Source organism: Thermoactinomyces mirandus, assembly GCF_013868055.1.
In the GTDB taxonomy this organism is placed as follows: Bacteria; Bacillota; Bacilli; order Thermoactinomycetales; family Thermoactinomycetaceae; genus Thermoactinomyces; species Thermoactinomyces mirandus.
Window position 1 is genome coordinate 57,672 of sequence record NZ_JACEOL010000025.1, and the last position, 57,671, is coordinate 115,342.

Annotated in this window: 48 protein-coding genes, 2 pseudogenes, 1 CRISPR repeat array and 1 riboswitch (1 of these 52 only partly in view); of the genes and pseudogenes, 28 read left to right on the forward strand and 22 right to left on the reverse strand. The window is 46.3% G+C overall.

Annotated elements, in window-relative coordinates:
* The 3 genes from metH to H2C83_RS07640 form a co-directional block, all read left to right on the forward strand.
* Positions 1-2,988, forward strand: partial view of a methionine synthase gene (gene metH, locus H2C83_RS07630; RefSeq protein ID WP_181739517.1) — the 3' portion only. 423 nt of this gene lie to the left of the window's left edge; only the last 2,988 of its 3,411 coding nucleotides appear in the window; its start codon lies off the left edge, out of view; it ends in the stop codon at positions 2,986-2,988.
* A gap of 12 nt (positions 2,989-3,000) precedes the next feature.
* Positions 3,001-4,866: a bifunctional homocysteine S-methyltransferase/methylenetetrahydrofolate reductase gene (locus H2C83_RS07635; protein WP_181739380.1), complete on the forward strand. Its 1,866-nt coding sequence runs from the start codon at positions 3,001-3,003 to the stop codon at positions 4,864-4,866.
* A 417-nt stretch (positions 4,867-5,283) separates the two neighbouring features.
* Positions 5,284-5,442, forward strand: a riboswitch (cyclic di-AMP (ydaO/yuaA leader).
* A 148-nt stretch (positions 5,443-5,590) separates the two neighbouring features.
* On the forward strand, positions 5,591-8,248 hold the full coding sequence (locus H2C83_RS07640; RefSeq protein ID WP_312853877.1) for a phosphoenolpyruvate synthase: 2,658 nt from the start codon (positions 5,591-5,593) through the stop codon (positions 8,246-8,248).
* A 288-nt stretch (positions 8,249-8,536) separates the two neighbouring features.
* On the opposite strand, the gene H2C83_RS07645 is transcribed toward H2C83_RS07640, so the two are convergent.
* The gene (locus H2C83_RS07645; RefSeq protein WP_181739382.1) at positions 8,537-8,707 is read right to left on the reverse strand and encodes a hypothetical protein; all 171 of its coding nucleotides are present in this window, start codon (positions 8,705-8,707) and stop codon (positions 8,537-8,539) included.
* Positions 8,708-9,063: 356 nt separating this feature from the next.
* On the opposite strand from H2C83_RS07645, the gene H2C83_RS07650 reads away from it, so the two are divergent.
* Positions 9,064-9,423, forward strand: a complete 360-nt coding sequence (locus H2C83_RS07650) for a hypothetical protein (RefSeq protein ID WP_181739384.1) — start codon at positions 9,064-9,066, stop codon at positions 9,421-9,423.
* A gap of 557 nt (positions 9,424-9,980) precedes the next feature.
* Here the strand turns inward: H2C83_RS07650 and H2C83_RS07655 are convergent.
* A complete protein-coding gene (locus H2C83_RS07655) occupies positions 9,981-10,187 on the reverse strand; it encodes a hypothetical protein (RefSeq protein WP_181739386.1) in 207 nt (68 codons plus the stop codon).
* A gap of 117 nt (positions 10,188-10,304) precedes the next feature.
* On the opposite strand from H2C83_RS07655, the gene H2C83_RS07660 reads away from it, so the two are divergent.
* A complete protein-coding gene (locus H2C83_RS07660) occupies positions 10,305-11,252 on the forward strand; it encodes a 4-hydroxy-3-methylbut-2-enyl diphosphate reductase (RefSeq protein WP_181739388.1) in 948 nt (315 codons plus the stop codon).
* A gap of 91 nt (positions 11,253-11,343) precedes the next feature.
* On the opposite strand, the gene H2C83_RS07665 is transcribed toward H2C83_RS07660, so the two are convergent.
* Both H2C83_RS07665 and H2C83_RS07670 read right to left on the reverse strand, forming a co-directional pair.
* Positions 11,344-11,508 (reverse strand): hypothetical protein, encoded by a 165-nt coding sequence (locus H2C83_RS07665; protein ID WP_181739390.1) that lies wholly within the window; start codon positions 11,506-11,508, stop codon positions 11,344-11,346.
* Positions 11,509-11,620: 112 nt separating this feature from the next.
* Positions 11,621-11,938: a DUF1811 family protein gene (locus H2C83_RS07670; RefSeq protein ID WP_181739392.1), complete on the reverse strand. Its 318-nt coding sequence runs from the start codon at positions 11,936-11,938 to the stop codon at positions 11,621-11,623.
* A gap of 159 nt (positions 11,939-12,097) precedes the next feature.
* Here H2C83_RS07670 and H2C83_RS07675 point away from each other — a divergent pair, with 159 nt between their 5' ends.
* Complete coding sequence (locus H2C83_RS07675; protein ID WP_181739394.1) at positions 12,098-13,075, forward strand: alkaline phosphatase family protein; 978 nt, start codon at positions 12,098-12,100, stop codon at positions 13,073-13,075.
* Positions 13,076-13,077: 2 nt separating this feature from the next.
* Positions 13,078-13,467, forward strand: a complete 390-nt coding sequence (locus H2C83_RS07680) for a hypothetical protein (protein ID WP_181739396.1) — start codon at positions 13,078-13,080, stop codon at positions 13,465-13,467.
* 112 nt (positions 13,468-13,579) lie between these two features.
* Here H2C83_RS07680 and H2C83_RS07685 read toward each other — a convergent pair whose 3' ends face one another.
* Positions 13,580-13,747 carry a hypothetical protein gene (locus H2C83_RS07685; protein ID WP_181739398.1) on the reverse strand — a complete coding sequence of 56 codons (168 nt, stop codon included), beginning with the start codon at positions 13,745-13,747 and terminating at the stop codon, positions 13,580-13,582.
* Between the two features lie 252 nt (positions 13,748-13,999).
* Here H2C83_RS07685 and ablB point away from each other — a divergent pair, with 252 nt between their 5' ends.
* Complete coding sequence (gene ablB / locus H2C83_RS07690) at positions 14,000-14,848, forward strand: putative beta-lysine N-acetyltransferase (protein WP_181739400.1); 849 nt, start codon at positions 14,000-14,002, stop codon at positions 14,846-14,848.
* Between the two features lie 9 nt (positions 14,849-14,857).
* Here the strand turns inward: ablB and H2C83_RS07695 are convergent, their stop codons facing one another.
* Positions 14,858-15,085 carry a hypothetical protein gene (locus tag H2C83_RS07695; RefSeq protein WP_181739402.1) on the reverse strand — a complete coding sequence of 76 codons (228 nt, stop codon included), beginning with the start codon at positions 15,083-15,085 and terminating at the stop codon, positions 14,858-14,860.
* A 248-nt stretch (positions 15,086-15,333) separates the two neighbouring features.
* Between H2C83_RS07695 and speD the strand changes: the two genes are divergently transcribed.
* Positions 15,334-15,741, forward strand: a complete 408-nt coding sequence (gene speD / locus H2C83_RS07700; protein ID WP_181739404.1) for an adenosylmethionine decarboxylase — start codon at positions 15,334-15,336, stop codon at positions 15,739-15,741.
* A 92-nt stretch (positions 15,742-15,833) separates the two neighbouring features.
* Here speD and ptsP read toward each other — a convergent pair whose 3' ends face one another.
* The 3 genes from ptsP to H2C83_RS07715 all read right to left on the reverse strand — a co-directional run bounded on the left by ptsP (position 15,834) and on the right by H2C83_RS07715 (position 20,468).
* The gene (gene ptsP / locus H2C83_RS07705) at positions 15,834-17,546 is read right to left on the reverse strand and encodes a phosphoenolpyruvate--protein phosphotransferase (protein WP_181739406.1); all 1,713 of its coding nucleotides are present in this window, start codon (positions 17,544-17,546) and stop codon (positions 15,834-15,836) included.
* A 9-nt stretch (positions 17,547-17,555) separates the two neighbouring features.
* Positions 17,556-17,816 carry an HPr family phosphocarrier protein gene (locus H2C83_RS07710; protein ID WP_181739408.1) on the reverse strand — a complete coding sequence of 87 codons (261 nt, stop codon included), beginning with the start codon at positions 17,814-17,816 and terminating at the stop codon, positions 17,556-17,558.
* A 420-nt stretch (positions 17,817-18,236) separates the two neighbouring features.
* A complete protein-coding gene (locus H2C83_RS07715) occupies positions 18,237-20,468 on the reverse strand; it encodes a sigma 54-interacting transcriptional regulator (RefSeq protein WP_181739410.1) in 2,232 nt (743 codons plus the stop codon).
* Between the two features lie 216 nt (positions 20,469-20,684).
* Between H2C83_RS07715 and H2C83_RS07720 the strand changes: the two genes are divergently transcribed.
* The 12 genes from H2C83_RS07720 to H2C83_RS07775 all read left to right on the forward strand — a co-directional run bounded on the left by H2C83_RS07720 (position 20,685) and on the right by H2C83_RS07775 (position 35,712).
* Positions 20,685-22,193, forward strand: coding sequence for a carboxypeptidase M32 (locus H2C83_RS07720; RefSeq protein ID WP_220184063.1), 1,509 nt, complete (start codon positions 20,685-20,687; stop codon positions 22,191-22,193).
* A gap of 401 nt (positions 22,194-22,594) precedes the next feature.
* Positions 22,595-23,944 carry an adenosylmethionine--8-amino-7-oxononanoate transaminase gene (bioA, locus tag H2C83_RS07725; RefSeq protein ID WP_181739412.1) on the forward strand — a complete coding sequence of 450 codons (1,350 nt, stop codon included), beginning with the start codon at positions 22,595-22,597 and terminating at the stop codon, positions 23,942-23,944.
* 5 nt (positions 23,945-23,949) lie between these two features.
* Positions 23,950-24,663 (forward strand): dethiobiotin synthase, encoded by a 714-nt coding sequence (gene bioD, locus H2C83_RS07730; protein ID WP_181739414.1) that lies wholly within the window; start codon positions 23,950-23,952, stop codon positions 24,661-24,663.
* Complete coding sequence (gene bioB, locus H2C83_RS07735) at positions 24,660-25,658, forward strand: biotin synthase BioB (protein WP_181739416.1); 999 nt, start codon at positions 24,660-24,662, stop codon at positions 25,656-25,658. The genes bioD and bioB overlap by 4 nt, the downstream gene beginning before the upstream one ends.
* Positions 25,651-26,829 (forward strand): 8-amino-7-oxononanoate synthase, encoded by a 1,179-nt coding sequence (gene bioF / locus H2C83_RS07740; RefSeq protein ID WP_181739418.1) that lies wholly within the window; start codon positions 25,651-25,653, stop codon positions 26,827-26,829. Before bioB ends, bioF begins: the two co-directional genes overlap by 8 nt.
* A 4-nt stretch (positions 26,830-26,833) precedes the next feature.
* Positions 26,834-27,556, forward strand: coding sequence for an alpha/beta fold hydrolase (locus H2C83_RS07745; RefSeq protein ID WP_181739420.1), 723 nt, complete (start codon positions 26,834-26,836; stop codon positions 27,554-27,556).
* Positions 27,549-28,370, forward strand: a complete 822-nt coding sequence (gene bioC / locus H2C83_RS07750) for a malonyl-ACP O-methyltransferase BioC (RefSeq protein WP_181739422.1) — start codon at positions 27,549-27,551, stop codon at positions 28,368-28,370. The genes H2C83_RS07745 and bioC overlap by 8 nt, the downstream gene beginning before the upstream one ends.
* A gap of 92 nt (positions 28,371-28,462) precedes the next feature.
* Entirely contained in the window at positions 28,463-29,239 is a 777-nt protein-coding gene (locus tag H2C83_RS07755) for a sporulation protein (protein ID WP_181739424.1), read from the forward strand.
* Positions 29,240-29,613: 374 nt separating this feature from the next.
* A complete protein-coding gene (locus H2C83_RS07760) occupies positions 29,614-29,994 on the forward strand; it encodes a hypothetical protein (protein WP_181739426.1) in 381 nt (126 codons plus the stop codon).
* A gap of 303 nt (positions 29,995-30,297) precedes the next feature.
* Entirely contained in the window at positions 30,298-32,697 is a 2,400-nt protein-coding gene (locus tag H2C83_RS07765) for a 3-hydroxyacyl-CoA dehydrogenase/enoyl-CoA hydratase family protein (RefSeq protein ID WP_281364119.1), read from the forward strand.
* Between the two features lie 26 nt (positions 32,698-32,723).
* Complete coding sequence (locus H2C83_RS07770; RefSeq protein WP_181739428.1) at positions 32,724-33,908, forward strand: acetyl-CoA C-acyltransferase; 1,185 nt, start codon at positions 32,724-32,726, stop codon at positions 33,906-33,908.
* Positions 33,909-33,939: 31 nt separating this feature from the next.
* Positions 33,940-35,712: an acyl-CoA dehydrogenase FadE gene (locus H2C83_RS07775; protein ID WP_246333807.1), complete on the forward strand. Its 1,773-nt coding sequence runs from the start codon at positions 33,940-33,942 to the stop codon at positions 35,710-35,712.
* 557 nt (positions 35,713-36,269) lie between these two features.
* Here the strand turns inward: H2C83_RS07775 and ribD are convergent.
* From ribD to H2C83_RS07790, 3 genes and pseudogenes are all read right to left on the reverse strand, one after another.
* Complete coding sequence (gene ribD / locus H2C83_RS07780; RefSeq protein ID WP_181739430.1) at positions 36,270-36,719, reverse strand: bifunctional diaminohydroxyphosphoribosylaminopyrimidine deaminase/5-amino-6-(5-phosphoribosylamino)uracil reductase RibD; 450 nt, start codon at positions 36,717-36,719, stop codon at positions 36,270-36,272.
* A 12-nt stretch (positions 36,720-36,731) separates the two neighbouring features.
* On the reverse strand, positions 36,732-37,433 hold the full coding sequence (locus H2C83_RS07785) for a GntR family transcriptional regulator (RefSeq protein WP_181739432.1): 702 nt from the start codon (positions 37,431-37,433) through the stop codon (positions 36,732-36,734).
* Positions 37,426-38,097 (reverse strand): annotated as a pseudogene (locus H2C83_RS07790) (creatininase family protein); the annotation flags it as partial. The gene H2C83_RS07785 and the pseudogene H2C83_RS07790, both read right to left, overlap by 8 nt.
* A 1,637-nt stretch (positions 38,098-39,734) precedes the next feature.
* Here H2C83_RS07790 and H2C83_RS07795 point away from each other — a divergent pair.
* The 3 genes from H2C83_RS07795 to H2C83_RS07805 all read left to right on the forward strand — a co-directional run bounded on the left by H2C83_RS07795 (position 39,735) and on the right by H2C83_RS07805 (position 43,866).
* Positions 39,735-41,117, forward strand: coding sequence for a helix-turn-helix domain-containing protein (locus tag H2C83_RS07795; RefSeq protein ID WP_181739434.1), 1,383 nt, complete (start codon positions 39,735-39,737; stop codon positions 41,115-41,117).
* A 265-nt stretch (positions 41,118-41,382) separates the two neighbouring features.
* Positions 41,383-42,087: direct repeats of the CRISPR family, unit length 30 nt; unit sequence GTTTAGATCGTACCTATGAGGAATTGAAAC.
* Between the two features lie 158 nt (positions 42,088-42,245).
* A complete protein-coding gene (locus H2C83_RS07800; RefSeq protein ID WP_220184064.1) occupies positions 42,246-43,541 on the forward strand; it encodes a colicin D domain-containing protein in 1,296 nt (431 codons plus the stop codon).
* A 25-nt stretch (positions 43,542-43,566) separates the two neighbouring features.
* Positions 43,567-43,866 (forward strand): hypothetical protein, encoded by a 300-nt coding sequence (locus H2C83_RS07805; protein ID WP_181739438.1) that lies wholly within the window; start codon positions 43,567-43,569, stop codon positions 43,864-43,866.
* A gap of 549 nt (positions 43,867-44,415) precedes the next feature.
* Here the strand turns inward: H2C83_RS07805 and H2C83_RS07810 are convergent.
* The 6 genes from H2C83_RS07810 to H2C83_RS07835 form a co-directional block, all read right to left on the reverse strand.
* Positions 44,416-44,808 (reverse strand): DUF2512 family protein, encoded by a 393-nt coding sequence (locus tag H2C83_RS07810; RefSeq protein WP_181739440.1) that lies wholly within the window; start codon positions 44,806-44,808, stop codon positions 44,416-44,418.
* Positions 44,809-45,126: 318 nt separating this feature from the next.
* Complete coding sequence (locus H2C83_RS07815) at positions 45,127-46,620, reverse strand: glycosyl hydrolase family 18 protein (RefSeq protein ID WP_181739442.1); 1,494 nt, start codon at positions 46,618-46,620, stop codon at positions 45,127-45,129.
* A gap of 212 nt (positions 46,621-46,832) precedes the next feature.
* On the reverse strand, positions 46,833-47,606 hold the full coding sequence (locus H2C83_RS07820; RefSeq protein ID WP_181739444.1) for an alpha/beta fold hydrolase: 774 nt from the start codon (positions 47,604-47,606) through the stop codon (positions 46,833-46,835).
* Positions 47,607-47,705: 99 nt separating this feature from the next.
* A complete protein-coding gene (locus H2C83_RS07825; RefSeq protein WP_181739446.1) occupies positions 47,706-48,911 on the reverse strand; it encodes an aminotransferase class I/II-fold pyridoxal phosphate-dependent enzyme in 1,206 nt (401 codons plus the stop codon).
* Complete coding sequence (locus H2C83_RS07830; RefSeq protein WP_181739449.1) at positions 48,908-49,402, reverse strand: Lrp/AsnC family transcriptional regulator; 495 nt, start codon at positions 49,400-49,402, stop codon at positions 48,908-48,910. The genes H2C83_RS07825 and H2C83_RS07830 overlap by 4 nt, the downstream gene beginning before the upstream one ends.
* Before the next feature lie 166 nt (positions 49,403-49,568).
* Complete coding sequence (locus tag H2C83_RS07835) at positions 49,569-50,483, reverse strand: proline dehydrogenase family protein (RefSeq protein ID WP_312853878.1); 915 nt, start codon at positions 50,481-50,483, stop codon at positions 49,569-49,571.
* Between the two features lie 187 nt (positions 50,484-50,670).
* Between H2C83_RS07835 and pruA the strand changes: the two genes are divergently transcribed.
* Positions 50,671-52,215 (forward strand): L-glutamate gamma-semialdehyde dehydrogenase, encoded by a 1,545-nt coding sequence (gene pruA, locus H2C83_RS07840; RefSeq protein WP_181739451.1) that lies wholly within the window; start codon positions 50,671-50,673, stop codon positions 52,213-52,215.
* 142 nt (positions 52,216-52,357) lie between these two features.
* Here the strand turns inward: pruA and H2C83_RS07845 are convergent, their stop codons facing one another.
* The 4 genes from H2C83_RS07845 to H2C83_RS07860 all read right to left on the reverse strand — a co-directional run bounded on the left by H2C83_RS07845 (position 52,358) and on the right by H2C83_RS07860 (position 54,562).
* Positions 52,358-52,921 carry an NUDIX hydrolase gene (locus H2C83_RS07845; RefSeq protein ID WP_181739453.1) on the reverse strand — a complete coding sequence of 188 codons (564 nt, stop codon included), beginning with the start codon at positions 52,919-52,921 and terminating at the stop codon, positions 52,358-52,360.
* Positions 52,922-52,942: 21 nt separating this feature from the next.
* Positions 52,943-54,061, reverse strand: coding sequence for an adenosylhomocysteinase (locus H2C83_RS07850; RefSeq protein ID WP_181739456.1), 1,119 nt, complete (start codon positions 54,059-54,061; stop codon positions 52,943-52,945).
* Complete coding sequence (locus H2C83_RS07855) at positions 54,048-54,191, reverse strand: hypothetical protein (RefSeq protein ID WP_181739458.1); 144 nt, start codon at positions 54,189-54,191, stop codon at positions 54,048-54,050. Before H2C83_RS07855 ends, H2C83_RS07850 begins: the two co-directional genes overlap by 14 nt.
* Before the next feature lie 80 nt (positions 54,192-54,271).
* A complete protein-coding gene (locus tag H2C83_RS07860; protein WP_181739460.1) occupies positions 54,272-54,562 on the reverse strand; it encodes a hypothetical protein in 291 nt (96 codons plus the stop codon).
* A gap of 282 nt (positions 54,563-54,844) precedes the next feature.
* On the opposite strand from H2C83_RS07860, the gene H2C83_RS07865 reads away from it, so the two are divergent.
* The 3 genes and pseudogenes from H2C83_RS07865 (at position 54,845) to H2C83_RS18505 (ending at position 57,653) form a co-directional block, all read left to right on the forward strand.
* Positions 54,845-56,197, forward strand: a complete 1,353-nt coding sequence (locus H2C83_RS07865; protein ID WP_181739462.1) for a helix-turn-helix transcriptional regulator — start codon at positions 54,845-54,847, stop codon at positions 56,195-56,197.
* A 346-nt stretch (positions 56,198-56,543) separates the two neighbouring features.
* A pseudogene (locus tag H2C83_RS07870) lies at positions 56,544-57,278 on the forward strand (three-Cys-motif partner protein TcmP); the annotation flags it as partial.
* A 78-nt stretch (positions 57,279-57,356) separates the two neighbouring features.
* Positions 57,357-57,653, forward strand: coding sequence for a hypothetical protein (locus tag H2C83_RS18505; RefSeq protein ID WP_376766350.1), 297 nt, complete (start codon positions 57,357-57,359; stop codon positions 57,651-57,653).
* Positions 57,654-57,671: the final 18 nt, after the last annotated feature.

Sequence of the window (57,671 nt, forward strand, 5' to 3'; positions counted from 1 at the left end):
GTCGATCTTTTGCTGCTGGAAACGGCACAGGACACCTTAAATGTGAAAGCAGGCGGGATCGGAATTGAAAGGGCGTTTAACAGGACGGGGAAACGTTTGCCGGTCATGATCTCCGGAACCATTGAACCGATGGGGACGATGCTCGGAGGACAAAACATTGACGCATTTTACCTGTCGATTGAACACCTGCGTCCAATCGCAGTCGGCCTTAATTGCGCAACCGGGCCGGAGTTTATGACTGACCACATTCGCACTTTATCCGGCATGGCCCGTTGTTATGTCAGTTGTTATCCAAATGCGGGATTGCCGGATGAAAACGGAAATTATCTCGAAACTCCGGAAGCGTTTGCCCGAAAAATTGCCGACTTTGCGGATAAGGGCTGGTTAAATCTGGCGGGCGGCTGTTGTGGAACGACTCCGGAACACATTCAGGCCGTTTCCCGGGCCTTGGCCGGGAAAAAACCGCGCCGGCCGGCAGAAGATCACTTGCCGGGCGTATCCGGAATTGAACCGGTATTCCTGGAGCAGGATAACCGCCCGCTGCTGGTTGGGGAACGGACAAATGTAATTGGCTCCCGCAAGTTCAAAAGACTGGTTCGGGAAGGAAAATATGAAGAAGCGGCTGAGATTGCCCGCAGACAGGTAAAAGGCGGAGCCCAGATTATTGATGTGTGCCTGGCAGATCCGGATCGTGATGAAATGGCGGATATGGAAGCTTTTTTGCGGCATGTCACCAAAATGGTCAAGGTTCCTCTCATGATCGACTCCACCAATGCAAGGGTTATTGAAAAGGCACTTCAATATTCCCAGGGAAAGGCAGTCATCAATTCCATCAATCTGGAAGAAGGAGAGAAACGTTTTGCTGAAATTCTCCCATTAGTCCGGCAATTCGGGGCGGCCGTTGTAGTGGGGACCATCGATGAGCGGGGAATGGCTGTCACGGCAGAACGAAAATTGGAAATAGCCTTGAGAAGCCATGATTTGCTGGTTAACAAATATGGAATTCCCGAGAAAGATATCATTTTTGATCCGCTCGTTTTCCCGGCAGGTACCGGCGATGGGCAATATATCCGGTCAGCCGGTGAGACCGTTGAAGGGATTCGCCGGATCAAGAAGGCCTTGCCCGGGACAGCAACCATTCTGGGGGTTTCCAACGTTTCGTTTGGTCTGCCGATTGCCGGGCGGGAAGTGCTAAATGCCGTATATCTTTACGCCTGCATCAAAGCCGGACTGGATTATGCCATTGTCAATGCGGAAAGACTGGAGCGTTATGCCTCGATTCCGGAGGAAGAACGGAAACTGGCTGAAACGTTACTGTTTGGGACAAACCGTGGCAACTATGATGATGTACTGGCACGGTTTACCTCCTTCTACCGGGACAAAAAAGCAGTCCGGAAACAGGAAAAGATCCGGATGACACTGGAGGAAAGACTGGCCGGTCATGTGATCGAAGGAAGCAAGGATGGTTTGTTTGCGGATCTGGATGAAGCGCTCGCCCGCCATGCGCCGCTTGATATTATCAATGGGCCGCTTTTGGCCGGTATGGATGAAGTAGGACGCTTGTTTAATGAAAACCAGCTGATTGTTGCTGAAGTGTTGCAAAGTGCGGAAGTGATGAAAGCGGCAGTTGCTTATCTGGAACCGCACATGGACAGCACCGGCAGCCATGCGCGGGGAAAAGTGCTTTTGGCCACGGTGAAAGGGGACGTTCATGATATTGGCAAGAATCTGGTTGAGATGATCCTGTCCAACAATGGATATGAAGTAGTCAATCTGGGAATCAAGGTTCCACCGGAACAATTGATTGAGGCTGTCCGCAAGGAAAAACCCGATTTAATCGGCTTGTCGGGTCTCCTGGTCAAGTCTGCCCGGCAAATGGCGGTGACAGTGCAGGACCTGAAAGATGCCGGTATTGAGATCCCGGTTTTGGTCGGAGGCGCCGCATTAACCAGAAAATTTACGGATACGCAAATTGCCAGCCGGTATAACGGGCCCGTGTTATATGCCAAAGATGCGATGAACGGGCTGGAATTGGCAAATCAGCTGATGAATCCCGGACAGTGCGGCAAGATCGGGTTGAAAAAATGGCAAAAGACCGAAGAGGCGGAAGATTCCGGTCCGTCGCATGGACGAAATGTGACGACGGCGGTGGTTACTCCAGCAAAAAGCAAGGTAAACCGGAAGGTACCTGTTTTTGTTCCTCCGGATTTAAAAAGACACATTTATCGCGATTACCCTCTGGACTTGCTAAAGCCTTACATCAATTTGCAGATGCTTTTTGGCAAACACCTGGGTTTAAAGGGAAATGTGGAAGATTTGATTGCCAGGGGGAATCCGAAAGCGCTGGAATTGAAACAGACGTTTGATCAGGTGATGGAACAGGCCAAACAGGAACAAATATTGTCTCCGCAAGGGATGTATCAGTTTTTTCCAGCACAGGCGAAAGGAAATGACATTCTGATCTATGATCCGGATAATCCGGGCAGGGTACTGGAGCGTTTTTCATTTCCCCGCCAGTCAGGGGATCCCTATTTGTGCCTGGCTGATTTTGTTCGCCCGGTTGAGTCCGGCGAAATGGATTATGTCGGTTTTCTGGCAGTCACTGCGGGAATCCGCATTCGTGAAGCGGCACAAGTATGGAAAGAAAAAGGAGACTATCTCCATTCCCATATGTTGCAGGCTGCCTCTTTGGAGACTGCTGAAGCATGCGCCGAACAGATGCATCAGATTATGAGAAACCGATGGGGATTTCCCGATCCGGCGGATATGACCATAAAAGAACGGTTTGGCGCGAAGTATCAGGGAATTCGTGTCTCTTTTGGATACCCGGCCTGCCCGAACCTAGAGGACCAGCAGAAATTGTTTCGCCTCATTTCCCCGGAGGAGATTGGAATTGGTTTGACTGACGGTTTCATGATGGAGCCTGAGGCTTCAGTATCGGCAATGGTATTTGCCCATCCGGAAGCCAGATATTTTAATGCAAAATAGGGAGGGATATCTATGAGCAAGCCAGAATTGCTTCATCGCCTGCAGGATTCACTGCTTGTCGGGGATGGTGCAATTTCCACGTATTTGTACCAGCAAGGCGTTTCGGTCGGGCATTGTTCCGAAGAACTTGTTTTAAGCAACCCGTCTCTGGTCAGTGATGTCCATCAGGCCTATTATGAAGCGGGTGCCCGTGTGATAGAAACACATACGTATGGTGCAAACCGGGAACGGTTAACGCGATACGGACTGGAAACCAGGGTGACGCGCCTGAACCGGGAAGCTGTTCGCATCGCAAGGGAGTCGGTTGGCAGCGATGCTTATGTGGTGGGAGCGATCGGTTCGATTTGTGCCGGAAGAGTACCGGTTTATGATAAAGAGGAATACCGGGGGATGTATGAAGAGCAGGCGATTGCCCTGCTACACGCCGGAGTGGATGGAATATTGCTGGAAACCTTCCTGGACCTGAAAGAGATTCTGCTGGCTGTTGAGGTGATTCGCCCATTAACGCCGCTGCCGATCTTTGCGCAGTTATCCATGATCGAACTTGGCAGGACGAGAGACGCTTTTACCCTGTCTGAAGCATTTGCCCAACTGGCTGAAAAAGGTGTCAACGGTGTAGGGATCAACTGCCGCCTGGGTCCGGTGGAAGTGTTGCGCACTTTGGAGAAAACGATCGTTCCCGGGGATTTGATCATTACCGCTTATCCCAATGCCGGACGGTTGGGGATGAGCAACGGGGAATTGCATTACAAATCAACGCCAGATTATTTTGAAGAAACAGCAGAACTTCTGGTCAGGCAGGGGGTCAGGCTGCTGGGCGGATGCTGCGGAACGACTCCTGAACATATTGCCCGGATTGCCATGGTTTTGAGAGACATGACTCCGGTTGAACGGGAAAATCCATCTTCCGACGGGTGGAAGATCCCGCCTGTTGAAACGATTGTTGTGCAAAAACGGAAAAAGCCGACGGTGGTTGAACAAGTTCGGAAAAAACGGACCATTATTTGCGAATTGGATCCTCCAAGGGATTTGGATATCTCCCGCTATTTGGAGGGAGCAAGGCGGTTGCAGCAGGCGGGAGTTGACGCGATTACGCTGGCGGATAATTCCCTGGCAACCGCCAGAATGAGCAACCTGGCCCTGGGAGCGATTTTAAAGAAATATGGCATTGAGCCCCTGGCGCATGTTGCCTGCCGGGATCGCAATCTGCTGGGACAGCAGTCCCATCTCATGGGCCTCCATGCCCTGGGGATAGACCAGATCCTGGTGATAACCGGAGATCCATCGCGCATGGGAGATCTTCCGGGAGCAAGCTCCATATATGATGTGACTTCGATTGAGCTGACCCGGATGGTCAAACAGTTCAATGAAGGAATCTCGTTTTCCGGACGCGAGTTGAAACAGAAAGCCGGATTTGTGGTCGGAACCGCTTTTAACCCGCATGTGCGCAAGCTGGATGCGGCTTTGAAACGATTGGAGAAAAAAATCGAAGCAGGCGCTGATTTTGTCATGACGCAACCGGTTTATGATCCGGATGGAATGTTAGAGGTTCATGAAGTCACCAAATCCCTCCCGGTTCCTGTATTTATCGGAATCATGCCGCTTACCGGCTACCGCAATGCCCTGTTTTTGCATCATGAAGTGCCAGGGATCAAAATACCGGATCAGGTGTTGAAACGGATGGAGAAAACCACGGACAGACTGTCCGGACAAAGAGAAGGTATGCAGGTTGCCAAGGAACTTTTGAAAGTGGCGATGGAGAAATTTGCCGGAATTTATCTGATTACCCCTTTTTCAAACTGGCATATGACCGAAGAATTGACCCGTTTTGTCCGCGAGCATGACCGGCAACTGCTTGAACATTACCATCATGCCTGAAAGGAACCAGGTGGCGGGACCTGTTCCGGCTTCACCCATCAGGGAAAGGATGATCTCTTCGTATTTGGGCATGATTCCAGGAAATTCGGGGCTTGGGATCAAAAACTGATGACAAAACAGCACCCCCGTTGCCGTGGCACTGTGTCCATGATCCATTGGTACGCTGAAACCAGTCTCTGGAGGGGCATGACCTGGAAATCAAGTCTGAAACCTGTGACCCAAATTCAGGCATCCAAGTAATTTCAGCATGTTGTCTGTCTGGTATCTTCTTCTAAAACTACGAAATCATCCACGAAAAAAAGAAAGCATGTTAAGAATTGATCACTAAATGTCGCTGAACTTTGACCTGCTTCACCTTCCATACCGCTTTACACCCAAACGGACAGGGAGTAAGATAATCTCAAACTGAAAAAATCTCCATTCCAATCGCTGAATCCCGTTTTTGGGAGGGGGGAACCACGCATAGCAATGTCTTCGTTCATGGGCTACATGGGGTGAATCCCGGCAAGCACCGGGTAGGGTGACTCTCAGCACCCGAATCCGACAGCTAACCTCGTAAGCGTTATGAGAGGAGGAGTATCGTTGTCCTGTGCCATGGTTTGTTTTGTGGTGCCAAAAAAGCCGCGAGAAGACTCCCTTCTCGTGGCTTTTTCGATTTGGCAAGGTGGTTGGGCATCGGGTCAACAGTCTGGCTTCATTTTTTTTGAAAGGGAAGTGAAGTGTTGTGAAATATGTAATGCATTTTGAGGAAATTGATTGTCACTGCTTGCCGATCGTGGGTGGAAAAGGCGCCAATCTGGGAGAAATGTCCAAAGCGGGCTTTCCAGTCCCTCCCGGTTTTTGCATCACTACAACGGCTTATCGACATGTAATGGATGAACTGGATGAGACAGATCGATGGCTGAACCACTTGAACCGGTTGAAACCGGAACAGCTGGACAAGATTCGTGCATGTGGACAAAAAGTCCGTGACCACATCCTGTCACTCACACTTCCGAACCCGATCAAAGCATCGATCATCGAGGCCTGGGCCAGATTGGGAAAAGATGATGCGTACGCGGTCCGATCCAGCGCGACCGCCGAAGATTTGCCAACCGCTTCTTTCGCGGGTCAGCAAGAAACCTGTCTGAACGTCAGAGGGGAAGAACAGCTCCTTGAAGCGGTCAAAAAATGCTGGGCATCCCTGTTCACAGATCGGGCCATCGTTTACCGCATCAGGAACGGGTTTGATCACAAGTCCGTTTCCTTGTCTGTCGTGGTGCAACGGATGGTTTTTCCCGAAGTGTCCGGGATTCTGTTTACCGCAGACCCGGTGACGGGACATCGGCGCACGGTTTCCATCGATGCCGGGTTCGGACTGGGAGAAGCGCTGGTTTCCGGCATTGTGACCGCCGATTTGTACAAAGTGCGTGACCATGAAATCATCCAGAAACAAATCGCGAAAAAGGAAAAAGGGGTTTTCCCTGCCAGTAAGGGCGGAACAGAAGTCAGGGAACTGCCGCCCGAACTTCTCCGGAAACAGGCGCTCCCGGATCGGAAAATCCTGGAATTGGCGGAATTGGGGCAAAGGATCAAAAAACATTACGGTTCCGAACAGGATATTGAGTGGTGTTTGGACGGGGATAACATCTATATTCTCCAGAGCCGGCCCATCACTTCCCTTTATCCCGTCCCTTCCGCCAAAAATGACGAATACCGGGTCTATCTTTCGATTGGCCACTCACAAATGATGACCGACTATATGAAACCTCTCGGACGCTCGGTTTTTCAATCATTCGTTCCCTTTGATGATGATTCGTTTTCGTTCGTTGAAGCAGGCGGCCGGCTCTACTGGGATTGTTCCAGTTTTCTGTTTCTGAAGCTCGTCCAGCGCAAAATTCTCAAAAGTACAATCGTGGACGATAATCTGTCAGCGCTGAAAAAAGTGGTGCAAAGCGAAGATTTCAAGCGGCTGGCACCGAAGCGGGGCGTGGTGCGAAAAGCATTCCGCTCAGCGAAATTCATGTTGGCCCTTTACCGGAAGATTATTCCCCGCTTGATCCAGATCTGGTATTGGGAAGATCCGGGGCTTGCTGTGAAACAGGCCTTTGCCACTTTTGAACAGGATTTGGCCCAATTCAAACAGGCATTGTCCAAACGCTCCGGCGCGGAACGAATCCGGTTTATCCGGGAACATGCTATTTTTGAGACCATCGTCGATCCCATGGCCTACACCTATGCCGGATTTATCACCTTGCCGGTGATCAAAAGAAAAATAAAAAAATGGTTGGGAGAAGAATGGAACCCCTCTATTCAAAAATCCCCTCCCGGCAATATCACCAGCGAAATGGGGTTGATGATCGGGGATTTGGCGGATGCGGCCAGACCCTGTCCCGAAGTAGCCCGCTATCTGGAACAGGCGGAAGACCGTACGTTTTACGAAGGATTGAACCAGGTGGAAGGCGGCAACACATTTCGGGCTGAATTGGACCGGTTCATGGAAAAATTCGGGATCCGGGCACCCGGTGAAATCGACATCACACGGGTCCGCTACAAAGAAGCGCCCACCATGCTCGTTCCGTCCATTCTCAGCCATATGAGAAGCAATGCGCCGCAGGAGCACCGGAAAAAATTCAAACAAGGGGAACAGGAAGCCCGGGAAGCGATCCAGTCTTTGCTTGCGCGGGTCAAAGCTACGCGCGGCGGGGCCCGGAAAGCCAAAAAACTGGCCCGGCTCATTGCTCTTTATCGAAATACCGTGGGAATCCGGGAACTGCCCAAATATATCATTATTCGTTATTTCAGCCTTTACCGGGAAGCGATTTTGGAAGAAGCACAAACCCTTTATAAAGAAGGGATGCTCAGGCAGAAGGAAGACGTCTTTTATTTGACGCTGGACGAATTGGTTCTGCTTCTGGAAAACCGCCTGAAAAAGGAAGAGGTCAAGGAACGGATCCGTTCTTGCAAGGCAAAGGAAGAGGTTTACCGAAAACTGACCCCTCCCCTGGTCATCACCAGCGAAGGGGAAACATTCTCGGGGGGCATCAGCAACGGGCAGGCACCGCCCGGCGCTTTGACCGGTATTCCTGTATCTTCGGGTGTTGCGGAAGGCTATGTCAAAGTTGTTCGCCGCTTGGAAGAAGGAAAACTGAACAAAGGGGATATCCTGGTCGCACCCTGCACAGATCCCGGTTGGACGCCCTTGTTTCATTCGGCCAAAGCCCTGGTCACAGAAATCGGGGGGATGATGACCCACGGTTCCGTCGTTGCCCGTGAGTACGGAATTCCTGCTGTTGTCAGTGTAGAAAATGCAACGCAAATTTTGAAAGACGGTCAATACGTCCGTGTGGACGGGACCAACGGATACGTGGAGATCCTGGATGAGAAAAAGAAAAATGAATAGGCTCCCGTGATTGGGGAAAAATGTTGCCGCTCATTGTCGGCCAATATTCCCAACAATTTCTCAATCTCTTTTTCTTCAATGATTGCTGCCACTTTAAAAACCGTTCCCCACAATCCCAAAAAGAGACCCTCCTGTTCCGGTCAGGAGGGTCCAATCATGAATACCCAAAACCAATGACAATGGAAAAGTAAACGAACGAATGACCATCGAGGGGAATGATTCAATACTCGGAGAGGAAACGAATCCGGGCTGGCTCAAAACATGACCACGGAGAATGCCTGGTTTGTCCTATTCATATTTTCTGAAAGGAATATCCTTGGAAATATGGTCGAGAAACATTTCCTTTGCCATTTTGAGAAATGTTCTTTTTACAGCCGGGCGTACCCGTTTGTGCTGTATGCGATACTTGTATCCCAAACGCTGGTCATGAAAAGACTTTGATTGATTACGTACGACCATATTCGCCCCCTCCTTTTTAAAATTATTAGACACTCTGTCTGATCTATTCCTTCCATACGACAAAAAAATTCAAATATTCACATATTACGACAAAGAACAGATAAAGGCAAATTATCGTTGACTTGATTAAATTTTATTTTATATCATAAAATTAAGCAGAAAAAGTGAGGGTGATTTTACGGGATGCAAATTTTAATTCTTGTTTGCAGAGGAAATTCAAGCGTGCTTGTAGAATTACAAAAGCAAACAAATAATAAAACAAGGCATGTATAATTAAAAAATAAATAAAACTATTTTCAACATAAACAAGATCGTGGGTTGATTAATTGGATTTTCCGGAAAGTGAAGAGGGATGAATGATGCGGGATCACACAAAAAGAAAAAATTTTGATCGCCTGGTCGACCAGATTGAACAGGAAATATTGAATGCGATTCGGGAATGCGGTCCACAACCCTATTACACAGAAATGTATTTGCACTGTTCCATTTGCTACAAGAAGAAAAAGAGAACCGAATTGAGAATTACCAAAGATCCGGAGCAAATTTATGACGAGTTTGCAGTTTGTCTGCATTGCATTGACAAGTTGAATCTGACGGTTTCAAAATCAGAGCGGGCACTTGATTTCAAGGCGAGGACCTATGCGATCATGCGGATTATCAGCGGTGTGTTGCCGTTCGATGAATCAGAGGAAAAACCATTGACAGGAAGTGAATAATTGCTGTTTTTGCGGATTGTTCAAGGTTTATCATTCAAGGGATTGTAATATTCCTATTCTGTACATGTATACTAATATATAGTATATATTATTATTGGGTGGACAAGATACAGGAGGTTCTGTACTCATGAATGGGAATTTTCTGGATTCATCATCGATTGTCATCATCTTTCTATTGTTTATCTCGTTTATTTTGGCAACACTTTATGTACGTGAAAGAAGAAAAAATTGTCAATAATTTCAAGCGAACCTCGTAAACTCGTGTCTTTTGCGGGGATTTATTATTTCAAGGCCATCCTTCCTTCCAGCGTTTGAAAGGAAGGATGGCCTTGTCTTAACAATAATTGTCGGGGCTTTCCCATCTGCGGCGGGATGGGGAATCATAAGGAGATTCATAGTAACGGTAGCGACGCGGGTTGTCAGAACAGGGCCGCCGGCAATCACCGTGATGGCCGGAACAATATCTCATGTACCACTTCAGCATCTCCAGTTCATATTTGTGGCAAATTTTGAGATGCTGATACATATGGCGGAGCATTCTCGGGTCACACGGGAGCTCATACATAGGCATACATGGCATGCAGGGCATCATATGTTCCGGCATCTGCGGCATGGGCATTTCCGGCATTTTCGGCATTTTCGGCGGCTGCGGCATGGGAGCAGGTGTCACTGGTCTTTCCATAAGCCAACTTCACATCCTTCTGTTCATGATGACAGTGTATCTTATGAATGACCAGGGATGAATGTTCCAGAAAACGAGCCATAATTTTTTTGCGGGATTTATCCAAGTGTCCATTTTGGTTTACCACAGGTTTGGAATAGGATATAATGGGATGGGCTGACAGCCCTCAATTTATTTAATGGGGCAGGAGGTTAAACTGGTGCAAGTAATTAAAATCACACCCCGCGGATATTGTTACGGAGTGGTGGATGCGATGGTTTTGGCCCGCCAGGCGGCGAAAAACCCGGATCTGCCACGTCCGATCTATATATTGGGAATGATCGTCCATAACAGCCATGTGGTTGAAGCGTTTAAAAATGATGGGATTATTACCCTGGATGGCCCTAATCGGTTGGAGATTCTGGAGAAAATTGACAAAGGTACGGTGATTTTCACTGCTCATGGAGTATCCGAGGAAGTACGCCGCCGTGCTCGGGAAAAAGGCCTGACATTGGTTGATGCTACTTGTCCGGATGTTACCCGGACCCATGAATTGATCCGGGAAAAGGTGGCCGAAGGATATGAGGTAATTTATATTGGTAAACACGGGCATCCCGAACCGGAGGGAGCAATGGGCGTTGCGCCTGGACATGTCCATTTGATAGAAAAAGAAAGAGATATCGACAAATTGCATTTTGACACGGATAAACTGTTGGTGACCAATCAGACGACCATGAGCCAGTGGGATATTTCGCATCTGATGGATAAAGTGCAGGAGCGTTTCCCGACAGTTGAAATCCATAATGAGATTTGCCTTGCGACCCAGCAGCGGCAAGAAGCGGTAGCCGAACAGGCCAAGGGAACCGATTTGGTCATTGTTGTGGGCGATCCTCGCAGCAACAACTCCAACCGGTTGGCTCAAGTGGCCAGAGAAGTGGCTGGTGTTGATGCATACCGGATTGCGGATGTGACAGAAATTGACCTGGAGTGGCTAAAAGGCAAGAAAATTGTGGGAGTTACGGCAGGTGCATCTACACCTACGCCGATTACTCGTGAAGTGATTCAGTTTCTGGAGCAGTTTGACGAAAATGATCCAGGTACGTGGAACAGGGAACAGAAAGTAAATATGAACAAAATCCTGCCTCCTGTAAGAGACAGGAAAAAATAATAACGAAAAATAACCGGAACAGGGAACGTGTCCGGTTATTTTTTGACTCGTTTGTTTGCACAATTCAGTCAATTCGGCGGCTCAATAGCTGTTATTTGTTTTCGTAGCGGGTTGCCATAAAATCATAGCACTGGTTCATCGTGCCGCGAAACTCAACCCGATGGTCCTTTTTAAGCGGATTATACCAGGCAAAATAATTATCTTCATGAATGATTGATGGTGGTAATTTTTCCGAATCACGTATGACGTAATACATGTTTTGAACACACCTCCTAGTTGTAGTATGTACAAAAAAACAAAATTTAACCCGTGATTTTAAAAAAAGAGGGAGTGAAGACAAATCTGTCTGACACTCCGACATTTTCCCATTATGATTTGGATATTTTCTTTGCCAGCAAAGCAAGGGGAATGGCAACTTTGACCGGGGAATTCTCCCGTGTTCCCCATGCCATTATACCGTTTACATATTCAACATAAAAATGAGTGTTTTGCCCTTCAACGGTATACCAGCAATCGCTTTGGATTGCTGCCGGATCGATCAGAAAGGAACGGGCGATATTTCTCTTTTGTTCCAGGACGGGCAATTCATGATCCATTCCTTTAAGTTCTGCTTCTTCAATTTTCCGGGTCAGGTGTTCGATTTCCAACTGGAGATCCTTTTTTGACATTTGGCTGAATCTTTGCATCAATTCCACCTCTACCTTCTTTCCTTATTGTACAAGGAAGGCGGAAAAAAACAAATCTCCCAACATGCTCTTTTTAAAAAGCTTGCAGATGGATGCAATTTTTTTAGGTTCTTCAGATTTTCGGTTTTGTCTGAAAACTGATTTCCTGATTTTGTTACAATGGATCTGAGGCCAATCGTGTGCTATGTTATGGAGGTGACAACGATTTCGGTCGTTTTGTTATTTGTTGATGGAGTAGGTTTGGGGGAAGTGGCGGATTATAATCCATGGGTTACACAGCCAACCCCTCACATACGCCGGTTGCTGGGAGGAATGCCGCTCGTAAAAGATGCGGTTGGCCGGCATGATTCCCATCTGTGTCTGTTGAAGACAGATCCGTCATTGGGAGTTGAAGGCACCCCGCAGAGCGCCACAGGCCAGGCAGCGATCTTTACCGGGAAAAATGCACCGAAATTAATGGGAAGACATATAAGCGGTCTGCCGTTTCGAAAAATGTGCAAATGGATTCAGGCTGACAATATCTACCTGCAATTTGAGCGGATGGGCTGGAAGGCAACCTTTGCCAATGCCTACACCAGGGAATATTTTGAACGGCCGGCAACAAAACGTGGCTGGGTATCCGTAACTACGGCAACAATTCAATCAAGCCGGGAACCGTTGCGTTTTTTTCCTGAATTGCTGGCGGGAAAAGCGGTTTATCATGATATTACCCGTCTGACACTGAAAAAGAAGGGGATGGATTTGACAGAGGTTACCTCCGAAGAGGCGGCATCCCATCTGTGGTCCATTGCCGAGGACTATGATCTGGTTGTTTATGAATTTTTCCTGAGTGATCTGGCGGGGCACAAGCAGGCTCCCTGGTTGGTTCAATATGTGACTCACCATTATGACCGATTTTTGGGAGAACTTGTCCGTTTGAAAAAACCGTCGGATACAATTGTCCTGGTCAGTGATCACGGGAACAGCGAGGATTTGCGGGTAAAAACCCACACCAAAAATCCTGTTCCCACACTGGTGGTTGGGGACGTGGATGCGATTCGGGAAGTGGAGACGGATCAATGGGATTTAACATGCATTGTCCCCCTGTTGCACAAAATTGTAGCAAGATATAAAAAAATAAAGGCAAAGGATCGGTGATTATGAGTTCACGATATATACCGCAAGTCCGGGAAGCAGTCATTCCGGAAGATGGAGGTTGGGCACAGCTTGGCGAAGATGACACAGCTGCCCTGGTTTTGTCTGTTCCGGAATGGTCAGAAAAGCTGGATCAGTCAGAGGAAGGCCATGAGTATGTATGGCTGTATGACCGAAGCAATGATGCCTATCTGTTTTGTTTCCGGCTGGATGAAGATCGGGAATATTCCATTGCGTTTGCAAAGGAACATGCCGGATTGCTGCTGAAAGACAAACGGGGTTACCAGCCTTTCAATTTGCTGGTGACCGCCCGACTGTTGTCAGAGAAAGATCTGAACCCGTGCTTTCTGTTTCGAAATGTTACGTTAAAGAGACATCCGCAGGCCGGCTGGTAAAGTTGTGGTTGTCAAGTGAAATAGAAAACATATAAAAACTCCCCCTCTTTCCCGACTGGTATGCCAGACAGAAAGGGGGGGAGTTATCCGTTTTTTAACTGCCATCCATGTTTTACAGAAATTGATGTGTATGGAAATCATCTTCTTCCCAATCATGTTCGTTTTTTAAACGGTCTAACAGTTTTTTATATTCATCTGCTCTGGCATAAGGAGGTTCTGTTTCCAAAACTTTGGTAAGAGCAAGGATAACGAGTCCACGCTCTCTGGGTGTCAAGTACATAATAGGCCCCCTAGGGATGCAGGGTTAATATGACATCTAAATTATATCCTACCCATTTTAAATAAAGTTTACACCACAGTTTGTTCCTTTTTCATTGTTTATTTATTATCGAATAGTCCAATTTTACTGATAAAACATGTTTTTATTCTCAGAGTCAGGGTATAAGTATTGATGATTATATTCGGGCATTCGGTAAATGCCAAAAACAAATTGCCGGATGGACTTGTTAAAAACAGCATGGAGGAGAATGGAATGAAAACAACACAACCCATTCCGCATAATATTTCTTATGAGGTAGACGAATTCAATAGCCGGATCAAGCTGATGCACTATAACAAGGATTATGTGGAAGCGCTCCTGGCTCATTTGGAAGAACTGGCCAAGGAAAAGGATATTGGAAAAGTGATGATTTATGCAAATCCGGAAGATGTTTCTTTTTTTGAGAAACTGGGTTTTCAAAGGGAAGGGGAAATCAGCGGTTTCTTCCAGGGGGAGCCAGCCTGCATCCTGTCCCGTTTTCTGGAGGATGAGCGCGCTGTTCAGAAAGACGAACAGAAAAAGGATCAAATTGTCGAGATGGCAGAACAGGCAGATCCGGTGGCTGAGCGTCCCGCCCTGGATTCCAGGTATCAATTGCGGCATGCTGACAAGGAAGATGCAGAACAACTGGCAGAATTATACAAGTTGGTATTCAAAACGTATCCCACACCAATCCATGATTCTGAGTTTATCCGCCAGTGCATGGATCAGGACGTCTATTTTACTGTCGTTACTGACCGGGGGCAAATAGTCAGTTCAGCTTCCGCGGACGTTTTTTCCCGTTACCAGAGCGCGGAAATTACCGATTGTGCCACCCATCCGGATTATCGTGGAAAAGGAATGTTAAGTGCCATTATTTATGATTTGGAACAACGGATGAGAGAGTTGGGAATACCCTATCTGTTCTCTCTGACCCGGGCTGTCTCTACCGGGATGAATATGGTTATTGCCAGGCGGGGATTTGAATATAAAGGGCGGTTGATTCAAAACAGTCACATTGCGGGGCAATTTGAAGATATGAACATTTGGGCGAAAAATTTGATTGAAGATTCAAACAGATGAGTTGCAAATTTAGAAAATATTTGTAGGAAGACGATTTTTGGGACTCTGTTCTGTCTCAAGCCCTGCAGGGAATTTATTAAGTCGTTTCCTTTGTGGCGGTTTAGGCATCACTTTGCTTCTGAAAATCGCAACTTTCCACTTTGTTGGCAAGCCTTCAGCCAAGCGTAAGAATCTGGTTTTGCCAAATTTTTTTAAAACGGTAAATAAAATTTGTTCAATTTTTTGTTCTATTTTCATTTTGAAGGTCTAAAAACCCGACTTCTGTATGAAATACAGCCAATATCAGGTTGGTATTGCAGGGAAATAACTATTGCAGATGGATAAAGATTGTGTTAATTTAATCATTGTGACATTGAGCTAGTAGGATCCAGGATTCACTTAAAGGGTTGGGACCTCACTGGACTAACCTTCCCCCGTGGTGAACAAGCAGATCCTAGCGGAATTTGGCTCACACCAACTTTTTGCTAGGAAGGGGGCCGAAAGAAATGAGTTTTTCTACTTTCGGAAGGCATGTAGCCATGGATGCATGGGGTGTAGATTTTGACTTATTGAATGATGCTCGGCGTTTGGAAGTTCATTTGAAAGAAGCAGCAAAAGCGTGTGGAGCAACAGTCTTGTCAGCCCAATCACACAAGTTTGATCCTCAGGGAGCCACTGTGTTGGTGATGCTTTCGGAGAGTCATATCTCGATTCATACGTATCCGGAAAAAGGGTTTGCCGCTTTGGACTGTTATACCTGCGGTCATACCATCAATCCCATGATTGCCATTGAGTACATGCTCAATGTACTACAACCGACCCAAACCTTTCATAAAGTACTTCGGAGAGGTGTTGGGCCCATTGAGGTTGTCCAACCAGAAGCAATTCAAAAGGTAAGAGAAGTGTCCGTTTAAATATATAAATGGTGAGGAATCCAGAACAGAGTTCGGATTCCTTTTTATGTACGGAAAAGACCCGGGGTTTTGTAAAAACCCCGGGTCTTTTTTTAACCGCGCTGCTGAATCACTTTGCGTACTTCTTCCCCGTCCGATTTTCCAAGCAGTTCGTTTGCCAGCGATTTTGCTTTTTGTGAATCGACCTGGCGTACATTCTGTTTCACTTCCGGAATGGTTCCTGCACTCATCGATAATTCATGAAGACCAAGACCGATCAGAGCTTTGGTCATTGCGGGATCTCCGGCCAGCTCTCCGCACATTCCCGCAAGGATTCCGGCTTTTTCTGCCGCATCACAGGTCATTTTGATTAACCGCAATACTGCCGGGTGGGCCGCATCATACAGATCAGCCACCAGTTCGTTGCCACGGTCTGCGGCAAGGGTATATTGGGTAAGATCATTGGTGCCGATGCTCATGAAATCCACTTCCTGTGCCAGCAAATCGGCAGTAATGGCAGCAGCCGGGATTTCCACCATCATTCCGACGGGGATTTCTTCAGCAAACGGAGTACCCTCTTTTTGCAATTCAGTTTTGCATTTTTCCAGCAACTGTTTGGCCTGTCTGATTTCAGTAAAGTTTTCAATCATCGGGAACATGATCCACAGGTTTCCGTGAACGCTTGCACGGAGCAGGGCACGCAACTGGGTTTTAAACAGATCCGGGTTTGCCAGGCAAAAGCGGATGGCGCGATGACCCAGGAATGGATTGTCTTCTTTCGGCAGTTCTGCATACGGCAATTCCTTGTCTCCGCCAATGTCAAGCGTACGAATGACTACCGGGCGGCCCTGAAAGGCTTTTAATGCTTTGGCGTAAGCATCAGCCTGCTCCTGTTCTGTCGGCCAATGGTCATTTTCAAGGTAGAGAAATTCAGTCCGGAATAAGCCGACTCCTTCAGCATGGTTTTTCAATGCGAGATCGATGTCGCCCAGACTTCCGATATTGGCGAAAACCTGAATCCGTTTGCCATCAGCCGTTTTGGCGTCCGCTTTCGCTTCTTTCAATGCCTGTTCACGGGCTTTGTTCTGGATGGCAATTTGTTGGCGGATCTTTTCTTCCGTTTCCTTGTCGGGATTGATCCGGATGGTTCCCTTGTCTCCGTCCAGAACAATGACGTCTCCATCCTTGATCTGGTCAATATTTTTCCCCAATCCCAATACTGCAGGAATTCCAAGGGTGCGGGCCATGATGGCTGCATGTGCTGTCTTGCTTCCCCGTGCCGTAACCATGCCGGAGATTCCTTCGGGAAACTGGGCGGTATCCGATGGCGTCAACTCTTCTGCCACAACAACATGTCCACGTTTTAAAAGAGACGGGTCAAAAGGCTGCTTGCCTGTCAGAATCACTAGCAGTCGAAAACCCACGTCCCGAATATCATCGGCACGTGCCTGCATGTATTCATCATCGAGGGAAGCCATCAATTGGCTCATTTCTTCAGTAACTTCCTGGCAAATGGCCTCTGCGTTTTGCTTTTTGCTATTGATACGGTTTTTCATTTCCCCGGTATAACTGGGATCATCAAGGAATGCGAGGTGGGCGTCAAACACGAGAGCCTCTTCTTCACTCATCCGTTCAGCAGCAATATTGCGTAAATGCTCGATTTGTTCTTTTGCTTTTTCAATGGCTTTGTCAAGCTTTTCTGTTTCAGCGCCGGGATCCTGGATAGAGCGTGTTTCAAAGACAGGTTTTTCTTTGCGCCACCAGATTGCATGACCGATGTTGATTCCTGGCGCAGCTGCGACTCCTTTGATTAATTGGCCCAACATGACCCCTCCTTAAGCCTTGAGTTGCTCAATGAAAGTAGTGAGATGGCTTACTGCTTCTTCTGCATCTTCTCCCTCAGCGCGGACAATAATTTCGTCATTTTGCTTTGCGGCCAGCGACATGACTCCCAATAAGCTTTTGGCGTCCACTTCCTTCTCGTTTTTTACCAATTTAACAGTACTTTTAAATTTCCCTGCTTCCTTTACCAAAAGTGCCGCCGGACGAGCATGCAAACCGCTTGGATTGGAAATGGTTACTTTCTTTTTTGCCATGGTACATTTTCCTTTCTGTTTATGAATTAAGATCTGATAAGCAAGTGCACAAGGTGGAGAGAAAAGGAATTTCCGTTATATCCGGGAAGAGATAGCATCTGAATCGTTTGCGCCTGTTTTTCTCTAATTCTTTTTCCCATGTCACCGGCAAATTCAGAAACAAAAGGCCGTCTGTTTTCGTTTTCCGCTCAGGCATGGATCTTTATCCTTTATCTTAACCCATTTCTTTCCGCCTTGATTCTTAAAAAGAAAAAATGAATACCACACAAAATCTAGAAGCAAGAAACATGCCAAATCATTCAGGAAAGGAAAAAGAATGATGACGCCGGGAAGTAGAAAAAAGAAAAAATACTGTGTGCAAATAAAATTGCACACAATGCACAAAATCATGGCTGATAGAAAATCGGATTTTACTGGTATTCAGGTGGATGACAGCCGGGTCATTTCCCGGGCGGTCATGGAAGGATAATTTACGGAAAAAACATTTTCCAGTTGAAACAGGAGATCTTGCCACAAGTAGATGGGCTGGTCTGAAGAAGGATGTTCTCCGCTTCGCTTCTGCCCGGCTGGAATGTGGGACAGCTGTTTTTTCAGCAATTGATCGGTGTAGATCGCCAGGTGCATCCAGATTCCCAGTTCGTGTTCCGTTGTCCAGTGGAAGGCTTCAGAAAGCGGTGCCCGGTGGTTCCGGATCAGTTCAATATATTTTTTGGGATTGAAATGGATGACTGTCTCCCTTAACCCCTGTTCCATCAATGGGAAAATCTCATCACGCTCAGGAATGCTTTCTTGGGCTGGAGGGTGGGAATCGGTCAACAACTGTTTCAGTTTTTCAAGACCATTTGGTTGATACAGTTCCCACGCCGGAATGTAGGGGACATTTTTTATTTTTGGCGGAACCGTTCCTACAACAGCAACAAGATGGTAAGATTCGGCCAGCCGGTCCAGTTCTGCCGACTCGCGGCTGACCGGATCGATTTGCACGGAACGGATGAGCAAATCCTGATCCAGGTTGGGCAGATGTTGTTTTAGCCACAGTTCCAGTGAGACAGCCGCCCCTTCTCCGGTCAGACAAATGGTCACGATGACCCGGGGTTTTTCTGCCTGCCGGGGCTGTTGCAGGGAAAAGAAGAGGGAAATCAGGTCCAGTTCCTCCTGCGGCAGCTGGGCGTGCAATTTTTTATCAAGAGCTGTTGCGATCTTTTGGGCCAGCTTCCGGTAAACCGGTTCTGCTTCCAGGTGGTTCAATGCTTTTTTGGGTCGGGGGTTTGACTGACTTAAAAAGGCGTGGATATGCAGGGCCAATGCCTTTATCTGTGTATCTGTAACGGATCGGGCACAGGGGTGTTCCCATTCCCGAACGTTTTGCCTGATGATTTGCAGGATCGTTTGAAACAGATTGGTATCCTTGAACTTCAACGTCTCGTTTTTTTTGGCTGAGCTCATCAGCCGGCAGATATATTTATTTACTGTTTCTTGCAGCCGCCGGTTGAGTTCAGAAGCGGAAACGTCCTGTTTTTCCAGTTGTTCTTTGGTAGCCAGCAATTGGCTGTATATACTTTCGGCATGATGGTTTTCATGTTCTATCTGCGGAGCTGAGTTTTCTTCCATTTGCGATTCGACGGTGGCGGAGACCCAGCCCTGGTTGCGCAAATGGGCCGGCAAATCCTGCAGCTGAATGTGAATCTGACGGTCATTCCGGTTCATATGGCGCAGGAAAGCCCGGGCACAGGCAATTTGGATATCGCTTTTCAACTGGCCGATATTGCCGGGGCAGGGGTAAGTCAGAAGCCGGGTCCGGCATTCTGCTGATACCGTGATTGGGATTTTTGTCTGTTTTGCCTCTTCGGTAAAAAAGGTTTCCACCAGCCGTTCGCGTACCGCAAGCGGGCGTTTTCTCAGGGGAGGAATTTCGATCTGCACGGAGAAACGGCGTGAAAGGGCAGGCAGCAACACCTTTTTCGGAGCTTCGGTCGTTGCACCGATCAGGCGGATCTGCACCGGATGCTCCACGGAGGTTTCTCCCAGCCGCCGATAGGTTCCCTGATCAATCAGGTAAAAGAGCATTTCTTGCCCTGAGGGCGGAAGGCGATGGATTTCGTCCAGAAACAGAATGCCTCCATTTGCGCGCTCCACCAGTCCGGCCCGGTTCTCCAATGCGCCGGTATAAGCCCCTTTTTTGACACCAAAAAGCTGGGCCAAAAGCAGTTCCGGATTCTGGGCATATTCTGCACAGTTAAAAGCGACAAAGGGGGTATCCTGCGGGAAATAGTTTTCTTTAATGGCCACTTCTACCAGTTTTTTGGCCAAATATGTTTTCCCCACTCCGGTTTCGCCTGTAAACAGAATCGGCAGTCCCGTTGGCGGATATAACAGTGCGGCCAACGCATCTTCCAGCAAGTCCTGGCTTTCCGCAGTCGCCGGTTTCGGCAAGCAGGAACCGCCTTTTGAACCGGTTTTTGGCAAATATCGCACCGGACGTCCTGTCCGTTTGTCAGCTCGACCGAGCCTTACCAGATCGTTTAAATAGCGGCTGGCCGTGGAACGGTCGAGGCCAAGTTCTGATCCGATCTGCCGGGCTGTGACTCCTTTCGGGTTCTGTTCAATTAAACTGTGAAATACCTGCTCGATCCAATCTAGCTTTTTCATCATACCGCCTCTTTTTATGTTCTCCTTGTATCATACACACTTTGCACACTGTTTGTCAACTTTTTCAGGAAATAATTTTATTATATTAATATAGATACTATCGCTAGTATAAAAGAATTTTGATACAATAATCCATGGAATTACGCCTTTATCGTGGGAAATAACCTCTGCCGATCCAATGGAATTGGAAAAATTTTTATTCAGATAGGGGGAAAAATTTTGTATAAAAAGTGGCAATGTTTAAAAAAGAGGTTGCGCGAAATTTATGATCTGGAGTCTGTGATTGCGGTCTTGACCTGGGACCAGAATACACATATGCCTCCAGGTGGCGCGGAAGCAAGGGGAAAACAGCTTTCCGTCCTGGGAGAACTGGCCCACCAGAAAAAAACAGCGCCGGAACTGGGAGAGTTACTGGAGGCGGTGGAAAGCGAACCGCCTTTTTTATCGTATGATTCGGATCAGGCCTCTATCGTTCGTGTGGCAAAACGCCAGTATTTGGAAGCGCAAAAAGTTTCGACCGGGTTTATTTCCCGTTTTTATGAACATATTGCAAAAACGAACCAGATCTGGATGGAAGCGCGTGAATCCAATGATTTTGGCAAGGTGGCCCCCTGTTTGGAAAAGACGTTGGACCTGAGCCGGGAGTATGCCAGCTTTTTTCCGGAATCGGAGCATATTGCCGACCCACTGATCAATCGGTCGGATTACGGCATGAAAGCGTCAGACATTCAGGAACTTTTTCACCAGTTGCGCCGGCAGCTCGTTCCGTTTGTTGATGAGATTACGCAGCAGCCCGCATCGGATCGCTCTTGCCTGTTGCAGGCTTATCCGGTTCAGAAACAGCTTGATTTTTGCAAAGAAGTAATTGCCAAAATGGGATTCGATTTCCGACGGGGACGGCTGGATCTGGCCATGCATCCATTCATGATTGGATTTGCTGCCGGAGATATTCGGATCACGACCCGGGTGAAAGAACAGGATTTAAGTGAAGTGCTGTTCAGTACGATCCATGAAGCAGGCCATGCGATCTATGAAATGGGAATCAATCCGGCCTATGAGGGAACGCCGTTGCACAACGGAATTTCATGCGGTGTTCATGAAAGCCAGTCTCGCCTGTGGGAAAATATCATTGGCAGGAGCCGGGAGTTTTGGAGTTATTTTTATCCAAAATTGCAGGCCCGGTTTCCATCCCAGTTGGGAAATGTGTCTCTGGATGATTTTTATCGCGCCATCAATCATGTAGAGCGTTCCCTGATTCGCACCGACGCCGATGAACTGACGTACAACCTCCATGTCATTATCCGTTTTGATCTGGAACTGGCCCTGCTGGAAGGAAAACTTCAAATCAGGGATTTGCCCGAAGCCTGGAACGAGCGTTACAAAACGGATCTGGGGCTTGTTCCGCCCAATGACAGGGATGGGGTCCTGCAGGACATCCACTGGTATTTTGATTTTATCGGCGGGGTGTTCCAGGGGTATACGCTGGGAAACATACTGAGCAGCCAGTTTTACCAGGCCGCCTTAAAGGCCTGTCCCGAGATTCCCGAACAGATTGTTCACGGGAATTTTGTTCCCTTGCATGCATGGCTTAAGGAAAACATTTACCAGCATGGCAGCAAATATACGGCTGCCGAAATTGTTGAGCGGGCAACCGGATCTTCGCTTGCGATTGAACCATATATGGAATATTTAAGGAAAAAATACTATAATTTATATTTATCTAGATGATATTTGGCAAAAAAACTTCGGACTCCGTTTTGTCACTGTCGATGATAAGAGGATTGAGCAAATTACTACGGTCATTAGGCGAATGGGTACAGTAAGCGGTAACTCCTGTATAATCCGTTGGGGATTTGGAAGTACCTGACAATGACTGATTGCTAATAGTGGCAGCCTGCTTTTAACCCGAAGACAACGCGTCTGGCAATCGATCGGGGGAAACAACGTCAGATGCCGTTCCAGAAAAATTATCGGTTGAGCTGGAAATAAACATACCTTATTGAAAGGCAAAATCTCTTCTGCTAAAGGGATTTTGTTTTTTTATTATCACGAAAAAGAAGGACTATGGTATACTCTTATTGTTAATGTAAACCTAAATAAAATTTTAGTTTACAATAGGGGGGAGAAAGATGACGGCCCGGCGATATCAGGAACTTTTGGAAAAAAACCGGCGCTATTTGTGGAATCCGTTTACGCAGATGAAAACCTACCTGGAAGAGGAGCCCGTTATTGTTGAACGGGCGGAAGGGGTCAAGCTGATCGATGTACGCGGACGTGAGTATTATGACGGGAATTCATCTGTCTGGCTGAATGTGCACGGGCATAACCAACCCCGCCTGAATGAGGCGATACGGAACCAATTGGAAAAAGTGGCCCACTCCGCGTTGTTGGGAATGGGGAATATACCTGCCATTTTGCTGGCGGAACGGCTGGTCAGGCTGACACCAAAACGTGTGCAGAAAGTCTTTTACTCTGACAGCGGCGCCACAGCTGTGGAAATCGGGATCAAGATGGCGTACCAGTACTGGAAAAACATTGGCTGTCCCGAAAAACAGGCATTTATCAGCATGAGGAATGCGTACCACGGCGATACGGTAGGGGCGGTAAGTGTCGGCGGGATGGATCTGTTCCATTCGGTTTTTGACCGTCTTCTGTTTGATACGATCAAGGTTTCCTATCCTTATCCGTACCGTTATCCCGGAACGGCGGAGGAATGCAAGCAGGCCTGCCTGGATGAACTCAAAGCAGTGCTGGCGGCACAGGCTGATAAAATAGCCGGGCTGATTGTGGAACCGATGGTTCAGGGAGCAGGAGGCATGATCATGATGCCGCCCGGTTATCTTGCCGAAGTGGAAAGATTGTGCCGTAAATACAATGTTTTGCTTTTGCTGGATGAAGTGGCGACAGGGTTTGGGCGGACCGGAAAGATGTTTGCCAGTGAATTTGAAGGCGTTCAGCCGGATATCATGACGGTTGGCAAAAAACTGACGGGAGGCTATTTGCCGGTGGCAGCCACATTAACTTCAGATGAAATTTATGATGCCTTTTATGCGGATCAGGCAGAAGCCAAAACCTTTTTCCACGGGCACTCCTATACCGGAAACCAGTTGGGATGTGCGGTGGCACTGGCCAACCTGGATCTTTATGAAGAAGAAAACCTGCTTCACCATATAGAGCAGGCAAGCGAAGTTTTGAAAAATGAGCTGGAAGCCATGAAATCCTTGCCTCATGTGGGGGAAGTCCGCCAGTTGGGTTTAATGGTGGGGATTGAACTCGTAAAGGATAAACAGACCAAAGAGCTTTATCCTTGGGAAATGGCAGTTGGAGCACGTGTTTGCCGGGTTGCGAGGGAAAAAGGCCTGATTACCCGTCCGTTAGACCATGTGATCACTTTTATGCCGCCTCTGGCGACCCCGCTTTCCGATCTCAGGAAAATGGCCAATATTTTGACTGAAGCGATTCAGGAAGGGATGGAATAATCGCAATGGGACATGGATTTTTTATTACAGCCACCGGTACGGAAGTGGGAAAAACCGTGGTTACCGCCGGCCTGGCGGGGCTTCTCAAACAAATGGGCTATCAGACAGGCGTGATGAAGCCGGTCCAAAGCGGACACAGGCTTCATGATCCGGAAAGCGACGGAATGCGTCTGAAAACGTGGTCCGGCAGCCGGGACCCCATTGAAGAAATCGTATCTTACCATTTCTTGCCCCCGGTTGCACCAGGCGTTGCCGCCATATGGGAAAAGAGGGAGATCCGGCCGGAAAAAATCCTGGCTGATCTGGACCGGTTAAAACAACGTTATGATGTCGTTCTGGTCGAGGGTGCCGGAGGTTGGGTGGTTCCGCTGGGAGAGGACTGGACCGTGGGGGATCTGGCCAAACAGATCGGCTGGCCTGTCCTTATTGTCGCCAGTCCCTGTTTGGGAACGGTAAATCATACGGCACTGACAGCGATGGCCATACGGGAAGCCGGATGTATCCCGGCTGGTGTTATTTTAAACGGCCGGACGGAAACCAGGGACGACCCGAGCATGAAAGAAAACAGGCAATGGATCGAAAAATTGACCGGAGTTCCGGTGTGGGGAACGGTGCCGTGGCTGGAAGAAATCAGCGGGGAAACGGTCCGGGAAGCCGTAAGCAGGTATATTGACCGAGAAATGTTGGTTCATTATTTGAAAACAGGAGGTTTGACATGACACTGGCAAATCAGTTGAAATGGGAAAAGTTGGCGGACAAGGCGCTGGCAGGAGAAAAATTAAGCATGGAGGAAGGACTGTCGGTCCTGAATGCGCCGGATGAGGAGTTGCTTCTTTTGTTACATGCCAGCTTTCGGGTCAGATATCATTATTTTGGAAAAAAAGTAAAATTGAACATGATCATCAATGCCAAAAGCGGTCTCTGTTCGGAAGACTGCGGTTACTGTTCGCAATCTGCCGTTTCCGAGGCTCCGGTTGAAAAATACAGCCTGCTGAGAAAAGAGGACCTGATTGAAGGCGCCAAAACGGCCAGGGCAAGAAAAGCCGGTACATATTGCATTGTTGCCAGCGGGCGCGGGCCGACCAGGCGCGAGTTGAATGAAGTGATTGATGCCGTTAAGGAAATCAAGGAAAAATATCCGCTGAAAATTTGCACCTGCCTGGGGATTGTGTCAGACGAGCAGGCAAAACAGCTCAAGGAGGCAGGGGTGGACCGCTACAACCACAACCTGAATACCAGCGCCACCAATTATGGAAACATAGCCACTACTCATACTTACCAGGATCGGGTAGACACCGTGCAAACGGTAAAAATCGCCGGCATCTCTCCCTGCTCCGGCTGCATCATCGGCATGGGCGAAACGAAAGAGCAAGTGGTGGAAATGGCTTATTCCCTGCGGGAACTGGATGCCGATTCGATTCCGGTTAATTTTCTGAATGCCATTCCCGGCACTCCACTGCAAGGAATGAAGGAACTGAATCCGCGTTACTGTTTGAAAGTACTCGCGTTGTTCCGTTTTATCTGTGCACAAAAAGAAATTCGCGTATCCGGAGGAAGAGAAGTCAATTTGCGCCAGCTGCAACCCTTGTCGTTGTACCCGGCCAACTCGCTTTTTGTTGGGGACTATCTGACCACAGAGGGGCAGGAATCCAATCTCGATCTTCAGATGATTGAAGACATGGGCTTTGAGGTGGAAGAGGCAACCCATGAGTAGCTGGAATGATTGGATCGGGGAAGAATTGCATGAACTGGACGTTTTGCAGTTAAAGCGGGAATGCATGCCCGTCAGGAATGCCCAATTGCCGGTGCTGTCCTGGAACGGAAAGAAAATGTTCAATTTCTCTTCGAACAATTATCTGGGTCTGGCTGCCCATCCCAAACTGAAAGAAGCTATCTGCCGGGGAACAGTGGCGGGAAGCGGGGGTGTCGCTTCCCGCCTCATTATCGGACACAGTGAAGAAACGGAATTGTTGGAACGGGAAATCGCCCGGTTTAAAAAAACGGAAAAAGCACTCCTGTTTCCAAACGGCTACATGGCCAATGTCGGAATGCTAACAGCCCTGGTAACTTCCAAAGACGCCGTTTTCAGCGATCAGTACAACCACGCCAGCATAGTTGACGGAATCCGGCTGAGTGGTGCGCGTCTGTTCCGCTATCGCCATCTGGATCTGAACCATCTGGAGAAACGCTTGAAATCCGCCGATCAGAAGGGAGTCCGTCACAAGCTGATCATCACGGATTCGGTCTTTAGCATGGATGGGGATGTTGCCCCATTGAGAGAACTGGTCCGGATCAAAGAGAAATACGGGGCAGCCTTAGTGATCGATGAGGCGCATGGTGCCGGTGTGTTCGGTCCCCGGGGACAAGGGATGGCGCATGAGTTGGGGGTACATGAAGAAATTGACCTGCACATGGGAACATTCAGCAAAGCGTTCGGCGTTTATGGAGCTTATGTGGCTGGAAAGAAAGAATGGATCTCCCTGTTGGTCAACCGTGCCCGCTCCCTGATATACACGACCGCACTGCCTCCTGCCATCGTGTCAGCCAACCGGATGGCGCTTCGCCTGGTAACACAGGCGGATCAACGGCGCGGGGAATTGAAAGAAAAAACGGTGTGGTTTCGGAAGCAGTTGATGCAAAAAGGTTTTGCAGTCGGCAACTCCTCCACGCAAATCATTCCGCTTTATCTGGGGGAAAACGCTCGGGCGCTTGCCTTTAGTGAATCATTGCGGCAGAGAGGGGTTTTCGCGTTGGCAATCCGACCGCCGACCGTCCCTGTCCATACCGCGCGACTTCGTTTTTCGCTTATGGCCAATCATTCATGGGAGCAACTGGAGCAGACACTCGGGTACATCGAACAGGTAAACAAAACAATGCGGAGGTGACAGAATGAATCATCCAACCTGTGTCTGGATTAGCGGCTGGTCGGCGGCAAAAGAAATCTGGATGCCTTTTCTGGAGGTTTTCCCAGATCAGGACCATTTACTTGTGGATTTTTTGTCATGTTCCTCTCCCGGTGAGTTGATGAAAGAACTGTATCATGCTGTAAGCCGAGTAAACGGGCCTGTCACGGTTATCGGCTGGTCGCTGGGAGCCATGGTGGCCCTGAAGTGGATGGAATCGGCTGCTCCCCGGGTAAGGCAGGCATACCTGATCGGGGGCGCAATGCAGTTTGTGCGGAGTCGCAGAGAGGATTGCGGATGGGATGACCGTGTTCTGAGACAAATGATCCGGCAGTTGAAAAAAGAACCGGAAAAAGTAGTGGCCCGGTTTGACCGTAACCTGTTTTCAGGGCAGGAGCATGTTGCGGGAATTGCCGGCATGTGGAGACAGACTGCACCGTCTTTGCCCTCACTGGAAGCATTGGAAGCGGGGCTGCAGTTTTTGCGGGAATACCGTTTTTCGCCAACCGAGGATTCAAAAAAAGTACCCGTGTGCCTGTTATTTGGGAAAGAAGACAGGATTTGTCCCCCGGAAGGCCAGCAGCAATGGATGGAAGCGTTCCGCCAAGTCTACTTTTCTGTCTGGGAAAACACCGGACACGCTCCCTTCTTTACCCGACCGGACCTGTTTAAGGGGTGGCTGCGGTCAGGAGTGGATCAATATGAATAAAAAATTGGTCGCCAGGAGGTTTAACCACTCAGTGTCTACCTATCAACAATACGCATCGGTGCAAAAGGAGATGGCTGCCCGTCTGGTGGCAAACCTGCCTCCCGGCCAGAGGATCGGTCGTATTCTGGAAGTTGGCTGCGGCACCGGTTATTTGACCGGGCTGCTGGCTGGACATTATCAGTCAGCGGAAATCATAGCGGTTGATATAGCGGAAAAAATGGTCGCCGAAGCCAGGAAACTGAATGATTGCCCCCGAATCCGGTTTCTGGTAGGAGACGCGGAAGCGAATGAGGTCCTCCAACAGGTGGGACCGGTTGACCTGATTATTTCCAACGCAACCATCCAGTGGCTCGCCTTTCCCGAACTGACCGTATCACGATGGCATCACCTGCTCAAACCGGAAGGGTGGTTCATCGCCTCGACGTTTGGATCACATACATTCAGGGAGTTGCGTAAAGCCTTTGCTGTGACAGAATCCAACCATCATCTCCCCCCGTCACGACATGCACTTTCAATGAAAACGAAACAGGAATGGCAGCAAATCTTGACCGCGGGGGGATTTCATGTCCGGAAGCTGGACGAACAGCTGCGTCCGTTCGTTTATGAAAACTGCCGTACCTTTTTGCGTTCGATCAAGGCAACAGGAGCAAACTACAGCGAATCCGGCCATTCTCTGACAAAAGAACGGAAGTTATTGCAAGATATGATGAGAATCTATGACCAGATGTTTAAAACTGATGGGGGAGTCGTTGCCACATACCATCTGCTCTATTTGTATGGCTGGAAAGGAGAAGGCTCAGGCAGGAAATGGTAAAAAATATTAAAATGTTTTAATAAAAACCGTTTCAATATAAAAATCCATTCTGATATGATGAAATCAGTTCATGATGAAAGGATGGAGGATACTTGCTCAGGAACTTTCTCGCGTCACTTGGTTTTGGTGCAGCAAAGATTGATTTGGTTCTGGAATCGAGTACCCTGACCATGGGGGAACCGGTCTCCGGAAAGATTTTCCTCGAAGGAGGAGAAGCGGAACAGCTGATTGAGAAGCTGAATGTCCACTTCTGCCTGGCTTCGTCGTACAAAAAAGGGGATCGTATCCAAAATGTGAATGAAACCATTGTAACGATCCCGATTGACCATGAAGAGTTTGTCATAGATCCCGGAGAAAAGAAAGAATATGATTTTTACTTCAAGTGTCCGGTCGGGTTGCCCGTTTCCTCAATCAATACCCGCTATTTTTTCAAAACAGATCTGGAAATCAGTTCAGGCATTGACGCCGAAGACCGTGATTTCATCAGTGTAGAACCATCCGGACTGTTGAAAAACTTCCTGGACGGTTTTGCCAAACTGGGCCTTGTCCATTACGGCGAAGAATATACAGGGCGTAGAGATGGCAGCTTCCAGACCATCCAGTTTCATCCCACGGCTTGGCTGCGCGGCAAATATGACGAGATCGTGTTTACTTACAAAACAACAGAAACCGAAAACAGCATCAGGGGATATTTTGAACTGGACAAGAAAACATCCGGCCTGATCGGCAGGATTGCTGATGAATTGGATCTGGATGAAAGGAAAGGGAAATTTTATTTCAGTGCGCAAGAGCTGGCTACCGTGGAAAAAGCAGCCGAAACCTTGCAAAACTTTATTATGAAAAATTCAGCAGGACTTATTGGCGGTTAATCCCAAAGAGCCCCCTCAATATCTGGTTGAGGGGGTTTTACCTGCTTAAAGACAGGAATGCAAAATAAATGAATGGATGTAAAGTTGCTGATTAAAGACAAAATTAATATAAAGGTTAGAAAAAAGGGAAATTGTCTTTATAATAGGATTAAAGCATTATATAATAACATATAATTATAAATAAAATATTACTCTATCCTTGTCTCCCCTGCTGGCAGGTTCATGCATTCCGTGTTGCTTTAAGGTCTGACTTGAAATGGGGGTTCTGGTGAAATAATATATTTATAAAAACAGTTAAATATATATATTATATGCATTTGTTGAATTTTTTCAACCGGGATAAAATCTGATTGATTTTTGAAGAGGGGTTGTCTGTGATATACATACTGCTTCTTGTGTTGACTTATTTGCTAATAGCTCTTAATCGCCAGTTGCTGGGGATTCCCGGCTTTTTCCATTATTCCGGCGTGCGGCCGTTCCTGAAATGGTATTTTCGCGACAAGCTGAAAAGAGTGGAAGAAGTGTATTACTGGAAAATGGCTGAAAGTTTGGGAAACCAGGGGCAATGGTCCATTTTGCCGGCTTATGTCCTGTCTTTCGATTTAATTGATCTGAAAATATTCTGGCTAAAAGTAACCGTATTTATGCTGGTTAATTATTTGTGGTGGTTATTCTGTGCTGCTTCTCTGGTCAAGAAGTACATTCCGCAAACACCGGCATTAAGGAAGCATATGGCACGGGTCAGCAATCATTGATAAATTGTTTTACGTCTGGTTGCTCGCCAGTCCCATTTAAGGGACGCTCGGAGCAACTTTTTTTGCCGGGAAAAGCATTCTTTCAGAAAGAACAAAAAAGTCTAACAAAACCCTTGACGTAAATAAAAAACAGATAAATAATATTATTGAAATTAATTTCAAACAAAATAAAATTCGCTATCTTTTGAAGATTAGATAACCATTGTCTTGTGTGAAAAGCCAATCCTGCAGGATAGGTTTTTTTCTCACTCTCAAGTGAATGATCATTCATTCAGACAAGTTTCACGGGAGGAGGAACCACTTTTGCGACGTATTCAAAAAGCGGCTGTATTGGGCGCGGGGGTCATGGGGGCAGCGATTGCCGGACATCTCGCCAATGTGGGCATTAAAACCCTGTTGTTGGACATTGTGCCGCGGGACTTGACGGAAAAGGAAAAAAAGGCGGGACTGACCCTTCAGGACCGGGTGGTCAGAAACCGACTGGCCCGGTCCGGAAAAGGCCGTTTGTTCAGGGAGAAGCCAGCTCCTCTGTATGTAAAGAGGGCAGCTGAACTGATTGAAGTTGGCAACATGGAAGACGATTTTCATCGTCTGGCAGATGTGGACTGGGTGATTGAGGTGGTTGTGGAAAATCTGCAAATCAAGCAGGCTCTGTTCCAGCGACTGGAAAAAGTGTGGAAACCGGGAATCGTTGTCAGTTCAAACACTTCCGGGATCTCCATTAACAAAATGGCGGAAGGCTGTTCAGAAGCGTTTCGCAAACATTTTTTGGGGACCCATTTCTTCAATCCGCCCCGTTACATGAAGCTGTTGGAAATGATCCCCAATGAAAAGACTGATCCCGATATCCTGAATGAAATGAAAGCCTTTGCGGAGGAAACCCTGGGCAAGGGAGTTGTCGTTTGCAAGGATACGCCCAATTTCATTGCCAACCGCATTGGAACATATGGCTTGCAGGTTACCTTGCAGGCGATGGAAGAAATGGGACTGAGCCCTGCTGAAGTAGACACGGTTACCGGCCGTGCGATGGGCCGCCCCAAAAGTGCCACTTTCCGCACATTGGATCTGGTTGGACTGGATACCTATATCCATGTGGCGGATAATGTGCGGGAAAATGTGAATGACCCCGAGGAAAAGGAAGCGTTTCAGGTTTCCCCGCTGCTTGCAGAGATGGTCAGGAACGGATGGCTTGGCGAAAAGAGCGGACAGGGGTTTTATAAACGGGTGAAAACGGAGAAAGGCAAGGAAATCCTGGCGCTTGACCCCGGGACGCTTTCATATGAGCCGCGCCAAAAACTGAAAGTTCCCTCGCTGGATGCCGCCAGACGGGCCCAAAGTTTGCCGGAAAAGTTGCAGACTCTGGTATACGCTGATGATCCGGCCGGAAAATTGGCCTGGCAGATAACCAAAAAAGTCCTGATCTATTCCGCCCGCCGCCTGCATGAGATTGCCGACGACATCGTCAGTGTGGACCGGGCCATGAAATGGGGTTTCAACTGGGATTTGGGCCCGTTTGAAATGTGGGATGCGATCGGGCTGGAAAAGTCTGTCCGCCGCATGCTTGAAGAAGGAGAAGCGGTACCAGACTGGGTACAGGACCTCCTCGCTTCCGGGAAAAATTCCTTCTACCAGAAGCAGGATGGAAAAACACACGTTTTTTCGATTGGCGGAAAATACGGCGAAGTAAACGGGCATGAGAAAGAGATCTCTCTGGCCCGCCTGAAAGAACAGGGAAAGAAAATCGCGGGCAATCGCGGGGCCAGTCTCATTGATCTGGGCGATGATATTGTTTGTCTGGAGTTTCATTCCCCCAAACAGGCCATCGGCCCCGACATCATTATGATGATGAACAAGGCGATTAAGGAACTGAGCGCCAATTACCGGGGTATGGTCATCAGTGCGGAAGCGCCCAATTTCTGTGTCGGTGCCAACCTGATGCTGATGCTGATGGAAGCACAGGATGGCAATTGGCCGGAAATTGACCTGCTGGTACGCCAGTTCCAGCAGACTATGGGAGCATTGCGCACTGTGGACCGTCCTGTTGTGGCCGCTCCTTATGGCATGACCCTTGGCGGCGGAGTCGAGGTTTGTCTGCCTTGCGACCGTATTCAGGCGGCCGGAGAAACTTATATGGGACTGGTGGAAGTCGGAGTTGGACTGATTCCGGGCGGCGGAGGAAACAAGGAAATGCTGCTGAGGGTTACGGAAGGTGTTGATCCGAAAGATCGCGCCAGTTTGCAGCCGCTTGTCAATCAGGTCTTTATGACGATCGGGCAGGCCAGGGTGTCCACAAGCGGTGAGGAGGCCCGGGATTACAGGTTTGTTCGCTCGTATGACGGAATCACCATCAATCGGGATCATTTGCTTTATGAGGCCAAGCAGACGGCTTTGGGGCTTTACAGGGCCGGATATAAAGCGCCGCGGCCGCGCAAGATTCCGGTTGTCGGTGAAACGGGATATAACGTGCTGAAACTGGGAGCTTACGGAATGCTGAAATCCGGTTATATCAGCGAGCATGATTTCAAAATTGCCTGCAAACTGGCGTTTGTTCTGGCTGGAGGCAATGTGCCGGAAGGAACCCTGGTAAGCGAACAATATTTGCTGGATCTGGAACGGGAAGCATTTTTAAGTTTGATCGGTGAACCAAAAACCCAGCAACGGATGCAATACATGCTGGCCAAGGGGAAACCGCTCCGCAATTGATGACTGGAAAAAAGGAGGAGAAAACTATGCGCGAAGCAGTGATTGTGGCTGGTGCCCGTACCGCGGTGGGAAAAGCCGGGAGGGGAAGTTTGCGCCATGTTCGTCCCGATGAACTGGCCGCTAGCGTTGTGGCCGATTTGTTGCGCCGTGTTCCTGAAGCAGATCCGAAACAGATTGAGGATGTCGTGCTTGGATGTGCGTTTCCTGAAGGAGAACAGGGCATGAATTTGGCCAGAATTGTCGCTCTGAGAGCCGGGCTTCCGACTGATGTGCCGGGGATGACCGTCAATCGCTTCTGTTCTTCCGGCCTGCAAACAATTGCGATTGCCGCGGAAAAAATCATGTGCGGCTTTGCGGATATCATGATTGCCGGGGGAGTGGAGAGCATGAGCATGGTGCCGATGGGTGGCTATAAGCCGGCTCCCAACCCTTATTTGATGGATCATCTTCCGGAGACGTACATGTCGATGGGACATACGGCCGAAGAAGTGGCCAAGCGCTACCATGTGACGCGGGAAGACCAGGACCGTTTCGCCCTGGACAGTCACCAGAAGGCAACGGAGGCGATCAGGCTGGGGAAATTCAAGGAAGAAATTGTCCCGCTGAAGGTGAAAGAGCAGACTTTTGATGAAAACGGGAAACCCCAGGTTACTACGGAACGCATCTTTGACATTGATGAGGGAGTCCGGCCGGATACCAGTCTGGAGGCGCTTGGCAAATTGCGCCCGGTTTTCCATGTGAATGGAACCGTCACCGCCGGAAACTCTTCGCAAACCAGTGACGGCGCGGCGGCAGTGATGCTGATGTCACGGGAAAAAGCGGAGCAATTGGGAGTAAAGCCGCTGGCTGTTTTCCGCGGTTTTATGCTGGGAGGCGTCGATCCGAATGTGATGGGGATCGGTCCGGTGGCCGCTGTTCCCAAATTGCTGGAGAAAGCCGGTGTCCGTTTGCAGGATATTGACCTGATTGAGTTAAATGAAGCGTTTGCTTCCCAATCGGTTGCGGTAATCAGGGAGTTGGGCCTGGACCCCGAGAAAGTGAATGTAAACGGAGGCGCGATTGCCCTCGGACATCCACTGGGGTGCTCCGGAGCCAAACTGACTGTGACCATCCTGGGAGAATTGGCACGGCGCAACCAGCGTTACGGACTCGTTACCATGTGTATTGGCGGCGGCATGGGTGCAGCCGGCCTGTTTGAACGGATCAATTAATCCAAGCTCATTTCAACGGGGGGAAGATCAATTGGCAAACCAAAAAGTGAAAAGCGGAGCCTTTTTGTTGGAGCAAACCGAGCCATCGGCCGTCTTTACACCGGAAGAATTCACGGACGAACAGAAAATGATGGCCAAAATGACCGAGGACTTTGTGAAGGACCAGGTTTGGCCCGTTTTGCCGGAGATTGAGGAACATCAATTTGAACATACGGTACGCTTGTTGAGAGAAGCGGGAGAATTGGGCCTGCTTGGGGCAGATGTTCCGGAGAAATACGACGGACTGGGTCTGGATAAGGTCAGTTCCAGTCTGATCACCGAAAAAATTGCTATCGCCCGCTCCTTTGCCCTGTCGCACGGGGCCCATGTGGGAATTGGCACATTGCCAATTGTCTTTTTCGGAAATGATCAGCAAAAGAAAAAGTACTTGCCGGATCTTGCAACCGGCAGGAAATTTGCTGCCTATGCACTGACCGAACCCGGTTCCGGTTCTGACGCCCTTGGCGCCAAAACAACGGCCCGATTGAGCGATGGCGGAAAACATTACATCCTGAACGGGGAGAAACAGTGGATTACCAATTCCGGTTTTGCTGATGTTTTTATCGTTTATGCCAAAGTGGACGGCGACAAGTTTACGGCCTTTATCGTGGAGAAAAGCTTCCCGGGCGTCTCTGTCGGGGCCGAGGAAAAGAAAATGGGGATCAAAGGCTCCTCCACTCGTACCCTGATTCTGGATGAGGCAAAGGTTCCGGTGGAAAACCTGTTAGGCGAGTTGGGCAAGGGCCATAAAATCGCCTTCAATATTCTGAATATCGGGCGCTATAAGCTGGCTGTGGGAACCGTGGGATCAGCCAAACGAGCCATTGAAATATCGGCCAAATACGCCAACGAGCGGAAACAGTTCAAGGTCCCGATTGCAAAATTCGGTCTCATTCGCGAAAAACTGGCCACCATGGCCCAGAAAACCTATGCCCTGGAAAGTGTCTGTTACCGGATTGCCGGAATGATGGAAGCCGGACTGGAAGGTACGGAAGAAGCGGAAGGGAAGATGGTTGCAGACGCGATTGGCGAGTTGGCAATTGAGTGTTCCATTTCCAAGGTGTTTGGTTCTGAAGTGCTTGATTATGTGGTGGATGAAGGCGTGCAGATCCATGGCGGTTACGGCTTCATGAACGAGTACGAAATTGAAAACATGTATCGTGACTCCCGGATTAATCGCATCTTCGAGGGAACTAACGAAATCAACCGCCTGATCATCCCCGCAACGTTGATGCGCAAGGCGATGAGAGGGGAATTGCCTTTCTTCCAGGCTGCCCGGGACCTGCAGGAAGAACTGCTGACGATGATGCCATATATGCCCGACGAGGAAGCGCCTGTGTTGGAAGCGGAAGAAAACTACGTAGAAAACGCCAGGAAAATTTTCCTGATGATTGCCGGACTGGCAACACAAAAGCTGGGCGACAAAATCCAGACTGAACAGGAAATCCTGCGTGATCTGTCCGATATCGCCATTGAAACATTTGCCATGGAAAGCGCCCTGCTCAGGACAAAGAAGGCGATCGGCAAAAATGGGGAAGAAAAAGAACAGGCCAAGATCGACTACACGCAAGCTTTCATTTACGACGCCATGCAAAAAGTGGACGCCCTTGCCCGCCACGCCCTTGCTGCCATGGAAGAAGGAGACGAACTCCGGACAGTCTTGTCCATGTTGAAAAAACTGACCCGCATTGCCCCTGTAAACGAAGTTGCCTTGAAACGCCGCATGGCCAAACGGATTATTGATGCCGAAAAGTACATCGTCTGATCGAAAAAACCCCCTTCCGGGTGTTTTCAGAAGGGGGGTTATCATCGAAATAAATATTTTCCCGATTTTTGTTTTTGGCATAAAAAAGTGCTACCCGAATATTCAGGGTAGCTTTTTCTAACCAATGATGATATGGAGTAAGCGCTTCTATATCTTTATTCGGAAAGAACCAGTTTTTTGGGGTTTATTTTAGTGCAGTTTTGATAATTTGTTTGATCGGGAGTAACACTTTTTCCGTTTTATTTACTACTTTGATGAAACGGAATTTTATGAGACGGATAGCTTATTACCAACTTGGTGATAGAATAAATACTTCCTCTTCGTTTTCGCTAAGTTTATTTTTCATTAATATCTCTTGCAGTACAAGCTGATTGCCGCTTAATACCATTCAGTGTGGATGATCATAAGTCAACCTTGTTTTTTTGATTTATATTTCAAAAGGAAATCAAGCGTTTTGTTACGGAAATTGAACCGTCCTGGCAGATTGGCCGCAAATTCCGGATAGAATCCCGGGAATATCGTTGACGGACAGAAAAGGCGCCTTGCTTCTTTTTTTCTTATTCTTGCGTTCCGGCTGCGACCCGGTCGAGGAACTCTTTCAAATCTTGCCGAATTTCTTCTTCATACATGCCACCGACGACGACTTCCACCCCATGATCTCTCAAGTGCTGAATGCCTTTGCCACTGACCCGGGGGGAGGGGTCCTGGATGCCGACAAAGATTTTGGCAATTTTGGCATCGGTCAAGGCAACGCAGCAAGGACCCGTTCTTCCCCAGTGACTGCATGGCTCCAGTGTGCAATAGACGGTAGAGCCTTCCGCCTCGTCCCCGGCATCTCTCAGGGCGTTCACTTCCGCATGGGGGCCGCCTAATTCGGAGGTATGCCCTCTGCCAATGATTTTCCCATCCTTTACGATAATGGCGCCAACGGGTGGATTGGTTCCTGTTTTGCCTTGTGCTTTTCTTCCCTCCAGTACCGCTTCCCACATGTATTCCTGATCGGTCATAGTCCTCTCTCCTCAGAAATCAAATTTATAGTGGAATTCGTAGCAATCGGCACGACACAGCAAATGGCAAATCTCTACAAGGTTTCCTTGGGGGGCAAAGGTTTTGCGCACCATCCGAATGACCGGGATATTACTATTCTTTGGCAGGTGTAGGTCTTCTCGGTCTTGTTCGGATGGCAGATCGACGATAAAGGATTCTTCGCAGGATACAGGCTTGTGCCCCAATTCTTCCAAGGAACGGTAAAGACTGGCGTTTTCCTGTTTGAGCAACTTCTCCAATTCGTCAATTGATACGATATTTGGAATGATGGAACAGGACACGCCGGCCTGAATCCCGTCAATGAATTGTTCGTTCAGGTAGTACAGCGCCGGAAAGGACACATCCTCCCTGCAAAATTCGGGCATTTCGTCTGTGCTTGAAATCTTGCGGATTTCCAGTACATTCTTTTTTGCTTTTTCGCCATGCTCGTCGGAGAATCCGCCTTTTCGATGCGAAAGGGTTGGAATAATCCGCACTTTCCGTTTCGTCCGATTGCCTTCTGAGATAATCAGTCCTTCTTCAATCAGTCGCCGGATGGCATTTTGGATAGTTGAAGTGTGGACATTGAATCGTTTCATCAGGTCCAAGTTGGTTGGAAACTCGGAACCGGGCGGATAGACCTTATCTTCAATCTCCTTTTTCAAAATTTGATAGATTTCTTTCCATTTACTCATAGACAAACTCCTTTACAGAAGGGGTGATGTGTTCTACTAATGAATCGAGCAAGATTTTCCCCTTTTCTTCAGAAGCCCGGGTGGGATAACCAATGTTTCCTGTTTTCGTATAAGCACGCATGCCCTTCACTTGCAGCAAAGTACGGGGAGTAGATGGAACATCGACAGCTTCTTCCTTTCTCACGTTCTCCCCCAGAAACAGCAAGATCGACGTTTCCCCTTCCCCGGCGTGCATATCATCGCTCAAGTTTACGCTGAGATTCGCTTGCTTATAGGCAAAGTCCCAGTCTTTCCGAGATGGAGCGACAAAGACTTTGGAACAATCAGCGTTTTGCTCCTGGACAAAGTTCCAGAGAAAATGGTTCCCCCCATGCCCGTTCACGATAATCAGTTTTTGGATCCCCGAGTGTTCCAGCGAGCTTACTATGTCCCCTAATACGGAAAGAAGCGTGGAGGTTCGCAGGGAAACAGCCCCGGGAAACTTTACATGTTCAAAAGACTGGGAAAACGGGAGAACGGGCAGCAGATAAAAGGAGGGGAACTGATGGACGAGCCTTTGCGCAATGGCCGAAGCAATGATGGTATCAGTTCCAAGAGGCAAATGGTGTCCATGTTGTTCCAGTGCTCCAACAGGCAGAACAGCGGCTGGGCAGTCTTGCAGTTCCCTCCAGGTGGATCGGTCATCCTTTTTTCCACCTCCTCTGGTCTAGATTTAGTTTTACTGCATTATTGTACAATAAAATGTAAAAAACCAAAATTTTAAAAAAATTATGTCGGGAAAAATCATTCTTGCCGGATACTCCTGTGATATTTTTTCGACATCTCGTGACGACGGCGGCAAATAAAATAGCCGGGGTTTCCCGGTTTTTTTATGAATCAGGCGATAATGACAGACCTGCTTCGCCCGCAAGCTATAGGCTTTGCAGATTTCCTCCAAGATATCCGTTTTGACGTCCGACCTTCCGGAACAGATGATGGTATGACGGGATAATCCGGTTTCTTGTTGGGACCGGAGTAATTTTTCACATAGGAGATGCGGAAAGATTGGCAAGTCCATTAATTCCTCCTTTCTTTGTCACTAAAGGTGATAAGATCGAGGACACGCAATATTCGGGAAATTCATAGCTGAAAATAAAATTGTTGCGGGATTCTTTGTTTATCACGCAAAATTTGCATAAAAAATGCTACCCAAATGTAAAGGGTAGCTTTTATATTCAGGGAGTGATATGGAAGAACGCTTCTATATCTATATTCGGGAAGCAGGAATTTTTTGAGGCTTATTTTGATTCAATTTTGATTATTTTCAGGAACTGAAATATTACTTTTTTGTAAGAGATGGATTGACCCGTTCTCACCTGGAAGCGGGGGATGACGAGCATTCGTTTATGCGGTAAAACATCATGGTACAAACAATTGAGTCAGATTTATGAAATCTTTACAGAGAGTTATATAGAAGGTAAGAGATTTTCAGGGTTCTTCTATCTACTGCTTGCAAACAAACAGCCAAGGTGTTCCAGCGTCTGGCTGTATGTTTAGTATTAATTTGTCGTCGACCGTGAGTAGAGGAGGTAACCCGGGGATCGACGACACGGAATATTCTGACACACACTTTTAAAAGTGGTGTCATAGCTGGATTTTTAGTTTTTAAGTCAAAAATCAATTTGTAAAGAGGGATTTCGATTAATTTATAGAATGGCTTAATACCGGTATTTTTTGGGTTTAGATCGTACCTATGAGGAATAAATCAGCTTTATTTTTATTTTGTAATTAATAAGTGCCCGATGATAAGAATTAATTATCTCCATAAAACTACTCTGTGAAGCCAAGAAAGACAAGCAGGCATTATATTCGAACCTACTTGTCTTTTTTATGCAGGGATTATCTTAAGTTTTAATTCTTGGCGGACAGTTGTCATCATCGATTGCTACAGCTGCTTGTTATTTACAGATTTAATAATAATCAATCTGTGTTTTCCACTTGTTTTTTTCCTGCCAAGTCAATAGATACTATTTTGCAGGCGGGAGCAGTCGGTTTATAAGTATTCATATTTTGTTTACCTCCAAGGTAATTTTTTTATATAACTCTTGAACAATCTTTTATCCGAAGTTTATAATATAAAACAAAATTGAACAAATTTACTGATTATTATGTGATATTTATAAATATCAATTGATAAAATGCCTTTGATCAAAACTATGGCATTATGTTAGTCAGTTTTATTGGTTAACGATAGAAAAAATTATTGAAATACAATCAGTAATAGGAGTAATAGGGAAAAATTTTTTGTGCAGGTGGGCAAAAATGAAAACTAAACACTTGGATCGGACAGCCTTAGGTGAATTTATTAAAAATGCGAGGCGAGAAAAACGCTTAAACCAAAGTGAATTGGTTGATGATATACTGTCCCAGTCTATAATCAGTTATATCGAGACCGGGCAAAGTGCCAGTATTGACAAAATCGTGTACTTGTTAAATCGCCTTGCGTTAGATCCGGATGAGATTCTCGAAAAATTTATGATTGTGGATGACAGGGAAGAAGACGCAGTCATTGAAGAATGGATATTGCGGCTGAATGCTGTTGAATGCCTGATTTCTCTGGAAGTCAATCTTGGTACAGAGATTTTGCGTTCAGTTAATCTGCCATCAGGACATTCTTTTCAAGCTTGGGTAGAGTATCTTAAAGGGAAATTATATTATTCCCGGCAAAAGTGGGAAAAGGCTCAAAATCACTTTTTGCAGGGTCTGCAACTCTTAAGACAAAACCAGCAATTACGTTCCAGCAATTTGGAAAGTGCGTGTCTTCATCAGTTGAGTAGAATCGAATACCTGCAAAACCGTTTTCAGATGGCGGTCCAATATTCAAAAAAAGCACTTATGAACTTTAATCCGAAAGGAGAAAGAAAATACTACAAAGGCTTGATTCTGGTAAGCCAGGCAATCTACCTTGAGAAGTTGAACCGTATTGGAGAAGCGAATGCACTTTTGGACGAGTTTGGTTCGGAGGATTATCCCTTTTTAAGCTACTCAAAAGAAGCAACACTGAATGTTTTTGAGATGAAGGCAAAACTGCTTGCAAAATCACAACAATTCCCGCAAGCAATTGAAATAGGTCTTCAAGGAATCGAACTGGCTCGAATCGACCGGAACATTGAACGTTCTTTTGAATTATGGACAACTTTAGGTGGAATCTATTTAGAGATGGATAAATCCCATTTGGCGGAAATCTGTTTTCAAACAGCGCTTAGATTCAGGAATCGAATAAAACGATTATATTTGCTTGCCTATGTACACGTTTATCTGGGCAGGCTATACTATAAACAAAAGGTGATAGAAAAAGCGGAAAAAGAATTTTCGCAAGCATTAGAGTATAGCAAAAAAGTTGACATCTTTTGGGAAGTGGAATCTTTAATTGGCTTGGGGAAATGTTCGCTTTCATATGATGCGAATAAAGCCATGAACTATTTTCAAAAAGCGCTGGATATGGCTAAGAAGCACCAATTGGATGACAAGAAAACAGAACTGCTTCTTTTTCTGGCCCAGTGCTTCATTCAACTGGAAAACCCTCGATTGCAAAATGTGGCTATGGATTTACTTTATTCCCAACTGGAAGCTTTAAAAGGGGGTGACGACAGCATGGTTAATGCAGTAAAACGTCATAGTGCAGGCGATCCGCCTGGTGATTAAGTCAACTTTATGAAATGTATAAAGGAGGAGAGAGATTTTCAGAATTTATTCTATCTCTTCCTTGGCTGTGCTGTATGTTTAGTATTAATTTGTCGTCGACCTCCAGTAGAGGAGTAAACCCCGGGGATCGACGACACGGAATATTCTGATATTATTTCTCAAAAACAGCATCATAGCTGGATTTTTTGTTTTTGAGTCAAAAATCAATTTATAAAGAGGGATTTCGATTAATTTATAGAATGGCTTAATACCGGTATTTTTTGGGGTTTAGATCGTACCTATGAGGAATTGAAACAAAAAGAAAGGAGGGTAATAAACCCACCTTTTTCGTAGTTTAGATCGTACCTATGAGGAATTGAAACCACTTGGGCCAGCAAAAAGGCCGCCGCTTTGATACCACGTTTAGATCGTACCTATGAGGAATTGAAACGCGAAATTATGCATGTCGTAGTACTCGGCAGCAGCAGGGTTTAGATCGTACCTATGAGGAATTGAAACGGAACAATATGACTATCACTAGCAGAGCAAGTCCATAAGTTTAGATCGTACCTATGAGGAATTGAAACAAAAATACCCAACCATGGATCGACTGCCTGGCACAAGGTTTAGATCGTACCTATGAGGAATTGAAACTGTTGATGTGAATATCGGCCCGAATGCTCCAGCGGGTTTAGATCGTACCTATGAGGAATTGAAACTTCGACTGCGTGCCGGAACATTTCCGGAATAAGCGGTTTAGATCGTACCTATGAGGAATTGAAACTGATGACCTGGGGAAAGGATGCGGTAGATGTCGCAAAACGGTTTAGATCGTACCTATGAGGAATTGAAACTATGTTGCCTTGAGAATTGCCCGTACATTAAACGAAACCGGTTTAGATCGTACCTATGAGGAATTGAAACCAGGAGGAGTTAGTAGACAGTCATGTCTATAGCGAAAGTTTAGATCGTACCTGTGAGGAAAATAAACAAACCAAAGCCAGTTCGCCAAACAGACGGGCTGACTTTATTTATGTGTGCAAAATCCTGTATTGGTTGTGGTTATTCTTTTCCGTGATTCATAACTTAAAGGGAGGTTCATCCCGTTATGGGAAACGCGTGGCTATGAGCCGCTATTTCAGACCACTTATGACCATTATTCTTTTAATGTTCATCGGAATGGTACTTCCGGTGGAAGGCAATGCCGGCGGGAGTTTTGATGTTCCCAAGGTTGAGGAAGATTTCGGGCAATATGATCAGGCACCTGGACAAGCAGAGCCAATAGAACCTGTTTCCCCTGACGTTCAGGGAGAAGGTGGTCTCTGGGATCGTCTTACCGAATCCGCCTCCAGTGTGTGGGAATGGAGCAAAGAAAAAGTTTCTGCCGCCTGGAACTGGACAAATGAAACAGCTTCTGCCTTTTGGGATGTAATTGTGAGAATCATTGCAAAAATCGCCGAAGTAATCGTCGATGCCCTTTCCGCCGCATGGGATTGGATTCTGGAGCATAAAGGGATTATTGTACTGATCCTAAGTATCCTTGGTGTGATTGCGGTTGCTGTTGGAGTGGTTGCTGGAATTTCCGTGGTCGCCTTCGCCGGGATTGCGATCCTGGCAGGAGAACTTATTGGCGGGCTCTTTTCATGGCTTGCCGGAAATGAATTGTTTGGTGACGAGATGCTTTTTGATATCCTGATCGGCGGGATCGCCGGAGGCATTGCCGCTCTCTTTGGCTGGGCAGTAGGAGCGGGGACGGCCGGTTCCAGCCTGACAGCCTGGATCGGTTTAAAAATTCCCTGGCTCAGAAGAGCTTTTTCCAAGATGGTTGGCGGTGGTGTAGCAGGCGGGACAGATCAAAGTGTGACGGATCTTCTGAAAGAAGGCAAAATCAATTGGAAGAAAACCATCATTGCCACAGGGTTGGGATTTGTCCTTGTTTTTGGCGGAGAATACATAGGAAGCCATTCGGAGGACATCATCCAAAAGATCAACCATGTGAATATTTCCTGTGTGACGGAAGTTTTCTCCGATGGAACCGTTTCTGCTCCCAAGACGATTGGAGATACAGGGTTCGGGCAGTGGTTGCAGAGGTTTGCTTCAAATGATGGAAAAGAAACGGGGATTGTTGTTAAAGATATTTTGCTTCCCAGTTTGAAAATAGATTCAAAAAAATTACAAAAGAAATACAAGCATGCGATTGATTTTGGGTTGCCTCAGAATTACAATCCCCAAAATGCAGAACGTTTTAAACAAGTGATTGAGCAACACGTACAAACTGCTGATACCATTTATAAATCAAAATACAGGAATCCACCTGAAATTTACGTTTATCTTAAAGGCAATTTAGCTGTATATACTGACTTAAATGGTGAATTTGTAAGTGCCTGGAGATTAAATGCAACTCAAATTCAATATCATAAAACTTATGGTACACTGATAAAATAGATTTCAATGTATAGAAGGTGTTGGTATGGAGCGAGGCAGCTGTATTGTCTTAAAAGCAGATAAAGGTTTAGTATCATTGCAATATGATACAAATCTGTTGATGAAACCTTGTGCAATCTGTAATGAAGTTCATGTGGAAATGTCTGAGTTCTGTATAGGTTTTTTTGAAGAAGGAACAGATAAACCCGTATGTTTAGAGTGTGCAAAAAAGTATAATCCGTTGCTTTACAGTTTGTGGGAAATGGGAATATCTTCTCATGATACGGAATTGTTGGAGGTTGCAGTAAAGAAATTCAACAAGATTTATAAAAAGGCAAGAGAATAGAAAATTGTAGTGACAGTGTCCGCTTTGATGGCAGGGCAGTAAAAGTGAATCGAGGAGGTCCCCGGGGAACGATGACACATAATATTCTGGCATAAACCCTTGGAAGTAGCGTTATAGCTGGATTTCCACTTTTTGAGTCAAAAATTAATCTGTGAAGAGGGATTTTGACTGATTTATGAATGGCTTCATAGCAGTTCTTTTTGGGGTTTGGATCGTACCTGTGAGGAAAATAAACAAACCAAAGCCAGTTCGCCAAACAGACGGGCTGACTTTATTTATGTCTGCAAAATCCTGTATTGGTTGTGGTTATTTTTTCACGTAATTCATAATTTGCAGGGAGGTTCATCCCGTTATGGGAAACGCGTGGCTATGAGCCGCTATTTCAGACCACTTATGACCATTATTCTTTTAATGTTCATCGGAATGGTACTTCCGGTGGAAGGCAATGCCGGCGGGAGTTTTGATGTTCCCAAGGTTGAGGAAGATTTCGGGCAATATGATCAGGCACCTGGACAAGCAGAGCCAATAGAACCTGTTTCCCTTAAGCGATTATTTGTCGAGGACTTCCTTTTTGCCGAGAGTTTTGAAAAACCAGCGATGGTAAAACCATTCAACGATGGAGTAGGCCAGGCTGACGACAAGTGAGATCTGGAACAGGGGTACATGATTGGCTTTGTAATTTTGCAGGCCGATATCGATGTCAAAAAAGTAGGTGCCAATAAACCACACAATGATGTAACTGAGAAATGTATCCGACAACGTGGTAAACAGGTTTCCGATTCTGGGCAACAGCAACAGGTCGCCCGCATAGCCGATCAGGGTAAGTGTAATACTGACAAATAAGATCGATGAATAGTCAACGTCATAAATCACCCCCAAAATGATATACAGAAGGAAAGTGATGTACAGAAATTTGATCAAAATCTGATACGTATGGTTCAAAGGGAGGGCTCCTTTCCGGTTTTTGTATATTTTGCCACTGCCGGAATTTGCCTATACATAAAAAAACCCGGCCTGAGTGAACAGGCCGGGTTTCAGCGTTTATCAAATCATATACAGGAAGACGATTTTTAGAAACTGTCCCGTCACCCCCATTGCCTTCCTGCAAGGGGGGTGCTCCGGCAAACACTTCCGGGTTGGCTCTCCGGTTATTTACGATCCATCCTCGTGAAATGTTTGCTGCGACATTGACATGACCTAACTCTAAAAATCGCTCTTTTATCCTTTGTCGTCATGCTTCAACCGGGTTTTTCTTATCGTTTATTTCGGCGAAGATTTCAGGACGGCCCATGCTGCCGGGTCTTCCGCACCCAGATACCATTCGGTGATCCCGCCGATTTTGGGATGTTTTTTGGCAAGCAGGTCCATTTTCTTCTGCAGGCTGGTACGATCCTGGAAATAGACCGTATATGTTTTCCCGTTTTCGATGTAGGTAAAGCTGGGTTCTCCGTTTACATCCCGTTTGACCGAAGGCTTGTGTTTTTTAATCAGGGCTTGCGCTTTTTCATAAGTCACGGTGGAACGGCTGCCGTTTTCCGCCCATTGATAACCGAAAGCAGGCAACCCGACATACAGCTTGTGAGCAGACATTTGGCTTTCTCCGTATCGGATCACCTGATCCAGCCAATGAAGCGGTGCACCGGGTCCAGGGCTGGATGTATGGTAGTTATAGGTCATGATTTTAAATTCGTCTACAGCCTGTCCAAGCCGTTTCCAATCCTGGGCCTGGGGACCTTCCCATCCGCCGTCGGTTGTTTTGGGATATGCGGAGACAGATAATATTTTGTCATGCTGGTGCAATTTGCGGGAAAGGATCTCCATGAATTGCGAGAAGTTTTCCCGGTCGCTTCCTTGAATCACTTCAAAGTTGATATCCAGACCATCCATTTTATTGGCCACCGCGAATTGAACCAGACGATCGGCCAGTTGTTCCTGTTTGGCTTTGGTAGCGATCAGTTGGTGCAGGGCTTGTGCCCCTTTTTCGTAATCGCTCCATCCATCTGTGTTGGCGACAGTTGCGATGATCCGGGTTCCTTTGTTGCGAGCAGTTTGAATGATATCATCACTGACCGGTTTGGCGTATTTCATCCGTTTGATCTTTCCATCCGGAGCAAGCTCAAACCAGAACAGGTTGATGGAATCAATCGATTGTTCCTTTAAAACCTGATAAGCCGCATTTCCGCCCCAGAAGGGATACCAGACGGTTGTTTCAAACCCTTTTTCGACCGGTTCTTCCGGTTGGGGTGTGTCCTGTTCAGGTGGAATATTGGGTTCCGGCTGCGGAAGCGGTACTGGCGTATCCAGATCCGGTTCTTTTTCAGGAGGAGAAATTTCCGGAGTACCAGGCGTCTCCTTGTTGGAACCGGGTGTGTCCTTGGGCCCGGTTGCTTTACCGGAATCGGCCGGTGAAGATGGATTGTTTCCATGGGCCGCCGGTTTCTGGTTATTATGCTTGAGTATGATTTCGTCTATGTACCGGGCTTCTGTCCGGGTGGGCTGATCCGCGGACTCGGCGGGATCAGCCGATACAAAACCGGTTGTTTCCGGATCTTCCACCGGGGCACTTTCCTCGGCATACAGCGTCTCTTCTGATGATTCTTTGGCTGTTGGTGTATTTTGACCGGATTTGGCATCTGAAGAATGAATAAAAAAATAGGCGCTTGCTCCCGCCAGGACAAGAGCACCAGCAATTGCGGAGATGATAGCCGTTTTCTTCCTGAATCTTTTTCTTGTCTCCAGTCGGCGCTTTTCCATGGTTTCTCCTTTCAGTTTTCCCTAAAAAATGCATTTTTAGGGAAAAATTGGTTTTTTAGTTATTTTTTTAACTGTCTGAGAAAAGATTATATGAATGGATAAAAAAATAAAAGAGGTTTTGTATAATTTTCACAAACAATTTGAAACCCAATCCCAACATTGCGAAAATTGCGTTTACAGTCATCACAACAGGGCCTGTCATTTTGCCTTGTTTATCGTTGCAGTGACTCAATCCATTGCTGAATCCGCCAGTTGACTTCCTGTGGAGCTTTTGTCGGCAGATGATGCGGTTTGTTTGCCACAGGAGAATAGAAGGAGTTTGGCAAATGGGTTTTGAGTAATTGGGTGTATTTTTCATATTGTTTGTTTTTGGTGCCAAACAGGATCAGAACAGGGTGGGAAATGGAAGCTAATTGCCGGGTGCAGTTATAAATTTTGCTATACGTAAAATATTGCCGGATATTTTCCGTATTGCCCAAACGGGCGGTTTGCAGGAGATGGCGGAACATACTCAGGCAATCGGCGTTGGCCCAGCAGATGACTCGGGCCAAAAAGGGGAAGCCGGTGGAGTTGCACAGGGAAACAGCCAGATTCAGTCCCGTTTTCAGGAGGGGATCAGACACTTCTGACATGGCACAGATCAGAATCCCGCCTGAAAAGCGATCCGGTTCCTGGAGCAGTGCTTCCAATACAATGCTTCCGCCGGTGGAATATCCGGCCAGGTAAGCTTGTTTGATGTCAAGCCGGTCAAGGAGATGGAGCAAATCCTGTACCACCAGCCAATAGGTGAGCGGTTGGAAAGAGGGATCACTCAGACCGTGGCCCCGGATGTCAAAGCGAATGACCCGGTAACGGCTTTTGAGTTGTTCCATTTGGTAATCAAAAATGCGACTGGGGACAAGCGGGGGGTGGATCAGGACGATCGCCGGGCCTGTCCCTTCATCTTCATAATAAATGCAGGTTCCGTTATGTTTGAAAAATGGCATGTTTCCTTTTCCTCCTTCAAGTATTTGTTTTATTTTGAGCGCCGCAGAGGAAAAGTATGAAAAAAGCCAGCTTCCCGGCTGAAAGCTGGCTATCGGAGGTCAGGCACCGTGCGTTTGGATGGCAGTGCCGGTTGAACCTGCCTTGCGGTGACGTTTGAGGAAACGTTCCATGCGGGAAAAAGCTTTTTCCAGTTTTTCGATCGATGTTGCGTAAGAACACCGGATATGGCCGGCGCCATTTGAACCAAATACATCCCCGGGGACAACCGCCACTTCTTCCTCGATCAGCAGTCGTTCGGCAAAGGTTTGAGCATCCATGCCAGTCACCGAAATTGAAGGAAAGACATAAAATGCCCCCTTCGGTTCGTGGCATGGAAGCCCCAAATCCTGAAAAGCTTTTACCACCAGACGGCGCCGGCGGTCATATTGGGAAACCATGGCCTCACATTCAGTCAATCCGTTTCTGAGTGCTTCCAAAGCAGCAATCTGGCTCGTGATGGGGGCGCACAGAGCCGTATACTGATGGATTTTCAGCATCCCTTGCAACAAGGGTCCGGGCGCGGCCGCATAGCCGATTCGCCAGCCGGTCATGGCAAAGGCTTTTGAAAAGCCGTTAATGAGAATAACCTGTTCTTTCATGTCCGGCAGGGAAGCGATTGAAACGTGATGGCCCTTATAGGTCAATTCGCTGTAGACTTCATCCGAAATGATCAGGATGCCTCTTTGTTTTACCCATTTGGCAATGGGCAGCCAGTCTTCCCTGGTCATGATCGCGCCTGTCGGATTGTTTGGATAATTGACAATCAGCGCTTTGGTCCGGGGGGTTACCCGTTTTTTCAGTTCATCGACGTTCAGCTTGAATCCGTGACGGGCATGAGTCGGGACAGGAACCGATTTTCCGCCTGCCAGTTCGACACAAGGAGTGTAGGAAACATAACAGGGTTCCGGTACCAGAACTTCATCACCGGGAGCTAGAATGGCCCGGAAAGCGAGATCGATGGCTTCACTGGCGCCAAAAGTGACCATAATCTCGTTATTCGTATAAGAGAGTTCATACCGATCAGCCAGATAGCGGCAAATTTGTGAAATAAGTTCCGGCATGCCCTGGTTGGAAGTGTATGAAGTCTGTCCTGTTTCCAGAGAAGTGATCGCTGTGTCGCGGACGTGCCAGGGGGTTGTGAAATCAGGCTCCCCGACGCCAAGGGAAATCGCATTCGGGTTCTGGCTGACCAGATCAAAAAAACGGCGTATTCCGGACGGCGCAAGATTTTTTACCACAGGAGACAATTTATCATCGAGGTTCATGGAGTAATCACCAACCGTTGATCTTGTTCGGGATCGTCAAGGATAATCCCGTCTTCCTTGTATTTTTTCATGACGAAATGGGTTGTGGTGCCAACGACGGAATCAAGTGGAGCCAGCTTTTGTGAGACAAAACGCCCCACGCTTTCCAGGGTGTCCACTTCGATGGCGACAGACAGGTCGTAAGCCCCCGACATCAGATAGACACTGCGCACTTCGGGGAACTGGTAAATCCGCCTGGCCAGCGCGTCAAAACCGAAGCCTTGTTGGGGAGTCACCTTCACGTCAATCAGTGCGGAAACCTTCTGGATCCCGGCTTTCTGCCAGTTGACCACTGCCTTGTACTTTAGAAGAGTCCCCGTTTCCTCCAGTTCCGAAATCAGTGTTTCAATGGTATCCTTGCTTTCTCCCAGCATAATTGCGATTTTGTCTGCGGATAACTTGGCATTCTCATTAAGTAAAGAAAGGACTTCTTGTTGTAGGGAACAATTCATTAAACACTTCCTCGCTATAAATTGGTTTTTAAATATTGAAATCATTATAACAGAAGAGAAATAAGAATCAAAAACCGGCTTCCCCTCTCCCGGACAAACAAAAAAGCGGCTGTCCCCTGGTAGTGACAAACCGCTTGAAAGCGCATACAAAAAGGTGATTAAGAGGTCAATTGCGAAACATATTTTTCAAAATGAAAAAGACATTGGCAGGGCGTTCGGCCAGCCGCCGTGTAAAATAGGGATACCAGTCTTTCCCGTAGGGAGTGTAGACGCGCACTTTATACCCTTCTTTAACCAATTCCCGCTGCAATCCGTTGCGGACACCGAACAACATCTGGAACTCATATAGATCATCCGGAATATTTTTTTCCTTCAGCCATTTCTTCAAATGATTGATAATCGCTTCATCATGTGTTGCAATTGCTGTATAATTTCCATTTTGCAAATGCAGTTTTACCAGTCTGATAAAGTTGTCATCCACGTCTTTTTTATTGGGGAAGGCAACCCTTGCCGGTTCTTTATAGGCTCCTTTAACAATGCGCAGGTTTGTGTTCTTTTTACCAAGCTCCAGTACATCCTGTTCCGAACGGTAAAGGTATGTCTGGATCACCAACCCAACGTGTTCTTTTCCGTACCGGTCGAGCAATGTATTGAAAATGCGCAATGTTACGTCTACGCGTGGTGAATCTTCCATGTCAATGCGCAGAAAGTTATTGGTTTCTTTGGCTTTTCTGGCAATTTTGTCAACATTTTCAAGACAGAATTCTTCATCAATATCAAGCCCCAATTGTGTCAACTTTACGGAAACATTGGAGTCAACCCCGGACGATTGGATGGCATCCAGAATATCAATGGATGCCTGTGTTGCAGTGGTGGCCTCTTCCCGGCTTTCCACGCTTTCCCCCAAATGATCCAACGCGACGACAAGACCTTCCTTGTTCAGGCCTTCCACAACTTCCACTGTTTTTGGCAGGCTTTCCGCAGCCACAAAGCGGGCCGCTCCCCATTTCATGCCGTAACGGGACACTACCGATGTAACCGCTTTATTTCCGGCCAAACCCAAAACCAATTTTCTTGACAAAGACAATGTGGTCACCAACTTTCTTTTAAAAATTTATTAATTAATTAACATTAAACAGGGAAAATCACTTTCATTATAGAGTTTATAATGAAATTAAACAATAGTTTGCTATTTAGGAATTGATGTAAAAAGGTTTGTAGGTTACAATTATTAACAAGGCACTTATTCGTTGAGGAGGGGTTTATCAATGATCGAATACAGAAACGAGCCGTTCACCGATTTTTCCAAAGAGGAAAACCGCACCGTTTTTGAAAGCGCTTTAAAGAAAGTAAGGTCTGAGCTTGGTAAAGAGTATGACATAATCATTGGCGGAGAACATATTAAAACAGACAGAAAAGTTCAATCAATCAATCCGTCCAGCGTGGATGAAGTTATCGGGATCATCTCCCATGCTGATGAAGAGCTTGCCGAAAAAGCAATGCAGACGGCAGCCAAAACTTTCGAAACCTGGAAAAGGGTATCTCCCGAAGCGCGGGCCAGCGTCCTGTTCAAGGCAGCGGCTGTTTTGAGACGCAGAAAACATGAATTCTCATCCTGGATGGTGCTTGAAGCAGGAAAAAGCTGGCCTGAAGCCGATGCCGACACTGCCGAAGCGATTGATTTCATGGAGTTTTACGGACGGGAAATGATTCGTTTGAGCCAACGTCAGCCGCTTGCCCGGATTCCGGGGGAAATCAATAATCTTTACTATATTCCGTTGGGAGTTGGCGCCATTATTCCGCCATGGAACTTCCCGCTTGCGATCATGGCAGGAATGACGACAGCCGCGGTTGTTGCCGGAAACACGGTGGTATTGAAACCGGCTTCTCCGACCAATGTGATTGCGGCCAAATTTATGGAAGTTTTGAAAGAAGCAGGATTGCCTGATGGCGTTGTAAACTATTTGCCAGGATCGGGAAGTGTTGTCGGGGAGTATCTTGTCACCCATCCATTGACCCGCTTTATTTCCTTTACCGGTTCAAAAGAAGTAGGCTTGCGAATCAATGAACTGGCGGCAAAAATGGTGCCGGGCCAAAAATGGATCAAACGCGTCGTGGCTGAAATGGGCGGAAAAGACGCGATCGTTGTTGATGATGATTGTGACCTTGAGCTGGCGGTTGATGCAATTGTAAAATCGGCCTTTGGCTTCTCGGGACAAAAATGTTCGGCTTGCTCCCGTGTAATCGCCCATGAAAAAATCTATGACGAACTGTTGGAAAAAGTTGTTGCCAGAACCAGGGAATTGAAAGTGGGCGAAGCACAAACCCCGGGGATCGATCTGGGACCGGTGGTAGACGACAAGGCGTACAAGAAAATTCTGGACTATATTGAAATCGGCAAAGGAGAAGGGCGCCTCATGGCAGGCGGCGGCAAGGCGGAAGGCAACGGGTATTTTATCCAGCCGACGGTTATTGCCGACGTAGATCCGAATGCCCGCATTGCCCAGGAAGAAATCTTCGGCCCTGTGGTTGCTTTCATTAAAGCAAAAGATTTTGATGAAGCCCTGCAAATTGCCAACAATACCGTATATGGCCTTACCGGATCTGTCATCAGCCGTAACCGCTGTCATCTGGAAAAAGCGCGCAAAGAGTTTTTTGTCGGAAATCTGTACTTCAACCGCAAATGTACAGGTGCCCTTGTCGGAGTTCATCCGTTTGGCGGATTCAACATGTCGGGTACCGATTCCAAAGCTGGCGGTCGTGATTATCTCCTCCTTTTCACCCAGGCACAGGCCGTGTCTGAACAGTTATAAGGAAAGCAAAGAAAAGGAACCGGATGGAAGCCGGTTCCTTCTTTGAACTTGTCATTTCACCGGAAAGGGGTGAATGGAACGTACAAAACGAGAAATTTCGTACAAAGATGATTCAAGACTTTCTCATAGTAAGGAGACAGGTTCAGCCCTTGATTCTGGCAAAATCATATAATTTACCAGCCAGTCTGCGCATTGGCATTTGATTCAGCATCAGCCATGCATAATCGGTTACTTCCTCTTCCTGTAAGACTACCTTTTCAGCAGAAACCAAACGGAAGGCAAACCGAACATCGGCATGCCAGTGTTTGGGCTCTCCTTTTTGCGGGTTTTCCGGTATATCGTGCAAATCAATATCAATAGGTACATTCGCTGGCAAGATCAGTTTGAGACAATTTGATTGAATGCCTGTTTCCTCGAATGCTTCTCGCATACTGGCAGCAATCAGTGAATCATCCGCATCTTCACAATGCCCTCCGGGAAGAAGCCAGGTGTTCAAAATCTTGTGCCTGACATGCAGAACCCTATTGTCTCCATTCATAATCACGGCACTCGTCGTTACATGACCAGGTAAATTGGAACGTGACGTAATATTATGAGAAGTATTCATTGCTTTTAATAGAGGTTGGAGAAATTGCATGTCGGAACGGGTAAACTTCTCAGAGTACGCTGCAATTGCCTGAGTGATCTCTGAAAGTGGAATACTCATTGGATTGATTTGTCACCTCCTTTAGCGGTTGAAATAAGCCAGCCAGGTATCAGCAATAATCTTTCTGTCAGCATCAGCTACAGTATACAATCCCGGAGCTAAATCTTCGGTGATTTTTGAGATAGCAACAAGAATTTCAGCTTGTACCAGATAGATGTATGGCCCTACAACAGCTCCATGTAAAAAGTTAACCGCATTTCCATCCGCAAGAACATAAAAATAGTGCCCTACCGTTGAATAACGACTAACATGCGGTGCGACTGGAGTTATTTGATAAACTGAAGTAAGCCCGGCTAGTTCCAGTTCATCTTCTGATGATGTTACAGAAGCTACATAAGCACCATTTTTGATATTTGCAAAGTCTTCCTTGAGTAGAGAGTGATTACCTGTTGCACAAATAATAACTCCAGCACGAGATAATGCATGCTTTTTTTCTCGCACCACGTGATAACCAGCTGCTTTGGCCTGTGTCATTCGAACTGGATCCTTATCAAAAACAGTAACTCTCATATTTCTTGTATAAAGCATCTGGGCAATGGAACTACCTAGTTTACCATAGCCAATGACACAAGCTTCCATCCCGGCGAGAACGTCTCCACGACCTCGTACAAGCATCTCAACAGAAAAAGCTATTGACTGCCCAACAAGATAGTCTTCAGGAACTTTAAGTCTGCTTCGGGCAACACTGAAAATAGGACAAGGCAAGTTATCTAACTCTAAATAACGTTTATAACCATTTTCGGTATCTTCAACTACACCTATAATGCGTCCTGAAAAAACTTCTGCCAACTCATTTAAAACCCCTGCATAATAACCTCCAACATCAAGTAAGATGATATCTTGACCTTTTGCTCGCTTTTCTAAATAATCCAAGGCTAAGTCTATTTTAGAGAATAGTTGTCTACTTAAAGTGTCGACTTTTGTTATTTTACGAACTTCTTGAAGTGCATCTTCATTAATACTTTTTGGTTTTGGTAATACAGCTATCAGTTCGGTTTGCTCTGCAACAGCCCTCACAAAAGAGGGACGTTCCGGTAATAGGTGTGTAATTAAAAAACTGCTAAAACGGTATTGGGCTGGAAATTTTCGGATAATATCTTGAAAAAATGAATCTAGATGAGTGATTTCAAAATGTTCCATAAAAACAACTCCTGATTTTATCTTTCTGCTTTTTTTCCAGCTTGTCCGTACCGATGCGCACCAAGACATGCAGCGTCTTGGTGGTATCATTCCACCAAAAAGAAAGTTCCTTCTCCTCCACGATCTTCACCTCTGACTTTGATTCAGAAAAAACCGTGTTATAATATTGATTACCTTGTTTTTTTGCTGAGCCGCATTGTTGGCTTTTTTTTATCCCGCAAAAATATCAAACGACTTTCCGGCAATGATAATCTTTCCTTCCTCAATCTCTCCATGAACCACATCAATTAACGGCATCTTGACAATGACTTCCCCGTCTTTCAGAAGCTCTACGATCTTTACCCTGCGCAATGGCTTAAGGTCTATGTCGCATGTGATACAAACCTGATGCTGGCTTACTTCCTGTACTTCTTCATGATGGAAATCGATATACGGATGCTGCTTCAGTTCATCCATAAATGGCTCAACTTCATCGGCTTGTCCCTGGACAGAGAGTTTCAATTTCTTATCCTCCTTCTATAATTTTATCCACAGCTGCAAAGCATCGTTTTGCATTTTCTGAATTTCGTACCCAAATTATAGGTTAATTTTTAAAGAAGATTCAATATTCTCGTTGTTTAATGTCAGGTTTATACAAATGCTTAAATCCATTTATCATACCTTGCTTTTCCTTTTGATTTCATAGGTATAAACAAATTTGTTTAAGATGAACAATAAACAATCCGATTTTTCTAAATAAATGGTAATATGAAAAACAGTAAGCTGATTCAAGGTGGGATGTGAATGGAGATTGACCTGAAAGATGATGCGATTCGTTATGTCTTGCGAAAAAGAAGGAAGGAACTGAATAAAAGCATGGATGATTTGCAAGATCATCTTATCTCCAAAGGAACAATCAGCAATATTGAGAAGGCAAAAGGAAAAGTCACACCCAAAATGATTGAAATCTACCTGGAGAAACTGGGCTTGACCGAAGATGAAGTCGTCAACCTGGCAAACGAAGCCACCAAAGAAATGAGCGAATATTATGACCAACTGGAAATTATTGAAACCATCATCGATCGCAGTTATCTTCCAACCGCTAAAAAACAGTTGCAAAAGTTCCAATTTGCCGATTATTATCCCTTGACTCCTTACATATGCTACTTGCAAGGCAAGATTTGCTATGAAGAAAAGCAGTATGACCAGGCGGAAGACCATTTTTACCATGCAATCAAGCTTTGCCATCATTACCGCTTCCGCCCGAAGGACAATATCGTGGCTGCCTGTTATGCTGAATTGGCCCGCTGCAAGTATTCTCGGGAACATGTGGATCAGGCAATTCAATTGGTAAACCTGGGTTTGGATCGTTATGATGAAACAAAACGGAAAAAAGGGGTTAAGTACAGACTGCTGGGAAATAAAATTTTGTACTTGCTGAGATCTTCCCAGGAAGATCAGGCTGCCCGCCTGTTGGACATAGTCTGGCCGGAAGTGGAAAAACTGGATCACAGTTATGTAGATTATCCGGTGTTGAATCTGTACAAGTTCCGATCCATTATTTTACGGGATCAGAACTTGTTTACTGAGGCCTTACATTATTGCAACGAAGGCCGGCGGATTGCCAAAAGCCGCTGGAGCAGCAATATTGGACGTTATCTTGATTTTCTCATTATTGCCGGGAGCATTTTTTTAATGCAAAAAGAGTTTCAAAAAGCTTATGACCGCTTTCAATTAACAATTGATTCAGACCCCGATTTTCGCTCTCCCCGCAGGCATGTCGAGGCTTATACGTACCTGGGTATCTTATTCAACTCAAGGCAGGACTGGCAACAAGCCTCTACCTATTTGGATAAAGCAATGAAAATTGAACGGGAACATCCAGATCCTTTCCGATTGACGAAACTGCTTATTGTCAGGGGAAATGTCCATCACCTGCAAAGGCAGTACTCCAAAGCCTTGTCCTATTACCAAAAAGCAGTCCATCTTTCTGAAAAATACAGGTACAAGCAACGGCAATATACAGCCTTATTGAAATTAGCCGACTGTTTTGATAATCTGGACGAGAAAGAAAAATTTCGCGACTGCCTGGAAAGAAAATTCCATCTGGAAAAAGAACTCCACCTGAAAAGCGAGGTTGAGATTTATGAAATTTAGCACATTGCCTATCCCTTCCTGTCTTGTTGGTGACGACGATGACCAGGATTAAATGATGGGTGACGATGACGATACCGAATAGACTTTATCTCTCTTGAAACAGGGAAAAATATTTCCCTGTTTTTTTATTTTGTAAAACAAGAGAAAGTTCGTTTTTAATGATCCATAATCTTCTAGACCTAGACAAAATTTTGTTAAAATAGAGATAACAGATTTTTTGATGGTACTTAAATATTAAGTTGTTTACGAATAATTATATAATTAAGGGGTACTAAATATTAATTATATTTAAGGGGGAGTACACTATGGAAAATAAGTTTTTTCTGAGCAAAGAGAGCAATCTAAAGTAAAAACTGCAATTTTGATGAAATACTTTGATGCTTGGTCAAAAGTTATGATTCCACGATCACGCTATAAAAGATTAGGTTATATAGATTTATTTAGTGGACCAGGGAAATATGAAGATGGAAACAAATCAACGCCACTTCTTATCTTAGAGAAATGTATTAATAATGAAAAATTACGAAAACAGATAGTAACCGTCTTCAATGATGCGAATCCAAAATTTTGTCAGAAGCTCAAAGAAAATATTGAGGCATTGCCAAATATAAATTTATTAAAATATAAGCCTAAAATCATGAATAAAGAAGTTGGAGATGAAGTTGCGAAAATCTTTTCAAAAATAAGTTTAATACCGACTTTGGCTTTTATAGATCCCTGGGGATATAAAGGATTAACAACCAACTTAATAAAAGCACTTATAAAAGATTTTGGTTCAGACTGTATTTTTTTCTTCAACTATAACAGAATTAATATGGGTATTAATAACCCAATAGTAAAAGAGCATATGAATGCTCTCTTCGGAGAAAAAAGGGCAAATCAATTGCGATTGACCATAAAAAAGATGGAACAAGAAGAAAAAGAATTATTTATAGTTAATGAACTTGCTGAATCTTTATCAGATAATCGTAAAAATTATGTTTTACCTTTTCGATTTCTTGATGAGCAAAAAGATAAAACAAGTCATTATCTTATCTTTGTCTCCAAACATTCTCTTGGATATACTATTATGAAGGAAATTATGGCAAAACAAAGCACCATAACAGATGACGGTGTTGCCAACTTCTCATATATACCAGTAAAACATAGGGAAAAATATATGAATGTTCAATTATCTCTTTTGTCATTATATGAGAGGCCATTGGACGCTTTAGGTAAAGAGTTAATAGATGAATTTAAAGGTAAGACGTTAACAGTAAAAGAAATATTTGATATGCACCATATTTGGAAACCATTTACTTTAGCTAATTATAAAGAGGCACTTCGCAGGTTAGAAGAAGATGGACTTATTTTGGCTGATCCACCATCTGAAAAAAGACGATTGAGGAAAGGGGTAAGAACAATGGGAGATACAGTTAAAATTACTTTCCTGAATCAGAACGGATGTTCCTCCTGAAAGTGTATTTTATTATAT

What these genes read in the sequence shown, in the direction of transcription:
- H2C83_RS07685 (WP_181739398.1), bottom strand. Translation starts at nt 13,747, where the DNA reads ATGTACTTGACACCCAGAGAGCGTGGACTCGTTATCCTTGCTCTTACC.
- H2C83_RS18505 (WP_376766350.1), top strand. Translation starts at nt 57,357, where the DNA reads ATGAATGTTCAATTATCTCTTTTGTCATTATATGAGAGGCCATTGGAC.
- ptsP (WP_181739406.1), bottom strand. Translation starts at nt 17,546, where the DNA reads ATGTTGGGCCAATTAATCAAAGGAGTCGCAGCTGCGCCAGGAATCAAC.
- ablB (WP_181739400.1), top strand. Translation starts at nt 14,000, where the DNA reads ATGAAAACAACACAACCCATTCCGCATAATATTTCTTATGAGGTAGAC.
- ribD (WP_181739430.1), bottom strand. Translation starts at nt 36,719, where the DNA reads ATGACCGATCAGGAATACATGTGGGAAGCGGTACTGGAGGGAAGAAAA.
- H2C83_RS07800 (WP_220184064.1), top strand. Translation starts at nt 42,246, where the DNA reads ATGACCATTATTCTTTTAATGTTCATCGGAATGGTACTTCCGGTGGAA.
- H2C83_RS07715 (WP_181739410.1), bottom strand. Translation starts at nt 20,468, where the DNA reads ATGATGAAAAAGCTAGATTGGATCGAGCAGGTATTTCACAGTTTAATT.
- H2C83_RS07680 (WP_181739396.1), top strand. Translation starts at nt 13,078, where the DNA reads ATGAGTTCACGATATATACCGCAAGTCCGGGAAGCAGTCATTCCGGAA.
- bioF (WP_181739418.1), top strand. Translation starts at nt 25,651, where the DNA reads ATGAGTAGCTGGAATGATTGGATCGGGGAAGAATTGCATGAACTGGAC.
- H2C83_RS07825 (WP_181739446.1), bottom strand. Translation starts at nt 48,911, where the DNA reads ATGAACCTCGATGATAAATTGTCTCCTGTGGTAAAAAATCTTGCGCCG.
- H2C83_RS07770 (WP_181739428.1), top strand. Translation starts at nt 32,724, where the DNA reads ATGCGCGAAGCAGTGATTGTGGCTGGTGCCCGTACCGCGGTGGGAAAA.
- H2C83_RS07845 (WP_181739453.1), bottom strand. Translation starts at nt 52,921, where the DNA reads ATGAGTATTCCACTTTCAGAGATCACTCAGGCAATTGCAGCGTACTCT.
- H2C83_RS07865 (WP_181739462.1), top strand. Translation starts at nt 54,845, where the DNA reads ATGGAGATTGACCTGAAAGATGATGCGATTCGTTATGTCTTGCGAAAA.
- speD (WP_181739404.1), top strand. Translation starts at nt 15,334, where the DNA reads ATGAGTTTTTCTACTTTCGGAAGGCATGTAGCCATGGATGCATGGGGT.
- bioD (WP_181739414.1), top strand. Translation starts at nt 23,950, where the DNA reads ATGGGACATGGATTTTTTATTACAGCCACCGGTACGGAAGTGGGAAAA.
- H2C83_RS07655 (WP_181739386.1), bottom strand. Translation starts at nt 10,187, where the DNA reads ATGGCTCGTTTTCTGGAACATTCATCCCTGGTCATTCATAAGATACAC.
- bioB (WP_181739416.1), top strand. Translation starts at nt 24,660, where the DNA reads ATGACACTGGCAAATCAGTTGAAATGGGAAAAGTTGGCGGACAAGGCG.
- H2C83_RS07745 (WP_181739420.1), top strand. Translation starts at nt 26,834, where the DNA reads ATGAATCATCCAACCTGTGTCTGGATTAGCGGCTGGTCGGCGGCAAAA.
- H2C83_RS07650 (WP_181739384.1), top strand. Translation starts at nt 9,064, where the DNA reads ATGATGCGGGATCACACAAAAAGAAAAAATTTTGATCGCCTGGTCGAC.
- H2C83_RS07695 (WP_181739402.1), bottom strand. Translation starts at nt 15,085, where the DNA reads ATGAAAATAGAACAAAAAATTGAACAAATTTTATTTACCGTTTTAAAA.
- bioA (WP_181739412.1), top strand. Translation starts at nt 22,595, where the DNA reads ATGACGGCCCGGCGATATCAGGAACTTTTGGAAAAAAACCGGCGCTAT.
- H2C83_RS07785 (WP_181739432.1), bottom strand. Translation starts at nt 37,433, where the DNA reads ATGAGTAAATGGAAAGAAATCTATCAAATTTTGAAAAAGGAGATTGAA.
- H2C83_RS07850 (WP_181739456.1), bottom strand. Translation starts at nt 54,061, where the DNA reads ATGGAACATTTTGAAATCACTCATCTAGATTCATTTTTTCAAGATATT.
- H2C83_RS07635 (WP_181739380.1), top strand. Translation starts at nt 3,001, where the DNA reads ATGAGCAAGCCAGAATTGCTTCATCGCCTGCAGGATTCACTGCTTGTC.
- pruA (WP_181739451.1), top strand. Translation starts at nt 50,671, where the DNA reads ATGATCGAATACAGAAACGAGCCGTTCACCGATTTTTCCAAAGAGGAA.
- H2C83_RS07645 (WP_181739382.1), bottom strand. Translation starts at nt 8,707, where the DNA reads ATGGTCGTACGTAATCAATCAAAGTCTTTTCATGACCAGCGTTTGGGA.
- bioC (WP_181739422.1), top strand. Translation starts at nt 27,549, where the DNA reads ATGAATAAAAAATTGGTCGCCAGGAGGTTTAACCACTCAGTGTCTACC.
- H2C83_RS07710 (WP_181739408.1), bottom strand. Translation starts at nt 17,816, where the DNA reads ATGGCAAAAAAGAAAGTAACCATTTCCAATCCAAGCGGTTTGCATGCT.
- H2C83_RS07665 (WP_181739390.1), bottom strand. Translation starts at nt 11,508, where the DNA reads ATGTATTACGTCATACGTGATTCGGAAAAATTACCACCATCAATCATT.
- H2C83_RS07830 (WP_181739449.1), bottom strand. Translation starts at nt 49,402, where the DNA reads ATGAATTGTTCCCTACAACAAGAAGTCCTTTCTTTACTTAATGAGAAT.
- H2C83_RS07670 (WP_181739392.1), bottom strand. Translation starts at nt 11,938, where the DNA reads ATGCAAAGATTCAGCCAAATGTCAAAAAAGGATCTCCAGTTGGAAATC.
- H2C83_RS07795 (WP_181739434.1), top strand. Translation starts at nt 39,735, where the DNA reads ATGAAAACTAAACACTTGGATCGGACAGCCTTAGGTGAATTTATTAAA.
- H2C83_RS07675 (WP_181739394.1), top strand. Translation starts at nt 12,098, where the DNA reads ATGGATCTGAGGCCAATCGTGTGCTATGTTATGGAGGTGACAACGATT.
- H2C83_RS07805 (WP_181739438.1), top strand. Translation starts at nt 43,567, where the DNA reads ATGGAGCGAGGCAGCTGTATTGTCTTAAAAGCAGATAAAGGTTTAGTA.
- H2C83_RS07815 (WP_181739442.1), bottom strand. Translation starts at nt 46,620, where the DNA reads ATGGAAAAGCGCCGACTGGAGACAAGAAAAAGATTCAGGAAGAAAACG.
- H2C83_RS07820 (WP_181739444.1), bottom strand. Translation starts at nt 47,606, where the DNA reads ATGCCATTTTTCAAACATAACGGAACCTGCATTTATTATGAAGATGAA.